Origin of the sequence: Streptomyces zhaozhouensis (genome assembly GCF_900230195.1) — a bacterium.
Classification (GTDB): domain Bacteria; phylum Actinomycetota; class Actinomycetes; order Streptomycetales; family Streptomycetaceae; genus Streptomyces; species Streptomyces zhaozhouensis.
This window is the reverse complement of the sequence record NZ_OCNE01000004.1, coordinates 225310-281264: the sequence shown is the minus strand read 5'-3', so window position 1 is coordinate 281264 and position 55955 is coordinate 225310. Positions and strand designations below refer to the sequence as shown.

The window sequence follows — 55955 nt, the reverse complement described above, 5'->3', positions numbered from 1 at the left end:
GTACACAGGGCGGTCGCCTGGCGTGTCAACGGAACGGGCGAGTTCTACGAAACGCGCGATCTCGTCCAGCGTCATGTCCTTGGTCTCGCCGCTGAGTTTGAGCATCTGGGCCATGACGGACATCATCTCAGGCTCACGGGCTTGGTGTGTCACGGTTCGGTCAGCCAGAGTCAGTTGAGCGCTCGGCAGTAGAGGGACCGGGATGAGCAGGTGCGACCGGCCCTTGGGCCTTCGGCAATGCAAGGAGCACCTTGGGAGCCCTGCCCGCAGACACTGCGCCGGGCCTCAGGCATCGTTCGGGACGGCCCCCGAGGTGGAGAGAGGGCCGGTGATGGCATAGCTGAGTTGAGTCCGGCTGGCGCTCGTAAGCATTCGTTCGAGGATGAGCGGACGGTCGTTGTCGCCGGTGGCGATGTGCGCAGCGGAGAGAACGGGCATCGCCTCGGGGATGTCGAGCGCCGCCCGCTCGTCCGGTAGCGGCATCCGGGCACTGACGGTCTCTCGCCACGTGAGGTGGTGCCCGGCTTTTGCCAGAGCCGCATAGACCTGGTCCGGGCTGATGTCCGGGTTCTCCAGCTCCTCGACCTCGGCGGCCGTCGCCAGCGGGATCACCATCCGGTGCATGGCGCGGGTGCCCGTGGTCGGGTCGGCGAGGAGGCGGTCAACGAGGAAGACCGCCTCGCCCTCTTCCAGGCCGAGCAGCGGGCCCGTGGTCGCCGTCGTGTGGCCGCGTGTGACCGTCGGGGGCTCGACTTCGGCCCAGTCGGACAGGCCGGTGCGGAAGGTGTCGCCCTCGCGGGTGATGGTGCGGTCGATCGTGACCGACGGAGTCGGGATGGAGCGGACGAAGCTGCCCTTGCCGTGGACGACGTCGATCAGCCCTTCCGACCGTAGGCGGTCCACGGCCTTGCGGACCGTCGGGCGGCTGACCTGGTAGCGCTCCATGAGCTGGGCTTCCGAGGGGAGTAGCGCTCCCGGCGGGTACTCACCGGCCGCGATGCCGCTTCGGATCTCGGCTGCGACCTGCTGGTACAGCGCTCCGGGGCGCTGGATCTCTCCCATGGCCGGGGCCCTCTTCCCTTCGCTGACGTTTCGTTACGCGTCCTGACGTGTGGTGACGTCACTCGTAAGCATAAGCACTTGCCTCCGGCCGTCAAGGTGTCGCATACTCTCAACTCGTAAGCACGAGTGACGTCACAAGACGTCTTGTCTGGAGGCGATAGCTGATGCAGTCCATCCCCGTGGACACGACCCGGCTCGGCGTACTGCGGTGTGCGGTGGGTCCTGAACCCAAGCTCGCGGACTACGAGCGGGGCGAGGTAAAGAAGGACCGGGACGGCAACACCGTCTACACCGTGGCCGTGATGGTCCGGCAGGACGGGCGGCGGGTCTCGGTCATCGAAGTGGCGGTGCCGGGTGAGCCCAAGGGCCTTGTCGAGGGCACCGAGGTGCGGATCACCGGCCTGGAGGCGTTCGCCTGGGCCATGGGCGACCGGCACGGAGTGAGCTTCCGGGCCTCGGCCATCACCCCCGTACCGGCCAAGGGCACGGGCGGTGGTGCCTGATGGACGGCTCCCACCTGCTCGCCCTGGTCCTCGCCGTGCTGGCCTGGTGCGCGGTCGTCGGCCGTGAGTTCACGCTCCGGCATCCCGCCTGGCGGTGGTACCTGACCGGCTACCCGCTCATGGCAGCCCGCGTTCTGCTGACCTGGCGCAAGGTCGCACAGGTCAACGACCTGACCGTCTCCTACCAACCGACACGCCGGGTCCTGGGCGAACTCGTCGTGCGTGGTGAGGCGTTACGCGGCCTCGCGCCCCGGGCCGGCCTCCCGCGTCCCGTACCCGGCGGGCTTCAACTCACCGTGCGGCTGCGCCCCGGGCAGACTCCGGCGCCGTTCCTGGACGCCGCCGACGCGTTGGCCCACGCCTGGCGGGCGCACGCCGTGCGGGTCGTCTCCCCGCAACGCGGGCTCGTGGTGATCACGGCCACGGCGTTCGACCCGCTGGCCGAACCACTGGACGGCGCCAGGGAGTCGGCTGCGCTACTCACCGCCGTACTCGGTGTCGTGGAGACCGGCCGCGACTGGGTCATGGACTTCCGACGGGTGCCGCACTGGCTGATCGTCGGCGCGACCCGTTCCGGCAAGTCCACGCTGCTGGCCCGCCTCGTGTCCCAGCTCGCCCCGCAACCCGTGGCCCTGGTGGGCATCGACTGCAAGGGCGGAATGGAACTCAGCCTGTTCCGCGAACGGTTCACCACGCTGGCCAGCAACAGACGTGAGGCCGTGGACGTCCTGGCGGCGCTCGTCGCCGAGGTCCACGACCGGATGCGCGCCTGTCGCGCCGCCGGCGCCCGTTCGGTCTGGGAGTTGCCGGAGGAGGAACGCCCCGTCCCCGTCGTGGTCCTGGTGGACGAGTTGGCGGAGCTGTATCTCACCAACGGCAGCCGCGCCGATCGTGGCGAGGCCGAGCAGTGCTCGACCAGCCTCCTGCGGCTGGCCCAACTCGGCGCCGCTCTCGGCGTGCACCTGGTGGTGGCCGGGCAGCGTGTCGGCTCTGACCTCGGCCCCGGGGTCACCGCGCTCCGTGCCCAACTGGCCGGCCGCGTCTGCCACCGGGTCAACGACCCTGGCACGGCGGAGATGGCCCTCGGCGACCTCAACAAGGACGCCGTCGCCGTCGCCCAGTCCATCGGCACCCACGAACAGGGCGTCGCCGTCCTGGCGGCCGACTCCGGCGGCTGGGTCCGGGGCCGTTCCTATCTCACCCGGCCCGACGCGGCCCGGGAGGCGGCACATCGCCACGCCTGCCTGGCCCCGAGCCTGCCCGCCCTTCAAACCCCGGTGGAGGCAGGTGAGGAGTCGTGACCTCGGCGTTGAGCATCCCCCTCGTCGTCCTCCTCGGCGCGATGACCTTCCTGCTGGTGCGCGGCCGGTCCGTGCGCGGCTGGGAGGCGGCCCTGATCGCCCTCTTCGGATTCCACCTCGCCCTGACGCCCATCGGGCCTGCCCTGCTCGTCAGCGTCGAGTGGCTGTTCAGCGGCTTCGCCCAGACCTGACCGACGAGAGAGCCCGAGAGAGCCCAAGTGAGCCCGAGAGGAGGTGTACCCACCCGTGCCCATGCGCCGCGTCCCCTGCCCTCGCTGTAAGGGCGAACGCACCCGGACGACCTGGACCGGCCGACAGCGCCGCTGCCGCTGCTGCCGGGGAACCGGCACCATTCGCTGACCAACTGAACCCCGTGAGGAGTGAACGCCATGGACCGACACCACCCCACCCCCGTTACCCGTGCCGCCCCGGCGGCCCACCCCGGAAGGAGCCCGCCCCATCCCGCCAACGCACCACGACCCGACCGGCGGGCGCGCCGCTGCCCAGCGAACGGCGCGCCCTCCCCGGCTCCCCGAGACCGACCGTGACGTCATCCGCCTCGCCAACGACCCCCGCTTCGGGCGCTGGTTGGCACAGGTCACCGCGACCGGCGGCTGTGCCCACCCCGTCCAACTGACCGGCTCCACCACCACCTACGACCCCGCGACCGGCGAGATACTTCGCCGCTACGACACCGCCGACGAACCGGGCGAACGCCTGCTCGTCCGCTGCCGCAACCGCCGCGCCACCGTCTGCCCGGCCTGCTCCCGACTCCACGCCGGCGACACCTACCACCTGGTCCGCGCGGGTCTCCTCGGCGGCAAGAACGTCCCCGCCGAGGTGGGCCAACGCCCCCGGCTCTTCGCCACCCTGACGGCGCCCAGCTTCGGGGCCGTGCACCGAACCACCAACGGCGAGCCCTGCCGCCCACGCCGCGCGCCCCGCCGCTGCCCCCACGGACGCCCCGTCGACTGCCACGCCACCCACACCACGGACGACCCGTTAGCCGGGCAACCGCTCTGTCCGGACTGCTACGACTACCCCGGCCATATCCTGTGGCACGCCCACGCCGGGCGGCTGTGGAAGGCGTTCACCGACAACCTGTACCACCACCTCGCGGCCGACACCGGCCACACCCGGGCCGCGCTCCGCCGTTCCGTCCGCCTCTCCTACGCCAAGGTCGCCGAATACCAGCGCCGCGCCGCCGTCCACGTGCACGCCGTCCTCCGCCTCGACGACCGCGACGGGACACAACCGCCCGAGGGCATCGACGCGGACACCTTGGCCGGGTGCGTCCGGACGGCCGCCGCTGCGGTCCGCCTCGACACCCAGCACACCGCCGCGCTCGGGCAACGCGCACTGCGCTGGGGACGACAGCTCGATGTCCGGCCCCTGAGCACCGCTACCGTCACCGACGACGCCGTGGCGGCCTACGTCGCCAAGTACGTGAGCAAGGGCGCCGCCGACACCGGAGCCGGCCTCGACCGCCGCGTCACCGGCCCCGACGACATCGCCGCCGCTCGCGTGACCCCGCACGTCCGCGCCCTGATGGCCACCTGCTGGCGCCTCGGCGCCCTGCCCGAACTCGCGCCCCTACGGCTCCGCGCCTGGGCCCACACCCTCGGCTACCGGGGCCACATCCTCACCAAGTCCCGTGCTTACTCGACGACTTACGCCGCGCTCCGCGACGCCCGCGCCCAGCACCGCCGGCCGCAGGAAGAGGACGCCCCGCACACCGTCACCGAAGCCAACTGGCGCTACGCCGGCTCCGGCCACACCCCCGGCGCCGCCCTCCTCGCGGCGGGTATCGCCGAGGACCTGGCACGGAACCGGGAGTGCGCCCGGGAGGCTGGCGAGTGAGCCGCCCAAGCGCCCGGGAGTGGGGGCGCGCACAGGCGCTCCGGGCGCCGGAGTGGAGCGAGGAACGGTGGCGGCGGATATCCGGCATCCTCGGCCTGGAGCTGCGCCAGCGCACCGTTCCTCACCGCGACGGCCTCACTCCTCCTTCCACACCGGCACGAGAAGATCGGGGTTGAACGGCTTCCGCCCCTTGCCTGCCGGGTGGACGATCACCGCGTGCAGGGCCTCGAAGACCAGCGCGCGGCGCTGCGAGACGTGCAGCCCCTTCCAGCGTTCCCGCACGTCCTCCGTCTCCCCCGCCCGCGCGGCCATGGCCTGGCGGCGGTGCCGTTCCGCCCGAAGCTCCTTCAGCTGGGCCTCGATCTTCTTCACCCCGGGGAAGTAGACGTCGTCGCTGATCGCGTCGTTCTGCCACTCCTCCGACAGCCGGGAGCGCTTGGCCACCAGGCGCGCCAGCCGCTCCTCCCCGTCCCAGGGCTCCGCGCTCGCGGCCCGCGCCTGCCGTTCCTCCAAGCGGGCCAGCACGGCCTCGATGACGTACTCCTCGACAAGGTCGCCCTGGCGTCCGAGTCCGCCGCATCCTCCGGCGGCCTTCGAGGGGCAGACGTACAGGTGCGACTTGCAGTCCTTGTGACGGGACACCCGGAGCGCGGTGCCGCACATCTTCCCTTCGTGGACGCGTCCGCACCGCAGCACGCCCGTCAGCAGGTGCCGCGCCTGGCTGTGGTTCTCGGGGAGAACGTCGCCGATCTCCTGGCCGGTGCCGACGCTACGGCCCCTGCGGGCCTGGAAGACGGCGTCCACGGCCTCCCACTCCGCCGGGGTCACGATGGTCTCCCACTGGCCGACGACGGGAGCGCCTTCCTCGTCCCGCAGGATCTCGCCCCGGTAGTTGCGCCAGCCGCACACCCGGGGGTTCCAGAGGGTCAGCTTGAGGGACCGCAACGTCCACTCGTTGCCGAGCGACGTTCTGAGTCCGGCCGCGCGCCACTCGGCGCAGATGGCGGTGAGCGACTTTCCACGGGGAAGGTCCCGGATCGCCTGGCGCACGTACGGCGCCTCCGCCTCGTTGAGGGTGCGCTTGTCCTCGTTCCAGCCGAACGGGCGTGTCCCGCCGACCGGTACGCCGCGCTCGGCGCGGGAGCGGTGGTTGTCGCGCAACCTGCGCTGGATCTTGCGGACCTCGATCTTGGAGATCACGACGCCGAACAGGCCCATGGCCTCGACGTCCTCGCTGTAGAGGTTCTTCGGGCCTCGGGCGTCGGCGTAGACCCGGCCGTCGTCGTAGGTGAGCGCGTCCACGAACCGTTCGTAGTCCCCGGCCCGGCGCACCAGCCGGTCGTCCGCGACGACCACCGCGCCGCGCACCGCGCCCCCGTCCGGGAGCCGTCCGGCCCGCAGCGCGCGCAGCATCGCCTCGAATCCGTCGCGCGTGACGCCCGCCTTGGCCGCCGACAGGTCGTTGTCGGTGATCTCCGCGACGACCGACCAGCCCAAGCGCCGCGCCGTGGCGCCGTTGGTCCGGTGCTGGTCCTCGACACCGTGTTCGTCCTTCTCGGTGTCCGAGGAGATCCGCGCGTACGAGATCACGGGTAAGGGCTGGTCCACCACGGCTCCTCCTGCGGGCTGAAAATATGCCGTTGGAGCAGTGATACCACCAGCAGTACCTGGACAAGAACCCGGCGGGCTACTGCGGGCTCGGCGGCACCGGTCTGTCCTGCCCGGTGGGGGTGGCACGGGCCTGAGGCCGGCGCCGGCGGGCGGGCTCAGGCCGGCGTGACGGCCGCGCGCACGCCGGGGAGGCCGTCGAACGCCGTGTTGCCGTCGGTGGTCAGCAGCGTCCTGGCCGTGGCGGCCGCGGTCGCCGCGATGATCAGGTCGTGGGCGCCGCGGGGCTTCCCCTCGCGGCGCACGTGGGCCAGCAGCCGGGCGTGCACGAGCGCCACGTCGTCCGTGTAGTCCTCGACCGGGATCAGGGCGCGCACGCCGTCGACGAACTCCTGCCGCCGCACGCGCCGTTGCCCCTCGGACAGCTCCACCCCGCATTGCAGCTCGGCGAGGCTCACGGCCGCGATGGTCACGTCGTCATCCTCGTCGAGCACCCGCGCGAGACCGGCCTGGCCACGCTCGGCCCGGATGACGACGCCCGTGTCCAGGATCAGTCGTCGTGCCATGCCGCGCTCATCTGGTCGGTGACGCTCTCTCGAGCGGCGGCCACATCGTCCGCGAAGCCCTCGTCCACCGGGTGCGACTCCAGGAACGCCTTGATCGCCGCACCGTTGCCGGCGGGCGTGGGAGCCAGCGTCGCCAGCCGTCGCCCGCCGCGGGTGATCACGATCGTCTCTCCGTGCTCGGCCCTGTCGAGCACGGAGGCGAAGTTGCGTGCGACCTCCGTCGCCGTCATCGTCCTCATGGAATCAGAGTATCTGATTTCCCCTGATGAGGGGGTGGCACGGGCCTGAGGCCGGCGTCGAGTCGACCGACGACGGCCCCTGGCACCACGCGCTGCGCGCCGAGGCGTGGCCGCCCCGCACTCGCTGCCACCGGCTCCCGGCCCGGCTCGTACGGCCGCTGACCGCCTGCGACGGGGCGCGCGGGCTGCCCGCGCTCGCCGCCGTCGCCGTCGCCGAACTGCCGGAGCCCACCGCCGCGCACCCGCCGCGGGCGATGGTCGACAAGGGGCTGATCACCTGGGACGCCCCCGGGCACGGTGGAGCGGGGTGAGGTGCGCGCCCCCCGGTGCGCACCCCACCCCCCTATGCCGCGGCCCCGCGTACGGGGGTCGCGGCGAGCAGCCGTTCGAAGCGCGCGTGGAGCGCGGGCCCCGGGGCGACGCCCAGGTGCCGCGCCAGTCCCTCGCGGACCCTGGCGAACTCCGCCAGCGCCTCGTTCGGCTGCCCCGCCTTCTCCAGGGCGTCCATGAGCAGTCCTGAGACCGCCTCGTTCCACGGGTGTTCCACGGTCAGCTCGGTCAGTTCCGCGATCAGTTCGCGGTGGCAGCCCATCACCAACCAGGCGGAGCCGTTGGCGAGTTGGGCGGCGAGCCGTTCGCGGTGCAGCGCCTGCCTGGCGCGTTCCGCCCAGGGGGAGTCGAAGCCCGCCATGGGTGCCCCGTGCGCCACCCCGAGGGCCCTTCCGTAGAGGAACGCCCGCGCGGCGGGCTCTCCCGTCTCCCCGGCGGCGCGTGCCAGCCGCCGGAAGTGGTGCACGTCGACCCGTTCCGGCGCCGCCCGCAGCGCGTAGCCGGCGCGGCCCCGCACCAGGGCCCCGGGGTCGGCGCCGCCCTCACCGAGCGCCCGGCGCAGCCGTTTGGCGCAGGTGTACAGCGCGTCCCTGGGGTCCTCCGGCAGCTCCTCCCCCCACATCCGCTCGATCAGCACCTCGTCGCGGACCAGCTCGTCCGGCTGCCACGCCAGGCAGGCGAGCAGGTCGGCGGCGCGCCCGGCGGGGAAGGAGTCCGGCCGTCCGTCGACGCCCAGGGCCACCGTTCCCCACAACCGGACTCGCACCGTCGCCTCCCGCACCGTTCGTTCTCCCGCTCGCCGCCATCCTCGCGAGCGGCGGCGCGTTTGCCGCATGGACCGCGCATGGGAGCCGCGCCGGCGCGGGGCACCGCGCACGGGCGGGGGCGGGGGCGCGAATGGACGGTCGTGCGCCCTCGCCCTATCATCTGGCCGTGTCTCCCGACGTGCTGTCCGCCAGGCTGCTCGGCCCTCTGGAGGTGACCGTCGGGGGGCGGCCCGTGCGGCTGACCGGGCGCCAACGGGCTCTGTGCGCGGCCCTTCTCATCGACGCCAACCACCCCGTGCCGGTGGAGCAGCTCGTGCACCGGCTGTGGGACGCGCGGCCCCCCTCGGCGGCGGGCGCCAGGCTGCGTTCCCTCGTCACCGAGGTACGGCGCGCGCTGGGGGCGCGGGCCGACGCCCTGGAGACCCGCAGCCCCGGCTATCTGCTGCGCGTCGCGCCGGGCCGGTCCGACCTGGCGGCCTTCGAGTCCCTGGTGGCCGAGGGCTCCCGGGACGCGGGCCGTGGCGACTGGCCGGCGGCCGAGGAACGCTACGACCGCGCGCTCGCGCTGTGGCGCGGCGATCCGCTGCCCGACCTGCCCGCGGTGCCCGAGCGGCGGCGGCTGCTTGAGCTGCACACCACCGCCGTCGAGGGCCGCTGGGAGGCGGCGGTGGAACGCGGGGAACGGGGCGCCGTGGTCGCGGAACTGACCCGGCTCGCCGGGGAGCACCCGCTGCGGGAGAGGCCGCACGCGCTGCTGATGCGGGCGTTGCACGCGGAGGGCAGGACGGCGGAGGCGCTGGAGGTGTACGCGGCGCTGCGGCGGCGGCTGGTCGACGAGCTGGCCGTGGAGCCGTCCGCGGAGCTGGCCGCCGTGCAGCGCGGGCTGCTGCTGCCCCGGCCCGTGGCGCCCTCCGCCCCGACGCCTCCCGCCTCGGCGCCCCGGGCCCCGACGTTCTTGTCGTCGGCGCCCTCGTCGACGGCGCCCGAGCCGCCCGCCGCGCGTTCCCTCGCGGAGGTCCCCAGGCAACTCCCGGGTGTCACCCCGCTGTTCACCGGGCGGGACGAGGAGTTCCGCCGGCTCGACGCCGCGCTGGCGCACGGCGGCCGGCTGATCGCCGTCACCGGTCCCGCGGGGGCGGGGAAGACGGCGGTGGCGCTGGCCTGGGCGGGGCGGGTGGCCGACCGCTTCCCGGACGGGCAGCTCTGCCTCGACCTGCGCGGCTTCGACCGTTCCGGACCGATGCCGGTGGCGGAGGCGCTGCCCGTGCTCCTCCAGGGTCTCGGCTGCCCGGCGGCGCGCGTGCCGGTGACCGTCGAGGCGCAGGCGGCGCTGCTGCGCACGCTGCTGGCCGACCGGCGCGTCCTGCTCGTGCTCGACGACGCGGCGGACGCCGCGCAGATCCGCCCGCTGCTGCCGGGGCCCTCCCGGTCCGTGGTGCTGGTCACCAGCAGGGACCGGCTGAGCGGCCTGGTGACGGCGGACGGGGCGCGCCGGGTGGTCTGCGAGGCGCTGCCGCCGGCCGACGCGCTGGCGCTGCTGGGCCGCACGGTCGGCGCCGACCGCGTCGCCGCCGAGCCGGAGGCGACGGCCCGCCTGGCGCGGCTCTGCGACCATCTGCCGCTCGCCCTCTGCGTCGCCGCGTCCCAGCTCGGCGAGCGGCCGGCCACCAGGGTCGCCGACTACGTCGAGGAGCTGGCCGAACGCGGGCGGCTCGCGCGGCTCGCGGTCGAGGGCGACGCCCAGCTGGTCGTCAGCGCCGCGCTCGACCTGACCTACGCGAAGCTCTCCGACCCGGCGCGCCTGGTGTTCCGTTCGCTGGGCGCGGTCGGGGGGACGGGCCGCTCCGCGCCGGCCGCCGCCGCGGGGGCCGGGGTGGAACGGTCGGTGGCCGAGGACGCGCTGCGCGGCGCGGTGCGGGTGCACCTGGTCACGGAGGCCGCCGACGGGCGGTTCACCTGGCACGACCTGGTGCACGAGTTCGCCGCGCAGCGGCTGGACGAGGAGGAGTCGGGTGAGCGGCGCGCGGCGGCGACCCGCCGGCTGCTCGACCACTATCTGCACGGCGCGCAGCGGGCGGCGCTGGCCTGCCGCCTCCAGTCGTCGCGGCTGCCGCTGGACGCCCCGGCGCCGGGGGCGCGCCCGCCGGAGTTCGCCGACCGGACCGAGGCGCTGGCCTGGATCCACCGCGAGTGGGAGGACCTGACGGCCGCGCTCACACACGCGGCGGAGCACGGTCCCGGCCGGCCGGCGTGGCAGCTGGTCGTCAGCCTGTCCGACGTGATGGCGCACCAGCTGCCGCTGGCCGAGTGGCTGCGGCTGGCCGGGCTGGCGCTGCGCGCCGCCGACCGGGCGGGCGACCGGCTGGGCGGCGTGGCGGTGCGGCTCTCCCTGGCGCTGGCGCACTGGCGGGCGACGGACCTGCCCGCCGCGCTGGCGGAGTACGGCCTGGCCAGGGAGCTGGCCCGCGAGGCGGAGTGGTCGGAGGGCGAGGGGGTGGCGCTCCAGGGGATGGGCGTGGCCACCAAGCAACTGGGCCGGCCCCGGGAGGCGTTGGGGTACTACCGGCAGGCGCTGGCGCGTTTCCGGGAGGCCGGTCTCGACGCGGACGTGGCGGCGGCGCTGAGCAACATCGGCTCCGCGCACCTGGCGCTGGGCGAGCCCCGGCTCGCCGGCGAGGCGCTGGACGCGGCGCTGCCGCTCGCCAGGGGCGGGGGCAAGCCGCACTTCCACGCGATGGTGCTGGTCAACCAGGGGCTGGTGCGGCTGCGGCTGGGCCGGCACGCGGAGGCGCTCGACGTGCTCGACGAGGCGCTGCGCGCGGCGACGGAGGCCGACCTGGAGTATGTGCGGGCGGTGGCCTCGGAGACGCTCGCCATGGTGCACGCGGACGCCGGGGACCACGCGCGGGCCCGCCGGGCGTTCACGGAGGCGCTGGCGCTGGCGGTGGCCGTGGAGAACGACAACTGCCGCACCGCGTGCCTGGTCGGCCTCGCCGAGACGGCCAGGGTGGCGGGCCGGCTTGAGGAGGCGGGGCGCCGGCTCGACGAGGCGCGGGCGATCGCCGCGCGGACCGGGGAGGCGACGGAGAGCACGATGGTGCTGCTCGGCGAGGCGGAGCTGTTCCTGGCGTCGGGCGACGCGGTGGGGGCGCTGTCCCGCGTCGAGGAGGCGGAGCCGGTCGCGGCGGAGGGCGCCAGGTTCGCGCTGACGCGGCTGCGCCTGCTGCGGGCGCGCGCCCTGGCGCGGCAGGGTGCCGCCGCCCCCGCCGAGGAGGCCGCCCGCGACGCGCTGCGGCTCGCCGAACGGTCGGGGGAACGGGCCGTCGCCGCCCGGGTCTCGCGCTTTCTCGGGGAACTGACCGGTCGGGACGGGCGGCTCACCCCCTCGGCTGGGGCCACGGGTCCGGCGGGCTCGCCTCCCCGGTGACACGCCCCGCGCGCCGGGGCGCCTCGGTCAGCCGGGGGCGGGTGCCGGACGGGGCGAGCGGGCGCGGCGACACCGGCTGGGGGTCGCGGACGACGGCGTCGACCGCCGCGCGGCCCACCGGGACCGGCCGCGTCCCCGCCGCCCACGCCGGGCCGGGTGCCCGGCACCTGTGCGCCGTCGGCCACGCGGAACGGTAGGCCGCCCCGTCCTCACCGCGCACGGCCGAAAAGGCGGTGGTGCCGGGCGGCGGGCGCGGGTAGGCAGTCACTGGGGGTCGAGGACCCCGGTGCTCGCGAACGGACAACCGCCGCCGAGAAGTTGGGGATGAGCCGACGATGCTGACCGACCTCACCGACCGCCTGCCGACGCCCCGGGAGGCGTTGCCCGGACGCTCCGAGCGGATGTACACCGTCCCCGAACGGCACCGCGTGCTGGGCACGCCGCTGCTCGGCCCCTACCCGGAGGAGTGCGAGATCGCGGAGTTCGCGCTCGGCTGCTTCTGGGGCGCCGAGCGCCGCTTCTGGCGGACCGAGGGGGTGTGGACCACGCTGACCGGCTTCCAGGGCGGCCCGACGCCGCACCCCATCTCGGAGGAGGTCGCCTCCGGCCGCACCGGCCACGCCGAGACGGTGCGGGTGGTCTTCGACCCGGCGCGGGTCTCCTACCGCGCGCTGCTGCGGGTCTTCTGGGAGGGGCACGACCCGACGCAGGGGATGCGCCAGGGCAACGACATCGGGACGCACTGCCGCTCGTTGGTCTTCCACCGCTCCCCCGCCCAGCGGGAGGCGGCCGAGGAGACCCGCGACACCTACCAGAAGATCCTCGCCGACGCCGGCTACGGCCCGATCACCACGGAGATCGTCGCCGAGGCCGACTTCCCGTTCTACCCGGCCGAGGAGCGCCACCAGCAGTACCTCGACCGCCACCCCCGCGGCTACTGCGGCCTCGGCGGCACCGGGCTGGCCTGCCCCGTCGACTGACGCACCGGCCCGCCCACCGCTCCCCCAGCCCCCGGCGCCGACCCGACCGATCGCCGGGGGCTTCCGCGTGCCCGCGCGGCCCGCTCTGCCCGTGGCAGATCTGCCACGGGGCGAGATTCCGGACACGGCGGGGTCCGCCCGCCGATGGTGGACGACGAGGGCGACGCCCGGCGGACGGCCGGCGTCGCGGGAAGCGGAGGAAGAGGAGGTTCCACGTGATGACCACACCGGTCACCGCGTCCGAGGGCGAGACCCAGGCGACGCGGTTCGACGACGATTTGAACGCGCGGCTGCTGACACAGCGCATCGTGTTCCTCGGCACCCAGGTCGACGAGGTCTCGGCCAACCGGGTCTGCGCACAGTTGCTGCTGCTGTCCGCCGAGGACCCGCGCAACGACATCAGGCTGTTCATCAACAGCCCCGGGGGCTCGGTCTCCGCCGGACTCGCGATCTTCGACACGATGCGGCTGATCCCCAACGACGTCGCCACGTTGGCGCTGGGACTGGCCGGCAGCATGGGTCAGTTCCTGCTCACCGTGGGGGCGCGCGGCAAGCGTTACGCGCTGCCGAACGCGCGGGTCATGATGCACCAGCCGTCCTCCGGCATCGGCGGCTCCACCGCCGACATCGCGATCCAGGCGGAGAACCTGGAGCACACCAAGCGGACCATCGAACGGATCACCGCGGAACACACCGGCCAGAGCGAGGAGACGATCGCCAGGGACGGCGACCGCGACCGCTGGTTCACGGCCGAGGAGGCAAGGGAGTACGGAATGGTCGACCGGGTGGTGGCCTCGCTGGCCGACATCCGGCCGGACTCGCAGCGCAGGACGGGGTTCTGAGATGGGTCAGTACACGATTCCCACCGTGGTCGAGCGCACCCCCAACGGGGAACGCGCCTACGACGTCTACAGCCGGCTGCTGTCGGACCGGGTCATCTTCCTGGGCACCGAGATCGACGACGGGGTGGCCAACGTGGTCATCGCGCAACTGCTCCACCTGGAGTCCTCCAGCCCGGAGCGGGAGATCTCGATCTACCTCAACTCACCCGGGGGATCGCCCACCGCGCTGATGGCGATCTACGACACCATGTCGTTCGTCAACGCGCCGATCGCGACCTACTGCGTGGGTCAGGCCGGCTCGACGGCCGCCGTGCTGCTGGCGGCCGGCGCGCCCGGCCGGCGCGCGGTGCTGGAACACGCGCGGGTCCTTCTCGGCCAGCCGGCCAGCGGCGGGCAGCGGGGAACGGTCGCGGACCTCGCCATCCAGGCGAAGGAGATGCTGCGCATCCGGCGCCAGGTCGAGGAGGTCCTGGCCCGCCACACCGGCCACGACGTGGAGACCCTGCGCGCGGACATGGACCGCGACAAGGTGTACACAGCGGAGGAGGCGGTCTCCTACGGCCTCGCCGACCACGTGCTGCGCTCCCGCCAGAACGGGTGAGGGGGCGCGGGGGCGACCGCCCGGCCACACCACGCACGTGGACGGTCGGCCAACTCCCGCCGCCCCGCGCCGCGCGGTTCCCACCGCCCTCCGAGCCGCCCACCGGACCGGAAGGGACGCGGGGAACCGCGCGAGCGACCCGCCACATCACCGCGGCCGACAACCCACCAGAACGACACACGCGGACAGTCGTCCGCGCCCCCCGGGGGCTACGCGGCGAGCAGCAACGCCCCGCCGTCCCGACGCGTCGCGCGCCGCGGCACCGCCGCGCGGCGCGCCGCCAGCGAGGTGGCGCTGCCGTCGGACGGCCGCTCGGCGGCGGCCCGGCGCTCGCCGGTCAGCCGGCGCTGGGCCAGGGCGAGCAGGTCGGCGAGCCCGAGCCCCAGCGCGTGCGCCGCCGCGGCCAGCACCTCGGACGACGCCTCCTTGCGTCCCCGCTCCACCTCGGAGAGGTACGGCATCGAGATCCGCGCGGCCTCCGCCACGTCCTTCAACGTCCGCCCGCGCGCGAGGCGTTCGCGCCGCAGCACGTCGCCCACCACGTCCCGCCACAGCGGCTCCCTGGCGTTCACCCCGGTCGGCACCGGGCGCAGCTGCACACGGCGGTCGTCGGCACGGATCGGCTCTGGTGCTCGGCTGCTGTCCACCATCCCAGCCTAGAAGCCGGCCCCGCCCCCGTCCCCGCCCGGCGTTCCGCCCCTCGCGAAAGCGGGCCGTCCAGAGGGTCCCCGCCGGCCCACCCGCCCGAGCCACGCGCAGGAGCGGTCGCCCCTCAGGCCCCCTCAGGCCCCCCGCAGCGCCGCCACCATGCGCAGCAGCGCCGCCGTCGTCTCCTCCAGCGCCTCCGGCCCCTCGTCCGAGGAGGCCAGCCACAGCGCCGCCTCGTTCATCGCCCCCGACAGCAGATGGACCAGCGGCGGAACCGGCTGCGGTGCCAGCGTTCCCTCCTCGACCAGCGCGGCCAGCGACTCCGCCAGATGCCGCGCCGACGCCGCCTCGTCCATCGCCCGCCAGGCGTTCCAGCCCAGCACCGCCGGCCCGTCGACGAGCATGATCCGGTCGATCCCGGGCGCGGTGGCGGCGGCGAGGAACTCCCGGCAGCCCGCCGTCAGTCGGGACCACTCGTCGTCGTGGACGTCGGCCGCCGCGGCGACCCGTGCCCCCACCTCCTGCTGGACCTCGTCGAGCACCGCCCGGAAGAGGTCGGTCTTGCCACCGGGGAAGTGGTGGTAGAGCGCCCCCTTGGTCACCCCGGCGGCGGCCACCAGCTCCGCGAGGCCGACGTCCGCGTAGCCGCGCCCGGCGAACAGCGTTCTGCCCTCGCGCAGCAGCGCCCGCCGCGTCTCTTCCCGCTGTCGCTCCCTGACACCGGGCCGCCGCTCCCCGCCATCTGACCGCGCCATCGCTCGCCGCTCCTCGACACGTCTCCCCGGACACGCTTTGACATACCGACGGTATGCCGAATACGCTCCCGCCCTATCTGGACATACCGATGGTATGTCAACGCGGAACGCCCCGCCGAGGGGCACACGAGAGGGGTCGCACCATGGGCCTGACCAGCCTTTACGCCGTGATCTGCACGGAACGACCAGCCGAGTCGCGGGACTTCTACACCGGACTGTTCGGCTTCGAGACGACCTTCGAGGCGGACTGGTACGTCAGCCTGCGCCACCCGGACGGCGGCCACGAATTGGCGCTGCTCGACCCCAGCCACCCCACGCTCCCCGCCGGCCACCGCGCGACCGCGCGCGGCCTGCTGCTGAACATGGAGGTCGAGGACGTGGACGCGGAGTGGGAGCGGCTGGTGGTCGACGCCGGACTGCCGGCCGTTCTGCCGCTGCGCAGCGAGGAGTTCGGTCAGCGGCACTTCATCGTGGCCGACCCGAACGGCGTGCTGATCGACGTCATCACGCCCATCCCGCCCACCGGCGAGTTCGCCGCCCAGTACCGCTCCTGAGCGCGGAACCGCGGGAGCGGCGGGGCGCCGGAGCGCCGGCGGGCGCCCGAGAAGAGGCCGTCGCCCCGCCGGGCCCGGGGCGGACCGACGAGGCGACGGAGTGGAGGGTGCCCGAAGGGCGCCGGAGCGAACGGGGAGAGCGGGGTCAGCCGAAGTCCACGTCGCTGCAGATGTAGTACGACTGGTCGGAGTGCGACGCCTGCCAGATCGTGTACACGAGGTGGTGGCCGCTGCGGCCCGGCGCCGAGACGTCGACCAGCATGTGCGAGCTGGGCTCCAGGCGGTCGGTCTCGGCGACCAGTTCGAGGTCGCCCCAGCCCAGCGCTTCCGTCTTCGGGTCGAAGCCCTGCTTGGTGACGTAGACCAGCATGTAGTCGGCGCCGTGCAGCGCCTGGTCGTGCAGGTCGACGGTGAAGTTCGCGCCGACGTCGGTCGTCTTCCAGGCGCCGGGGGTGTCCATCGCGGCGTAGCGGCCGTCGCCGGTGAGGCCGGCGCTGCACAGCTGGCCGTCCGGGATGGCGCCCTGGTGGTCACCCGCGACACCCTCGCGGTAGAGGCCGTTCCAGTTCCACATCGCGTTGGTGTCGGCCTGCCAGGCCGCCCAGCACATCGGGTCCTCCTGCTCCATGGCCGGGTTCTGGAAGTCGTCGCCCCAGCGGTCCCAACAGCCGTAGTTGCGCGAGGGCGGGTCGATCACCGAGCCGTGCGCCGAGGCGCCACCGGCCCAGGGCACCAGCAGCAGCATCGCCACGGCCGAGACCATGCCCACCACGCGCGCCGCCCAACGTCGCCCGACCCGGGCTCCGGCGCCGCCGCCTCGTTCTCGGTTCATCCTCTGGTCGCCACCTTCCGTCGTGGGGGGTGCACGAGGGAGCGGGGGAGCGCTCCCATCAGTTGACCTGGGCGTTACCCATGGACATGTCACCGAAACCGGGGCGGCGACGTTCGACACGTTCGCGAACGAGTTCGACGAGGAGCAATCGTTTTCCGCGCGCCCGCTCCCCCCGGCGCCGCCGTGCGCCCGCTCAGGCGGGCTGGGCGCCGGGGCGGCCGGCCTCGACCCGGAAGGTGGCCACGGTGGAGATGCCGGAGCCCGGGACGGTGACCACCGGGGTGACCCGGTAACTGGCCGTCATCGACTCGGAGTCGGCCTCCACGACGGTGTATCCGCGTTGCGAGCTGTGCCACTTCAGGTGCGGATTGACGCCGGGGGCCATCCAGGCGGCGCCGACCTCGTCGGTCGGCGAGCCGTCCTTGCCGGAACTGATCGAGCTGCCGGCGAACTCCGTCGCCACCACCGGGGCGTCGGCGTCCGCGAAGTCCAGCGTCAGGTCGGCGACCACGGCGCGGTGGATGTCGCCGGTGACCACCACCGGGTTCTCCACGTTCCGGTCGCGCAGCCCGCGCAGGAGCCGGTCGCGGGCGTCCACATAGCCGTCCCACATGTCGAGCCCCGAGGTGTGGACCGCCGGGTCCGGGTTCTGGTCGACCTGGGCGATCAACGTCTGGTTGGCGAGCACGTTCCAGACCGCGCCGGAACGGCCGGCGCCGTCCAGCAGCCACCGCTCCTGCTCGTCGCCGAGCATCTGCCGGCCCGGCGCCGAACGCTCCACGTCGCAGCCGGACTTGGTGCCGTCGCCGCAGACCTGGTCGTCGCGGTGAGAACGGGTGTCGAGAACGTGCAGGTCCAGCAGGGAGCCGAAGGCGAGTTTCCGGTACATCCGGGCCTCCGCGCCCCGGGGGCGCTGCGGCAACCGCAGCGGCAGATGCTCGTAGTACGCCTGGAAGGCGGCGGCCTTGCGGGCGCGCCACGCCTCCGGGTCCTGGTCGGGATAGCCGTCGGTGTCCAACTGGGCGAAATCTCCCGCCCAGTTGTTCTCGACCTCGTGGTCGTCCCAGCTCAGCACCCAGGGGAACGCCTGGTGCGCGGCCTGGAGGTCGGTGTCGAGCCGGGTGAGGGCGTGGCGGTTGCGGTAGTCCACCAGGCTGAGCGTCTCGCGCTGGAACGAGGCGTCCAGGGCCATGCCGCGCACGCCGCCGTTCTCGCCGACGCCGTACTCGTAGAGGTAGTCGCCCAGGTGCAGCACGAGGTCCAGATCCTCGGCGGCCATGTGGCGGTAGGCGGTGTAGAAGCCCTCGTACCAGCACTGGCAGGAGGCGAAGGCGAACCTGAGGCGGGCGGGGTCGTCGGGCGCGGTGCGGGTGCGGCCGACGGGGCTGATGTCGGCGCCGGCGCGGAAGCGGTAGAAGTACTCGCGTCCCGCGTCGAGCCCGGAGACCTCGGCGTGGACGGAGTGGGCGAGCTCGGGGGTCGCCTGCTCCGCGCCCCGGCGCACGCCCCGCGTGAACCGTTCGTCCTCGGCGACCTCCCAGTCGACGGTCACCGTCCGCTCCGGCATCCCGCCCCTGCCGTCGAGCGCCAGCGGGTCGGGGGCGAGCCGGGTCCACAGCACGACGCCGTCCGGCAGCGGATCGCCCGAGGCGACGCCGAAGGCGAACGGGTCGCCGGCGAACCGGGGTGCCGCCCAGGCGGAGCCGGCGCTGAAACCCGCGCCGTGCAGGGCGATTCCGCTCAGGGAGGCGCCGGACAGGCCGAGGAGACGACGTCGCGTGAGTTCCATCGAGAGGTTCGCCCGTCTGTGGGGAGGTGCTGACGAGGCGCCACCTTTCTGGCCCGCCGGCCGATTTCGGCGGAGGCTCGCCTGACACTCACCGCCCCGGCGGGATGACGGGGGAACAGCCGCCCCCCGTCGGGGACCCAACGTGAAGCCCTGGCCGGCGGTCGGGCCGGCGTGGCCGGCCGGGCGCGGGTCAGGCCGGCTCGGCGGCCAGCTCGGCGCGGAGCCGCGCGGCGGCGGGGGCGGCGTCGTAGTCCTCGGGGACGCCGGGAACGAGGAGCAGGTTGCCGGCGATGTGGTCGGTGCGCAGCGGCAGGATCTCCTGGTAGGCGTCGGAGGCGTACCAGGCGCGGGCGGCGTCCATGGAGGGGAAGCCGACGATCACCACATGGCCCTCCCAGGTGCCCTCGACGGTCTCGTGCGGGGCGTTGTGGACGAGGAAGCGACCGCCGAAGGGCTCCATCGTGCCCTGGATGCGCTCGATGTACTCGGCGACGTCGGGGTGCTGGACGCCGGGGAGCAACTGGGCGACGGCATAGGCGGTCATGGCGGTACCTCCGTGGTGAAGCGGTCCCCCGGGGTGCCCCGGGTACGGCTCCATCCTGCGCGGCGGGCGCCACCGCGTCGATGACCTCCGAGGTCATGGTGTCGGGGCCACCGGCCCGCGCCCGGCGGCGGAGCGGGGCGCGGGCACGGGCCGGCTCGGCCGGCCGGACGTCAGCCCACCGGGTCGGTCAGCAGCCCCCGTGCGGCGAGGTTGCTCATCAGGGAGCGGATGCCGAACGTCCAGGGCTCGGCGGTCTCGGAGTGCGTCACCACGTTGGCGAGGGTGCCGAGGCGCGGGGTGGAGATCCGCACCAGGTCGCCGAGGTGGTGGGTGAAACCCTCGCCCGGCGCGTCGCGGTCCTGGGTGGGGGCGAACATGGTCCCGGTGAACAGCAGCAGCCCGTCCGGGTACTGGTGGAGCCGGCCGATCGTCTGCCCCACCAGGTCGACCGGGTCGCGGCTGATCTCGGAGAGCGAGCTGACGGACTCCAGCCGGAAGCCGTCCCGGCCGGTGATGGTCAGCGTGATGTCCAGGTCGCGCACGTCGTCCAGGGTGAACTCCGCGTCGAGCAGGCGCAGGAACGGGCCGACGGCCGTCGAGGCGTTGTTGTCCTTGGCCTTGCCCAGCAGCAGCGCGCTGCGGCCCTCGACGTCCCGGAGGTTCACGTCGTTGCCGAGGGTGGCGCCGACGACGCGGCCGACGGAGTCGACGGCGAGGACCAGCTCCGGCTCGGGGTTGTTCCACTCGGAACGGCTCCAGACGCCTATCTCCGCGCCGGCGCCGACGGCGGAGAGGACCGGGGCCTTGGTGAAGACCTCGGCGTCCGGGCCGATGCCCACCTCCAGGTACTGCGACCACAGCCCCTCCGCGGTCAGCACCTCCTTGACCCTGGCCGCCTCCTCGGAGCCGGGCACCAGGTGTTCGAGCCGGCCGCCGATCGCCGCCAGCACCCGCTCCCGCACCTCGGCCGCGCCGCCCCGGTCGCCCTTGGCCCGCTCCTCGATGACCCGCTCCACCATGGAACGCACGAAGGTCACCCCGCACGCCTTGAGCGCCTGGAGGTCGCAGGGCGCCAGCAGACGCGGCCGGTCGCGTGCGCCGCCGAGGGTGGCGGCCAGCACCTCCTCCAGCGGGAAGGCGCGCTCGGCGGGCGCGGAGCGGACGAACTCGGCGACGTCCGGCCGCTCCAGCAGCTCGCTCATCGTCGGCGCGAAGGGGGTGAGGTCCACCAGCCGGTCCCCCCGCACGGCCACCACGCAGGGGCCGCCGACCTCCGGGTCGAAGACCCTGCCCACCAGGGTCGCCCGGTCGGCGTCCTCCGGCAGCAGCGGCGGCAGCAGCGCGGTCAGCTCGACGGGGCCCGGGTCGGCCTCGCCGGGGACGCCCTCGGTCAACGTGTCCTGGGCGACCGGCGCGAGCGGCTCGACCCGCTCGGGGGCCTGGCGGGCGGGCGGAACGGTGTCCTGGTGCGGGGGCGGCGAGTCGGTCATGGCGTGATTTCCCCTGGCTCTCGTGCTCGGTCCTGCTCGGTGGTGCTCGGTCCTGCTCGGTGCTGGTGTGCCCTCGGGCTCCCCGGCTCACCTTCCCCGGGAGGCCGGTGGCCAGACACCCGGACCGCAGTTAAGCAGCGCTTGAACGTCGGCGACAGAAGGTTTCACTGGTGCTGTGAGTCGTCCGTCGGTGATTCTGAGCACATGATCACAACAGGAGCCGTGGCCGGTGTCGCCGCCGTCGCACTGGGAATGGTGCTGACCCCGGGGCCGAACATGATCTACCTCGTGTCGCGCTCCCTGACCCAGGGGCGGACGGCGGGGCTGGTCTCGCTGAGCGGGGTGGCGCTGGGCTTTCTCACCTATCTGACGGCGGCCAACCTCGGGCTCTCGGTCGTCTTCGCCGTCGTCCCCGGCCTCTATCTCGCGGTCAAGCTGGCCGGCGCCTGCTATCTGGGCTGGCTGGCCTGGCAGACGCTGCGCCCCGGCGGGACCTCGGCGTTCACCCGCCGCGACCTGCCGCCCGAGTCGGCGCGGCGGCTCTTCGGCATGGGGCTGATGACCTGCCTGCTCAACCCGAAGATCGCGCTGATGTATCTCTCGCTGATCCCGCAGTTCGTGGACCCGGAGGCGGGTCACGTGATGGCGCAGGGCTTCCTGCTCGGGGGAGTCCAGGTGCTGGTCGGAGTGGCGGTCAACGGGGTGTTCGTGCTGGCGGCGGGGGCGATCGCGGCGTTTCTCGGGCGGCGCCCCGGCTGGCTCGCGGCCCAGCGCTACGTGATGGGCGGCGTCCTCGGCGGCCTCGCGGTCCATCTGGCCCTCGACACCAGCCGGCCCACGCGGCCGGCCTAGATCGGAGTCAGGGATTCGTCGGCGGTAGGCGGCGACCTCTTCGAGGGTCTCGTCGGCCGGTCCCGGAAACGACGGCCCCGCGCCCCTTCTCCGCCGGTCGGCGGCTCAGGGGCGCGGGGAACCGCGCGGTGCGTCAGGGGGCGGGGTCGGACGACCACGGCGCGGCACCGCCGGGGCCGGTGGTCGCCCGGAAACCGACGGGGTCAGACCGCGCTGCCGGCGACCCAGTCGTCCCAGCTCATGTTCCAGCCGTTGAGGCCGTTCTCCGGGGTGATGGTCTCGTCCGGGGAGTTGACCACGATGACCACGTCACCCAGCAGGGACTCCTCGAAGAACCAGGCACCGTCCTGGTCCGGGTCGTCCGCGCCCTGCACGTCGTTGAGGCCGACGCAGCCGTGACTGGTGTTGGCGGAGCCGAAGGTGCTGTCCGGCGCCCAGTAGTTGCCGTGGATGAACGTGCCGGAGGTGGAGAGTCGCATGGCGTGCGGCACGTCGGGGATGTCGTACTCGCCCTGACCGTCGTCGTCGGTGAAGCCGACGGTCGCGCCGTCCATCCGGGTCTCCTCGTACTTCTCGGAGATCACCATCTGGCCGTTGTAGGTCGGGGTCTCCTCGCTGCCCGCGGATATCTTCACCGTGCGCAGCGGCTCACCGTCGCGGACGACCTTCATCTCCTTGGACTCCGCGTCCACCGTGCTGACCTGGGAACGGCCGACGGTGAAGCTGAAGTCCCGGTCCTGGACGCCGGTGATGCCGGGCGAGCCCTCGACGCCGTCGAAGTCGAGCGAGACGTCGACCTGGGTGCCGGCCTCCCAGTACGACTCCGGCCTGAAGTCCAGCCGGGTCGCGTCGAACCAGTGGCCGACGATCTCCTGACCGCTGCTCGCCGTCACGGTGACGGCCTGCTGGACCTCGGCCTGGTTGGTTATCTCCTGGTCGAAGTTGAGCGAGACCGGCATCCCCACGCCGACCTCGGAGCCGTCCTCGGGGGTGAAGTACCCGATGAAGCTGTTCTCCGGGGAGACGGTGGTGAAGGCCGCCGCCTGGTGCGCCGCACGGCCCTCGGAGTCGCTGGCCCGCACCGTCAGCTCGTACCTGGTGGCGCGCTCCAACTGCTCGTCCGGCTGCCAGCTGGTCTGGTCCGCGGAAAGCGTCCCCGGTACCTCGGCACCTAGCTCGGGGGCCGTCAGCACGACCTCGTCCAGGGTGCCCTCCTCGACGGACACCGCGACGTCGTCGTTGATCCCGACGCCCTCGGCGGCGTCGTCCGGGGTGATGGATATCACCGCCGCCGAGGTGTCCGCGTCCTCGGCCGCCTGGTCGGCGTCCGACTGCTCGGTCCGCTCGCCGCCGTCGGCGTCGTCGTCTCCGCCGCCGCCACAGGACGTGAGCGCCAGGACCCCGCAGAGCAGCGCAGCCGCCGCGGTCAGGCCCCTTCGCCGCATGACATCAACCATCAGAACTCATCCGCATCGCTCGTCGTCCGCTGCCGCGTCTCCCCTGAGGACACTGGGAAGAACGTGGGGAACCGGCAGCGTGTTCCACCATAGGCGAAACCTCGGGGGTGAACTGTGCGGGGAGTGGTCGAATGCACCCGTGCGCCGGTGAGCGCGGGCGTGCGCTCCGGGGCGTCAACTGAACGGCGCCGCCGGGGGGTTGTCGCGGTGCCCGGGGCGGCGCACGGGTCAGCGTTCGCGCTCCGCGGTCCCCGTTCCCGGTCCGTTCCCGTTCTCCCCCGGCTCCCCCGTCTCCTCGTGGTCCAACGCGTCCTCCAGCGCGTCCACGCCGCCCGCGTCCCAGTCGCCGATTCCGTCGTCGGCGTCGGCGCCCTCGTCCAGACCGTCGCCGTCCAAGCCGTCGCCGTCCAGCCCGTCGCCGTCCAGTTCCTCGTCCATGCCGTCCCAGGCCACGTCGGGGTCGAAGGCGGCGCGTTCGCTGCTCCACGACGCCTGGGCCAGCACCACCCCGGGCACCCCGTCGACCAGGTCGACCGGGTCGATCAGATAGGCCACGGCCTCCGCCTCGTCCTCCGACACGGCGCGCGCGGCGGACTCCCGTTCGTCGGCCGGCAGCAACGGGTCGCCCTCGATCCGGGACCAGGCCGCGCTGATCAGCTCGTCCGGCTCCGCGATCTCCAGCACCATCTCCACTCGCACCCGGACATGACGCGCCCCCGGCGACAGCTCTTCACTCATGACAGGGGAGCGTAAGACCCCGGGCGCCCCGGTCTTCCCCGCGACCCGCACCGGGCCGTAACATCGCACTCCACGCCGTCAGTACGCAGCAACGCTCGGAGCACCCCGTGGACGGTCAAACACGCGGCCTGGACCGCAGAACCCTGATCAGCGGCATGGTGGCCGCCCTGATCCTGTGCGTCGTCTGGCTTCTGCCGTCGGCCTACTCGGAGGCGGACGACTCCTCGTCCGGCACCTCGGTCATCCCCGTGGACCAGCCGATGGAGTCGGAGGCCAGCTAGGGACACGCAGGACCTTCGGGGACTCGCCCAGAGCCCCGCGAAGGACTCGCCACCGTTTCACCGCGTCATCCGGTACCCCCCGGTTCTCCCCCGGAACCGACCGGTCGGGCCCGGCCCCCCTCGGGAGGCCGGGCCCTCGCGCGTGCGGGCCGGGACGCGGGCACGGCTCCGGCGCCGCCCGCTCAGTCCAGCGGCCCGGTGACCGACTCCGCCGCCCGCACCAGCGCGCCGTCGGCGACCAGCGCCTCGGCCGCCGCCAGCTCGGGCGCGAGGAACCGGTCGGCGCCCGGCCCGCCGAGCCCGCCCTCGCCGGCCGCCGCCAGCACCGCGCGGGTGGCGGGCGCGGGGTCCCCGCCGTCGGCGGCGCGCAGCGCGAGCGCGCGGGAGGCGGCGTGGAGTTCGATGCCGAGCACCCGGGTCAGCAGGGTCAGCGAGGTGCGCAGCTTGCGCGCCGCCGACCAGCCCATCGAGACATGGTCCTCCTGCATCGCCGAGGAGGGGATGGAGTCGACGGAGGCCGGCTGCGCCAGCCGCTTCAGGTCGCTGACCAGCGCGGCCTGGGTGTACTGCGCGATCATCAGCCCCGAGTCGACCCCCGGGTCGTCGGCGAGGAACGGCGGCAGGCCGTGCGAACGGTGCCGGTCCAGCAGCCGGTCGGTGCGGCGCTCGGCCATCGAGGCCAGGTCGGCCGCCACGATGGCGAGGAAGTCCAGCACATAGCCGACGGGCGCCCCGTGGAAGTTGCCGTTGGACGAGACCCGCCCGTCGACCACCACCGGGTTGTCCACGGCGGCGGCCAGCTCGCGCTCCGCCACCGCGCGGGCGTGCGCCAGCGTGTCCCGGCCCGCGCCCGCGACCTGGGGCGCGCAACGGACGGAGTACGCGTCCTGCACGCGCGGCGCGGTGTCCTGGTGGTGGCCGGTGAGCCCGGAACCGGCGAGCACCCGGCGCATGTTGGCCGCCGAGGCGGCGAGCCCGGGGTGCGGGCGGACGGCGTGCAGCTCGGGCGCGAGCACCCGTTCCGTGCCGAGCAGCGCCTCCAGGGTCAGGGCGGCGGTCACGTCGGCGCTGGTGAGCAGGCGGCCCAGGTCCTCGCAGGCCATCAGCAACATGCCGAGCATCCCGTCGGTGCCGTTGAGCAGCGCCAGGCCCTCCTTCTCGCGCAGTTCCACGGGCGCGATGCCGTGCCGTTCCAGCAGCACGGCGGACGGCTCGACGCGGCCGTCCGGCCCCTCCGCCTCACCCTCGCCGAGCAGCGTCAGCGCGCAGTGCGAGAGCGGCGCCAGGTCGCCGGAGCAGCCGAGCGAGCCGTGCTCGTGGACGACGGGGGTGATCCCCGCGTTGAGCAGCGCGGCCATGGTGTGCGCCACCTCGGGGCGGGCCCCGGTGTGGCCGGAGGCGAGGGTCTTGAGCCGCAGGAACATCAGCGCCCTGACCACCTCGCGCTCCACCCGGGGACCGAGCCCGGCGGCGTGCGAACGGACGATGTTGCGCTGGAGACGGGCGCGCAGCTCGGGCGCGATGGAACGAACGGCCAACGCGCCGAAGCCCGTCGAGACGCCGTAGACCGGCTCGGGCCCGGCGGCGAGCCCCTCGATCACGCGCCGGGCGGCGCCCATCGCGGCCACCGCGTCGTCCGCGAGGGTGACCAGGGCGCTCTCGCGGGCGACGGCGACGACCTCCGCGGCGGTCGGAGGGGTGGAGTGCAGCACCACGCTTGGCATATCCATATTCACGAGCCTAAGAGAGTGAATCGGCCCCCCACAGAACGGGGTCGGGTCAGCCAGAACCGGGTCGGGTCAGCCAGAACCGGGTCGGGTCAGCCAACCGGGTCGGGTCAGCCGGAACCGGCCGCCGGCGGCCGTTCGCGGCCGCGGAACGCCCGCCGTTCGCCGCCGGCCGGCACGGCGGGCAGCGCGGCGACCCGCTCCCAGTCGCCCCTGCCGGCCACCACCGGCGCCGGGGAACGGGCGGCCTTCGCGCGGTACTGGGCCGCGTCCGCCAGCCGGAAGAGCCGCCGCCCGGAGCGCAGCCGGCCCGGCACCACCTCCGTGGAGGCCACCCCGCAGGCCACGCCCTCGCTCAGCTCCAGCGCGGCGGCGCCCCGGCAGACCTCGGCCGCGGCGCGTTCCACCTCGGCCGGGTCGGTCTCGACGGCCAGCAGACAGAACTCGTCCCCGCCGAGTCGCGCCGCCAACGCGCCGGGCAGCGGCGCGGCGGCCCGGGAGAGCACCTCGGCGAAACGGATCAGCAGCCGGTCGCCGACCGCGTGGCCGTGGGTGTCGTTGACCCGCTTCAGCCCGTTGACGTCGCAGACCACCAGGGTCAGCACCGCGCCGCGCTCGCGGTGGCCGCGCAGCGCCTCGGCGAGGGCGTGGTCGACGGCACGCCGGTTGGCCAGCCCCGTCAACGCGTCGGTGAACGCCAACCGCCGTATCTCGCGCAGCCGTTCGTACTGCGCGAAGCCGGCGGCCAGCACGGCCGCGAGCGCCGGCGCGAAGGACTGTTCCTCCGGGGTGAAAGCCGGCTGCTCGCGCCCCCTGACCACCCGCAGTTCCCCCCACTCACCGCCGTGCACCAGGATCGGCGCCACCAGCGCGGGCTCCGACCGGTCGGCGGGCTCCGGCCGGCCGGCGGACGGCTCGCCGGCAGCGGCCAGGACGCGCAGCCGGGGCGGGGCGGCGGCGCCGGAGGCGCGCTCCCAGACGGATATCGCCGCGTGGGCACCGCCGAGGGCGCGGCGCGCCCGATCCGCGCCGGCGCGCGCGGCCTGCGCGAGACCGCGCTCGGCGGCCATCCCACGCGCCACGTCGACCACCGCCCACAGCCTCTCTTCCGCCATGGGGCCAGGCTATGGCGCATTGCCCCGCTTTGTGACGTTCAGCTACTCCCTGCCGGAAGCGCCCCCGTCCGCACAGCGCCCACCACGAAGAGGGGCACGGAAAACGCGCGACCACCCACCACCGGGCCGGGGACGGCACCCCACCCGGTCACCCGTCACACCCCGGCCAGTCCGGTGCGCGGCGCTCGTTGAAGGCGGCGATGCCCTCGACCCGGTCCGGTGAGAACGCGACCTCGTTCCAGGCCGCGTCCTCCACCTCGAGCCCGGTCGCCAGGTCCTGCCCGTGCCCCAGCCGCAGCGCCCGCTTGGCCGCCCGGACGCCGACGGGCGAGTTGCGGGCGATGCGGCCGGCCAGCGCCAGCGCCTCCTCGCGTTCCGAGCCGGTCGGCACCACCTGGTCGACCATGCCCAGCGTCAGGGCCTCCGCCGCCGGCACCTTCCGCGCGGTGAAGACCAGTTCGGCCGCGCGGGCCGCGCCCACGCGGCGGGGCAGCAGCTGGGTCCCGCCGCCGCCCGGCAGCACCCCGACGGAGACCTCGGGCAGCCCGACCACCGCGCTCTCGTCGGCCACCACCAGGTCGCAGCTGAGCGCCAGTTCGTAGCCGCCGCCCAGCGCGAAGCCCCGCACCGCCGCGATCACCGGCATGGGCAGCCCGAGCACCCCGCCGAACGCCGCGCGCAGCACCCGGCGCTGCCGCCGCAGGCCCGCGTCGTCGAGGCCGTTCCGCTCCTTGAGGTCGGCGCCCACGCAGAACGCCCGCTCGTGCGTGGAGCCCAGCACCACCGCGCGGGTGGCACGGTCCGCGGCCAGCTCGGCGCACGCCTCCGCCAGCCGGGCCGCCAGCTCGGCGGAGAGCGCGTTCAACGCCTCCGGCCGGTCCAACAGCAGGGTGGCGACGCGCGTCTCCCCGTCGCGCCGCAGCTCGATCCAGTCTCCGAAACGCTCTACCCGCTCTACCCGCTCTGCCTCAGCCATGGCCGGCATTATCGACGCCACACCGCGCCCTGCCCAGCGCGGGCCGCCGACGCCCCGGCGCTACGCGCCCCTTCGGGTCAGCAGCCACGGCTCCACGATGCCGAGCCCCCTGACCGGCCGCTGGTAGAGCGGCTGGAGCGCGAAGCGGTACGCCTCGGCGGCGTCCGCCGACTTCTCCGAGCGGGGCGCCAGCCGGGCGGCGGTCAGCTCCTCGCGCAGCGCCCCGTCCACCAGCACCATGTCCTTGGGCGCTATCGACGTCAGCCGGCTCGCCAGGTTCACCGTGTTCCCGAAGACGTCGCCCATCCGCGTCGTCACCGTCCCGAAGGCGATGCCCACCCGCAGCTCCGGCATCATCGGGTCCTCGCCCAGCGTCTCCACCAGCCGCAGGCCGATCTCGGCCGCCGTGCCCGCGTCGTCCGCCGCGAAGAGCACCTCGTCGCCGAGCGTCTTGATCAGCCGCCCGCCGTGCGCGGCGACCTGGTCGGCGGCGGTGGTCTCGAACGCCTCGACCAGCTCGCCGAGTTGCTCCTCCTCCAGGCGCCTGGTCAGCCGCGTGAAGCCGACCAGGTCGGCGAAGCCGACGGCCAGCCTGCGGTCCACCATCTCCGCGTCGTCCTGCGCCTGCACGACACGGCCGGTGGACGCGGCCAACTGCCGCCGCCACACATAGACGAGGAACTCCTGCAACTCCGGCAGCAGCAGCTCGACCAGCGGGTAGGCCACCTCGGTCCTGGTCATCCCGGGCTCCGGCGGCTCGGTCAGGCCCTCGAGGAACGAGTCGATCTGCCAGTCGGCCAGCCGCGCCGTGGTCTGCCCGGTGGAACGCGCCACCTGGATCGCCATCGGCTCGCTCAGCAGCCCGGCCTCCACCATGCCGGCCAGCCGTCGCAGCGCCAGCACGTCCGCCTCGGTCAGCGCCTTGGCCTGCCCGATGTCCGGGAAGCCCATCGCCCGCCAGAAGCGGGACGCCAGGTCCATCGGAACGCCGGCCGCCCGCGCCGCCTGGAACGGGGTGTACTGCCGCTCGGCGCCGAGGATCAGCTGCTCGATGCGCAACGCCAGCGGGTCGTCGCCCTCGTCCGGCTCCTCGGGCGGGTCCCGCGGCGGCGGGTCCTCGGGCGGGTCCCCGGGCGTTGGGACAGGGTCAGGCCCGGCCACGGTCACCGCCCGGCCTCGCGGGGAGAGGGGGATTCCCTACGTCGCGCACTGTCCTACCGTTCCGCTTCGCCGCGCCCCGCTGGCGCGGTCCTGAGGTACTGACGGGAACCCGCCGCCCGAGGGGCCAGGGGCAGTACCGCGAGTCCCCGGTCCCCAACCCTACGGCAGGTGTGCCTTATGTCACGTCGCCCGGAGATGGACGATGTCCCCGGCGCCCACCGGATGCCGGGCACCGTCCGCGTCCCCGATGACCAGCCGGCCCTCGTCGTCGAGGGCGACCGCGGTGCCGCGCAGCTCGCCGCCGCCCGGCAGCTCGGCCCGCACCGCGCGGCCCAGCGTCGCGCAGCGGGCCACATAGGCGTCGCGCACCGCGCCCACCGCCGGGTCGCCGCCCGTCGCGGGGTCGCCGCCGGCCGCCGCCCAGCCCGTGTACCAGGCGCCGAGCGCCTCCAGCACGGCGCACAGCAACGGCTCGCGCTCCCCCACACGCGCGCCGGCCAGCGCCAGGGAGCCGGCGGTCGGCACCGGCAACTCGTCGGCGCGCAGCGAGACGTTGAGCCCGACGCCCAGCACCACGCCGCCGCCCGGGACCCGCTCGGCGAGGATGCCGCCGAGCTTGCGCTCCTCGTCGCCGACCGCGACCAGCAGGTCGTTGGGCCACTTCAGCGCGGTCGCCACGCCCGTCGTCCCGCTCAGCGCCCCGGAGACGGCGACGCCGGCGAGCAGCGGCAGCCACGGCAGCCGGTCGGCCGGCACGGCGGGCTCGGGGTCGAGCAGCACCGAGAAGAACAGGCCGGAACGCGGCGGCGCGCTCCAGCCGCGCCCCAACCTGCCCCTGCCGCTGGTCTGTTCCTCCGCGACCAGCACCTCGCCCGGGGCCGCCTCCCCCGCGCGGGCGGCGGCGGCCAGGTCCGCGTTGGTCGAGCCCGTCACCTCGACCACCCGCAGCCTGCTCCACGCACCGCCGGGGCGGACCAGCGCGGTGCGCAGGGTCGCGGCGTCCAGCGGTGGACGGTCGGCGTCGGAGGGGTGTCCCGGCGAAGTGCTCATGTGCCCAACCCTATGCCGCGCCCCCCGGCGGCCCTCCGGGGAACGCGCGCCCGCACCGGCCCCCGCCACGGGTGACGGACGCCTCACCGCCGGTCGACGCGGCGGGCGGTTAACCTACGCTTCGGTAGCCGACCGCTGCCGTTCCGCCACGGGCGCGGCGCGCACCCCGCGCCCGGCGCCCAGGGCACGACCGCAAAGGCACGAGGAGGAGCCGCGTGGAGGCCGAACCCCAGGTCACCGGTACCGCTGGCAAGATCGCCGAACTCCGACGACGGATCACGGAGGCGACACACGCCGGCTCCGAGCGCGCGGTGGCCCGCCAGCACGCCAAGGGCAAGCTGACGGCCAGGGAACGGGTCGAACTGCTGTTGGACGAGGGCTCGTTCACCGAGCTGGACGAGTTCGCCCGGCACCGCGCCACGGCCTTCGGGATCGACGCCAACCGCCCGCTCGGCGACGGCGTGGTCACCGGCTACGGCACGGTCGACGGCCGGCCGGTCTGCGTCTACTCGCAGGACTTCACGGTCTTCGGCGGCTCCCTCGGCGAGGTCTACGGCGAGAAGATCGTCAAGGTGATGGACTTCGCGCTGAAGACCGGCTGCCCGGTGATCGGCATCAACGACGGCGGCGGCGCCCGCATCCAGGAGGGTGTGACGGCGCTCGGCCTCTTCGCGGAGATCTTCCGCAGGAACGTGCACGCCTCCGGGGTGGTGCCGCAGATCTCGTTGATCATGGGGCCCTGCGCGGGCGGCGCGGTCTACTCGCCGGCGATCACGGACTTTACGGTGATGGTCGATCAGACCTCCCACATGTTCATCACCGGTCCCGACGTGATCAAGACGGTCACCGGCGAGGAGGTCGGCTTCGAGGACCTGGGCGGCGCCCGCACCCACAACACCCGTTCCGGGGTGGCCCACCAGATGGCGGGCGACGAGAAGGACGCCATCGAGTTCGTCAAGACGCTGCTGTCCCACCTGCCGTCGAACAACCTGAGCGAGCCGCCGGTCCTGCCCTCGGACCCGGACCCGGAGGTCACCGAAGAGGACCTGGAACTGGACGCGCTGGTACCGGACTTCGACCACCAGCCGTACGACATGCACGAGGTCGTCGAACGGGTGCTGGACGACGGCGAGTTCCTGGAGACCCAGCCGCTGTTCGCGCCCAACATCCTCACCGGTTTCGGCCGGGTCGAGGGCCGCTCGGTGGGGATCGTCGCCAACCAGCCGATGCAGTTCGCCGGTTGCCTGGACATCCACGCCTCGGAGAAGGCGGCGCGCTTCGTCCGCACCTGCGACGCGTTCAACGTGCCGGTGCTGACCTTCGTCGACGTGCCCGGCTTTCTGCCCGGCACCGAGCAGGAGTTCCAGGGGATCATCCGGCGCGGCGCCAAGCTGATCTTCGCCTACGCGGAGGCGACGGTGCCGCTGATCACGGTGATCACCCGCAAGGCGTTCGGCGGCGCCTACGACGTGATGGGCTCCAAGCACCTGGGCGCCGACCTCAACCTGGCCTGGCCCACCGCGCAGATCGCGGTCATGGGCGCGCAGGGCGCGGTCAACATCGTTCACCGGCGGACGCTCGCCGGCATCGAGGAGGGTCCCGAACGCGAGGCGGAACGGGCGCGGCTGACCGCCGAGTACGAGTCGGCGCTGCTCAACCCGTATGTCGCGGCGGAACGCGGCTATGTGGACGCGGTGATCGCGCCGTCCGAGACCCGACGGCAGATCGTGCGCGGGCTGCGCGCGCTGCGCGGCAAGCGGGCGCAGCTGCCGCCGAAGAAGCACGGCAATATCCCGTTGTGACGGGAGACGCTCGACGCCGCCGCCTGGCTTTCCGGGGCCGGCCGCTGCCGCCGTCGCGGGCGGCGGCAGCGGCCGGAGAACCGTCCGTTCGTGAGTGGTTGAATTCGTAAGTGGTTGAAAGGGTCCGTCTGTGATCACCGTTGTCCGGGGTAACCCGACGCCCGAGGAGTTGGCCGCCGCCATCACGGCGACGCTGGCCGCCGTGCGCGGGCGCGCGGCGGCGGCGCGGGAGCCGGCGCGGGCCGACGCGTGGGGCGCCCCCACGCCGCCCCGCCCCCTTCCGGCGCCGGGCCCCCACGCCTGGCGCACCAGCTACTGGCCCGCCTGACCCGGGCGCCGGCGCCCGCGCGGCCGACCGCCGTCAGCCGGCCCCGCCGGTGAGCTCCGCCAACCGGGACAACCGCCGGGAGGTGGACTCGTCGACCGGTGTCATCACGGTCATCCGGTGTCCCGTCCCGGCCACGTCGGTGGTGACGAAGTGCAGCCGGAGCTGCCCGACGAGGGGGTTCTCCAGCCGCTTCGTCTCGTACCGCTGGGGCAGCACGTCGTGGCGGGCCCACAGCCGGGCGAACTCCTCCGACCGCTCCCGCAGTTCACCGACGACCTTGGCGGCGGCGGGGGCGCCGAGGTCGGTGCCGATCTCGGCGCGCATCCTCGCGACCATCCGGGCGGCCACCAGATCACCGTCGGTGTAGCGCGCTCGCCAGTCGGGGGCCGTGAAGAACCGCACCGCGCAGTTGCGCTCGCCCGGTGGGACGAGGTCCATGTCGGTGAAGAGAAAGCGATAGGCGCGGTTGTACGCCACCACGTCGAACACCGGCGTCTGCAGGCACGCCGGGAACGGGTCGAGCTTGTCCAGGACGGGGCGGAACGCCGCGGTGAGGCCCGGTTCGCACTCGGGGGGTCCGGGTTCCGGCGCTCTTGGTCCGGCGAGCCGGTGCAGATGCCGTCTCTCGACGTCGTCCAGTCGCAGGACGCGGGCCACCGCCTGGAGGACATGTGGGCTGACGTTGATGTCCCGCCCCTGTTCCAACCAGGTGTACCAGGTGACACCGACCCCCGCGGGCACCGCGACCTCCTCGCGCCGCAGCCCGGGTGTCCGCCGCCGCCCCGTGGCGGGGAGGCCCACCTGCCGCGGGGTCACGCGTTCGCGCCGGCTGCGGAGGAAGTCACCGAGTTCTCGCCGGACCGCGGCCGGTCTCGCCTCTGTCACGTCCGCATCCTCCCGCACGGCACGCGCGCTATCCAGGTAGTGGCCGGTACCCCCATGAACGGGCTTCTGGTGACGGCACACGCCGCCGTCCAGGGTCGACGGTATGACCACCTCCTCCGCACCGCACGGCGGTGTCTCCTCCCATCCGGGCGCCCCACGCGGCGAGAACGAGAGCGCGGCGCCCCGACCGGCCCCCGCGGAGCCTTCGCCACCGGCGCTGGGAACGGGACGGCTGCTGGTGACGCTCTCGGCGCTGCTGCTGTCGGTGGTGAGCTTCGCGGCGGCGGGCATCGCCGTCCCCGACATCGGCGCTTCGCTGGGGGCGACGGCGGCCGAACAGTCGCTGGTGGTGTCCGTGTACGCGTTGGGGTTCGCCGTGCCCATGGTTCTCGGGGGCCGGCTCGGCGACCTCTACGGGCGACGCAGGCTCTTTCTGGCGGGCATGGCCGGCTTCTCCCTGTTCTCCCTGGCCGCGACCCTCGCCCCCGACATCGCCGTGTTGACGGCCGCACGCGCGCTGACCGGGATGTCCGCGGCGGCCATGGTTCCCCAGGTGCTCGCGACGATCACGGCGACCACCCAGGGACGTGAACGCGCCAGGGCGGTGGCCCTGTTCGGCGCGACCGCGGGCGGGGCCACCGCGATCGGTCAGGTTCTCGGCGGCATGTCGCTGTCCGTCTCCCTTCTCGGTGCCCCCTGGCGCACGGTCTTCGCGATGAGCGCGCTCCTGGGCGCCCTCGCGTTCGGAGCCGCGCTGCGCTGGCTGCCCGACACGAGCGCCCCGGGCCACAGGTCGCTCGACCTGGTCGGGACGGTGCTGCTCGGGCTCGCGCTCATGGCGCTCATGCTCCCGGTCTCGCAGGGCGGCGCCCTGGGTTGGCCGGCCTGGTGCTGGGCGTCGTTGGGGGCGACGCCGGTGCTGTTCCGGACCTTCTGGTGGTGGCAGAGGCGGCTGCATCGCGGCGACCGCGTTCCTCTCGTCCCCCCGCCGCTGTTCCGTCTCGGCTCGTACCGGATCGGGCTGCTGATGGCGTGGATGCTCCAGTCCGCGTTCGGCGCGTTCACCTTCCTCTACGCGCTCTCCACCCAGACCGGGCTCGGCTGGTCCGCCATGCGCGCGGCGCTCGTGCTGCTGCCCTTCTCCCTGGTCTTCCTCACCGTGTCGATCTGGTCGGGGAGGCTCGCGCCCCGCTTCGGGTTCCGCAGGCTCCTCGCCGTCGGCGGACTCGTGCAGGCCACGTTGCTGAGCGCCACGGCGGCCTCCGTGTTCCTGCGGGACGACGGCCTGGACTCGTGGGTCTTCGCCACCCTCCTCGTCGGGGTCGGTGTCGGCCAGGCCCTCATGTTCGGGCCGCTCGTCGGAGCGATGATCGCGGACGTTCCCCCGGTGATCGCGGGGGCCGCGTCCGGCGTGCTCCAGACCACCCAGCAGGCCGCGATGGGCCTGGGCATCGCCGTCGCGGGAGGAGTGCTCAGCGCGTCGCTGAACGGCTCCACGGCCGCGACCGCCCAGTCCTACACGCACGCGCTGGCGGTCTGCATGTGCGTCCAGGCCGTGTTCGCCGTCGCCTTCGCCGGATGCGCGCTCTCCCTGCCCCGACGCTGAGTCGGGGATCGGCCGGGCCCCGGCCGCGACCGTCCCGCCATGGCCGGTGCCACCGCGCAAATAAACCCCGTACGGAGCCTTGACGCCCCTTCACCCGCTTCCTATCGTCCTCACTGCAAGCGGTTTCTTTCGAAACTTTTCGAGCCGGCGGGTGACACGGCGGAAGGAGCGGGGACCCTATGGCTCCCGTAAGGCGGCAGGCGCTGGTGGTCAGGGGCGGGTGGCGGGGCCACCGGCCCAGGGAGTCGACCAACCTCTTTCTGCCGTTCCTCGCCGCCCACGGCTTCCAGACACTCGTCGAGGAGTCGCTGGAGGTCTACGAGGACGAGAAACTGCTCACCGCGACCGACCTGATCGTCCAGTGCTGGACCGGCGGGGACATCACCGCCGCCGAGAGCGCCGGGCTCGCCGCCGCCGTCCGGGCCGGCACCGGACTCGCCGGCTGGCACGGCGGCATCGTCGACGCCTTCCGCGACGACCCCGGCTACGCGCTGCTGGTCGGCGGCCAACGCGTGCGGGACGTGCCCGCGCCGACCGACCAACGCGTCACCCCGACCCCCGACCACGCCGACCACCCCGTGCTGTCCGGCACGGGCGCCTTCGACGTGCCGTCCGCCCCCTACTGGGTGCACGGTGACCCGCTCAACGACGTGCTGGCCACCGTGACGTTCGATGCCGACGAGACGCGACGGCGCCCCGTGGCCGTTCCCGCCGTGTGGACCAGGCGCTGGGGACGCGGCCGGGTCTTCGTCTCCACCGTCGGCCACGGCCCGGACGAGCTGCGCAGCCCACCGGTGCGCGGTCTCGTCGAGCGGGGGCTGCTGTGGGCCGCGCGGTCCACGGAACCCCGAGGCGACACGTCGGCCGTCCGTCCCCCGGGCCCCTGCTGACCCCGCCCTCTCCCGCGCCCCTCCCAACAGCCCTCTCCCCGCCCTCTCTCCCCGCCGTCTCCCAACCCCACCCCGACGAGACCCGCCCCACCCCCCATGTGAGACCAGATCCCCCCTGCGAGGAGCCGTGTTGAAAGCCGCAGTTCAGCAATTCCTCAGATCGACGGCGACGCGGGTCGGCGCCGTCGTGGTCACGCTGGCGCTCGGCGCCGGCCTCAGTGCCGGGCTGACCGCCGGCAGTGCCGCCGCCCACCCCGGGCACGACCACGAGACGAGCCCGGAGCCGCTGGAGGAGGGCTTCGAGAAGGTCACCCTCGACGACAACACCAGCAACCCGATGGAGTTGGGCATCGCCGACGACGGACGGGTCTTCTACGTCGACCGCAACGGTGACGTGAAGCTCGTCAGCCCGGACGGCATCGTCTCCACCGCCGGCACCGTCCCGGTTTACGTGGGCCAGGAGTTCGGCCTGCTCGGCCTCGCCCTCGACCCGGACTTCACCGACAACGGCTGGCTCTACCTGTACTACTCGCCCGCCGGGACCGAACAGGTCGACCGCGTCTCGCGGTTCACCGTCGAGGGCGACACCCTCGACATGGAAAGCGAGCAGGTCCTGCTCACCGTGGAGACGCAGCGGCAGGAGTGCTGCCACGCGGGCGGCTCGCTGGAGTTCGACACGCAGGGGAACCTGTACATCGCGACCGGCGACAACACCAACCCGTTCGCCTCCGACGGCTACACCCCGATCGACGAGCGCGACGACCGCGCCGCCTGGGACGCGCAGCGCACCTCGGCCAACAGCGACTCGCTGAACGGCAAGATCCTGCGCATCACCCCGCAGGACGACGGGAGTTACACCGTTCCGGAGGGCAACCTCTTCGCCGAGGGCACCGAGAACGCCCGCGCGGAGATCTACGCGATGGGCTTCCGCAACCCCTTCCGGATCGGCGTCGACCCGAACACCGACGGGCTCTACGTCGCCGACTACGGCCCCGACGCGGGCGCGGCGAACGAGGAGCGCGGCCCCGACGGCCGGGTGGAGTGGAACATCGTCGACGAGCCCGGCTTCTACGGCTGGCCCTACTGCGTCGGCGAGAACACCCCCTACGTCGACTACGACTTCGCCTCCGGCACCTCGGGCGAGGCGTTCGACTGCGCGGCGCCGGTCAACGACTCGCCGCACAACACCGGGCTCACCGAGCTGCCGCCGGCGATCGGGGCGGAGCTGTGGATGGGCAAGGCATCCACCAACACGCCCGAGATCGGCGGCAGCGGCGCGCCCATGACCTCCGGCGCCTACGCCTACGACCCGGACCTGGAGTCGGACCGCAAGTGGCCCGAGGAGTACGACGGTTCCGTGGTCTTCGCCGACTGGAACGACAGCCGGATGTTCTCGCTGGGGATCAGCGAGGACCGGACCGAGGTCACGAGCGTCACCAGGTTCCTGGAGGACCTGGACTTCAACCGGCCGCACGCCCTGCGGTTCGGCCCGGACGGCGCGCTGTACGTGATCGAGTGGGGCAGCGGCTTCGGCGGCGACAACACCGACTCGGGCGTCTACCGGGTCGACTACACCGACGGCAACCGCTACCCGATCGCCAAGCTGACCGCCGACCGCACCTCGGGACCCGCGCCGCTCGAGGTGAACTTCGACTCCGCCGGCTCCAGCGACCCGGAGGGCACCGAGCTGACCTACGCCTGGGACTTCGACGGCGACGGCACCGTGGACTCCACCGAGCCCGCCGGCTCGTTCACCTACCCCGAGCCGGGCGGCTACACGGCCCGGCTCACGGTGACCGACGCGGACGGCGCCAGCGCCAACTCGGCGGTGGAGATCGTCTCCGGCAACACCGCGCCGGAGATCACCGTCAACTCGCCGGAGAACGGCGGGTTCTTCGACTTCGGCGACACCCTCGCCTACGACGTGACGGTCACCGACGCGGAGGACGGCGAGATCGACTGCGAGCAGGTCGTGCTCCAGCCCGCGCTCGGCCACGACGAGCACGCGCACGGCCACGACCTGCACTACGGCTGCTCCGGCGAGTTCCCGCTGCACGGGGACGAGGGCCACATCGGCGCCAACATCTTCGGCACCGTGACCGTCACCTACACCGACCAGGGCAACGGTGACGCGCCGGCGCTGACCACCCAGGAGGTGCTGGTCTTCCAGCCCAAGCACCGCGAGGCCGAGCACTTCGACACCACCGGGCGGCTGGAGTCGGCCGGCGGCGGGGGCGACCCGGGCGTCGCCGTCGAGGAGACCGGCGACACGGCGGGCGGCGGCCAGAACATCGCCTACATCGAGGACGGCGACTGGTGGGCCTGGGACCCGACCCACCTGACCGGCATCGACGAGATCGGGCTGCGCGCCGCGACCAACGCGCGGGGCGCGACGGTCGAGGTCCGCACCGGGGACCCGGACAGCGGGCCGACGGTGGCCGCCTTCGAGCTGGAGTCCACCGGGGACTGGCAGGTCTACCAGGACTTCACCGCCCCGGTCGACGCCTCGGCGGTGACCGGCTCCGAGCCGCTGTACTTCGTCAAGACCAGCGGTGAACTCAACGTCAACTGGGTCGAGTTCATCGGCCAGGGGATCACCCAGCCGTAACGGTCCCCGTTTCCCCGCCGCGCACGCCGCCCGTCCCGTCGTCCGGGGCGGGCGGCGTCCGTCCGCCGCCGCGCGTCAGGGGACCCGGCCGTTCCACGCGGCCAGGCGGGGGCGTTCGAGGTCGGAGGCGGTGGCGAGGGCCGACTCCAGGGCGTCGGCGAGGAGCGCGTCGACGGCGATCCGGCGGTCGCGTTCCGCCGACTCGACGGCGGCGACGACCATCGCGAGGGTGCGCAGGTTCTGGTGGACCTCGCCCAGCGGGGTGCGGCCGGTGCGCAGCGCCGCGACGAACTCCGCGAGCGCGCCGGCGATGCCCCTGCCGTATCCGGCCTCCGGCGGCCCGGTCTGGGCGGCGGCGTCGGTTTCGGTTTCGGTTTCGGTTTCGGTCTCGAACCTGGCCGGCCCCGAGCCGTCCCAGAGCGCGCCGCCGTGCTCGCCGCTCAGCCGCCAACGGCCGTTCCACGAGGTCTCCACGCCGGGCGAGCACCAGCTGCCGGTGTAGACATAGCGCGCCCCGCCCGTCATCTCGAAGACGGCGGTGGCGGCCGCGTCGCCCGCGTACCAGCTCCAGGCGGGGTTGAACGACTCGCAGCGCACCGAGACCGGCTCCGCGTCCAGCAGCCAGCGCGCCGTGTCGAACGCGTGGATCGCCATGTCCACCAGCAGCGGCTGGGCCATCGCGTCGCGAAAGCCGCCGAACCGGGGCGCGACATAGAACTCGGTGCTGGCCACCCCGACCCGGCCCAGGCGGGGCAACGCGGCGCGCAGCGCGTGGAGTTCCGGGTGGTAGCGACGGGACTGGCTGACCATGAACAACTGGCCGGCCGCCTCGGCCGCCGCCGCCAGCCGCAGCCCCTCGGGCAGCGTCGGCGCCAGCGGCTTCTCGCCAAGCACGGGCAGCCCCAGCGCCAACGCCCGTAGGGTGACCGGGAGATGGGCCTCCGGCACGGTCACGTCGATCACCGCGTCGGGCGCGCAGCCGGCGGCGATCTCGGTCAACTCCGTCCCGACGGGCACCCGTTCGTCGTGGCCCGTCGCGGCCAGCGCCTCGGCCGCCCGGTCGGTGTCCAGGTCGACCACGCCGGCCAGCGCGACGGCGTCCGACTCCCGCACGGCGCGCAGCCAGGCGCGGCCCATCCCGCCGGCGCCGACCACCAGCACCCGCAGCGGCGCGCCGTCTCCCGGCACGGTCGCGAAGCCGGCGTCCGCGCCGTCGCCTCCGTTCGCGATGCCGGCGTCCGCGCCGTGGCCCGCGTTCACGCCGCGCCGCCCGTGTGCTCGAACCAGCCGGACTCGACATGGGTCAGCCGGGGCTGCTCGCGGTCGGTCGCGGGGGCCGCCCAGGCGACCGCGTTGGCGATCACCCGCCGCACATGGGGGTGGTGGTAGACGGGATACTCCTGGTCGCCTGGGCTGAAGTAGAAGATCCGCCCCTTGCCGCGCCGGAACGCGCAGCCGCTGCGGAAGACCTCGCCGCCGTCGAAGGAGCTGACGAAGACCAGCTCCTCGGGTTCGGGTATGTCGAAGAACTCGCCGTAGGTCTCCTGTTCCTCGATCACCAGCGGGTGCGGCACCCCGGCGGCCACCGGATGCGTCGGGTCGACCGTCCAGACCAGCTCGCGCTCGGCCGCGTTCCGCCAGCGCAGCGTGCAGGAGGTGCCCATCAACCGGCGGAAGATCTTGGAGAGATGGCCCGAGTGGAGCACCACGAGCCCCATCCCGGCGAGCACCCCGCGGTGCACGCGGCCCACCACCGCGTCGGAGACCTCCCGGTGCGCCAGGTTCCCCCACCAGGTCAGCACGTCCGTCGCGGCCAGCGCCTCCTCCGTCAGCCCGTGGTCCGGCTCGTCCAGCTCCGCGGTGCGCACCAGGACGCGTTCGCCCAGGTGCTGCTCGACGGCCTCGGCGACGGCGCCGCCCATGCCGCGCGGGTAGCGCTTGGCGACCTCGGGGTCCAGCCGCTCGGCGCGGCCCTCGCACCAGACGGTGACCCGCAGCGGAGGGGGCGGTGGGGGCGCGGACGGGAACGGCATGGTGCCCTCCTGGACGACAGGCTGCGGCGGGCGGTTTCGCAAAGAACCGGTAGGGAAGCTAGAAGCCGCCACGGAGGGCGTCAACCCGGTTCCGGAGACGCGGCGGGAAACGGAACGGCGCGTTCACTCCACGCGACCGCCATATCCGTGGAGAGCTACGGCCCCACGGTGAGGGCTCCGCGCCCGAGCGGACTACAGTGACTCGAAAAGTGTCGGGAAAGCAGAGAATGGACCCGTGACCGAGAGCAGGACGTCCCGCCCCACCCTGGCCCACATCGCCGAGACGGCCGGGGTCTCCGTCTCGACCGTCTCCAAGGTTCTCAACGGTCGGGACGACGTCTCGCGCGACACCAGGGCCAAGGTCGACTCGGCGCTGCGCCACCACCACTACGTGCGGCGCGGCACCCCCGCCCCCGACGCCGGCGTGCGCACCGTGGACCTGGTGCTGAGCGGCCTCGACGGTTCCTGGCCGGCGAGTGTCGCCAGCGGGATGGAGGCCGCCGCCTACCAGGCGGGGGTGCACGTGGCGATCTCCGTGGCCCGCTCCTCGGCCTCGGCGACCAACCACCGCGCGCAGGACTGGGTCGACCGGGTGCTGGAACGCGGCAGCGCGGGCGTGGTGCTCGGGCTGATCGAGCCGACCCGCGACCAGTTGGGGCGGCTGACCCAGGCGCGGGTGCCCTGCGTGGTGATCGACCCGCTGAGCGACCCGGCGCCGGACGTGCTCTCCGTCGGCACCACCAACTGGGCCGGCGCCTACGAGGCCACGACGCATCTGCTGCAACGCGGCCACCGCCGGATCGCCCTGGTCACGGGCCCGCCGCAGCACCTCTACTCCCGGGCCAGGACGGCGGGTTACCGCTCGGCGCTGGCGGCGGCCGGCATCGAGACGGAGCCGACGCTGGTCCGTGACGGCACCTACGACCGGGCGAGCGGCGCGGAGCAGGTGCGGGCGCTGCTTCAGCTCCCCTCGCCGCCGACCGCGCTGTTCATCTGCTCCGACCACATGGCGATCGGCGGCTACGAGGCGCTGGCGGGCGCCGGGTTGCGGGTTCCCGAGGACGTGAGCGTCGTCGGCTTCGACGACCTGCCGGAGGCCCGTTGGGTGGCGCCGGCGCTGACCACGGTCCGCCAGCCGCTCAAGGAGATGGGCGGCAGCGCGCTGCGCACCCTGGTGCGGCTGATGAACGGCGAGGAGTTGGAGAGCCCGCGCGTCGAACTGGCGACCACGCTGGTGGTCAGGGACAGCGTCGCCGCGCCCCGCACCGAACGTTAGTGCGAACGGCGGCGTCCCTCCCGTACCATGGCGGCCATGCGCCGCCTCGTGCTTCTCGACGCCCCGTCCAACCTGGGCCTGCGCCCGCCCGCCGAGGGCGCGGTGCCCGGCTGCTACAAGCTCGCCGGCGCGCTGCGCGAACAGCGGCTGCTGGCGCGGCTGTCCGCCGCCGAGGGCGGCGTCGTCGTCCCCCCGCGCTACCACCGGGGCGACTGGCGCCCCGGTGACGGCGTCTTCCACGCCGAGGCCATCGCCGACTACAGCCGCCGCCTCGCCGACCGGGTCGAGGGGCATGTGCGGGCCGGCGAGTTCCCCGTGGTGCTCGGCGGGGACTGCTCGATCCAGCTCGGCTGCTCCCTGGCGCTGCGCCGGATCGGACGCTTCGGGCTGGCCGCCGTCGACGGCTCCGCCGACTTCCGGCACCCGGGGAACGCGGAGCACGTGGGCGCCGCCGGCGGCGAGGAGCTGGCGCTGGCCACCGGGCGCGGCCAGCGCGACCTGACCGACATGGAGGGGCTGCGGCCCTACCTCCGGGAGGAGGACGTGCGGGTCTTCGGCATCCGCGCGTACGACACGGAACGGGCGGAGTTGGCCGAGGCCGGCATCGTCGCCGCGACCGCCGACGAGATCCGGGGCTGGGGCGCGGAGCTGCCGGCCCGCGCCCGCTCCGGGCTCGCGGACGCCCCCACGGACGGCTTCTGGCTCCACCTCGACGCCGACGTGCTGGACCCGACGGTGATGCCGGCGGTGGACGCCCCCGATCCAGGCGGGCTCCTGCCCGACGAACTGGCCGCGCTGCTGGGCGCGTTGCTCGCCTCGCCGCGCTGCGTCGGCCTCAACCTGACGATCTACGACCCGGACCTGGACCCCGACGGCAGCGGCGCCGCGCTCCTCGCCGACCTGCTGGTCGGCGCCCTGTCGGGCGACGCCGCGCCGGGCGACGCCCTCAACGCCTGAAGCCGCCGCCGCCCATGGGGTTGTCGATCACGTAACGCCACACCCCGTCGGCGCCGCGCCTGGCCACGTCCGTGGCGGTGCCGCCGACGTCGCCGCCGGCCAACTCCCAGTCGACGATGAGCAGCGCGGTGTCACCGACCACGGTGACGCTGCGCGGCCGCACCTCGATCGGCCGACGCAGCGCGAGAAAGGCGGCGTTGGCCTCGGCGATCTCGTCCGCTCCCCTCGCCACGCGACCCTCGGGAGTGACGAACGCGGCCTCCTCCGCGTACTTCCCGGCCACGGCGGCGGCGCGGTCCGGCCCGTTGAACCGCGCGGCGAAGGCCGCGGGCAGTTCCTCCGCCGACCTCGCCTCCGGCGGTGTGCCCTCGCTAGCGTGGGGCTGTCCTTTCGCTCGTTCCGACTCGTTCTCGCTCTCGTGTCCGCTCATGGCGGCGAGGTTAGGAGGCCCGCTCGTGACTCACCCAACGGTGCGCCACCGCCCCGGCCTTCCCGACGACACGCGCGCCGCCGTGACGCGCCCCAGCACGGACTGCCCGGTCGAGATCACGCTGGCCGCGCTGCGCGGCCGCTGGACGACGCTGCTGGTGCGTGAACTTCTCGCGGCGGAACGACCGTTGTCCTACCGGGAGTTGGCGACCGCGCTGCCCTCGCTCTCCGACAAGGTCCTCACGGACCGGCTCCGCCAGCTCGTCGAGGCCGGCGTCGCGGAACGCCACCGCAGCGCGGGGTGGCCGCCGGCCGTCCACTACCGCCTGACCCCCCGGGGCCACGCCCTGGGCCCCGTCCTCCAGTCCCTCTGGGACTGGGGAGCGGCCACCCGGGCGTAGTGACCACCGGCGTCGACAGCGCTCGTGGGCGACACGCCCCGCCGTCCCGCCGGTCGGGCCCGCCACCGACGGCGGCCGCCCGCCCGCGGCTCCCCGGGGTCGGCACGGACCTCGGCTACCCGGGGTCGGCACCGCCCGTGTCCAGCATGGTCAGCACCGGGTCCTGCGGGCTGGACGCGCCGGTGAAGGCCAGAACCAGACGGTCCCCGATCCGCGCGCTCAGCACCTCGGGCCCGGTGTTCTCCAGGAGGGCGCGCTGGGTCTCGTCGAGGGTGGTCCGGTGGCTGGGAGTGGCGGTCTCGTTCTCGGTGTACACAGTGGCCGGCAGCTGTTCGCCGTCGGCGAGGATCTCCACCTCCGTCTCAGTGCCGCCCAGCAGCCGCACCCGCTCGGCGCCCGAGCGGAACACCCGCCACAGCTCGGTCCCGTCGGTGAGGTCCACCGCGACGACCCCGTCGCTGGTGGCGCCGGCCACGTCGTCCCCCGGGGCCTGCGGAAGGTAGAGGGTGTCGCCGCGGAGCAGCACGCTGTCGGGCGGCGACACGGTGGCGAAGTCCTCGTTCAACTGGCGTTCCGCGAACGGTCCGACGGTGATCGGGAGCAGCGCACCGGTGTCGGCGGACAGCGTGTGCAGCACCGCCTCACCCGTCAGCGGCTGGCAGCCGACCACCAGGTGGTCGCCGTTGGTGGTGAGCAGGGCGCTGGTCGGGACGTCGGTGGAGTGCACGCAGCCGGTCAGCTCGGCCGACCGCGCTGGTGCGCCGGACTCGCCATCCAGGGACAGCAGTTGGGGAACCTCGGCACCGTCGCAGGCGCCGACCGCGTAGACCCGGTCCCGCATGGCGAGCGCCTCGCCGACCAGCGCGCAGCCGTCGGCCTCCGGCGCTCCGTCGTACGCGGTGCGCCACCGGGTCTCCCCGGTGGCCAGGTCGGCGACCAGCAGGTCGGTGGGGCCGAAGTCGATGTCCTGGTCGGGGTCCCCCTCGCCGTAGGGGGCGGTGACGAAGCCGTCGCCGATGGACAGCGCCTGCCCGTTGAGCGGAGTCGGCGCGCCGGTCATGCCCTCGTCGCGCAGCGGGGTCGGCTCCGCCCACCGGGCCTCGCCGGTGGTCAGGTCGATGGTCTGGAGCCGGTCGCACCGCTCCATGGTTCCCGCCGTGCCGCGAGCGCTCTCGTAGGCCACCGCGCCGACGCCGTCCGAGGTGCCGGGGGTCATGTTGCAGAGCCGGCCGTCCTCCGGGGTCCGCCAGGTCCACAGGCGTTCGCCGGTCGCCGGGTCGACGGCGGCCAGGCCGCCGTGCGAGGTGCCGACGACCACGCTGGACTCGGTGGACCACAGCCCGACGAAGTCGCCGAAGTCGTCGTCGGTGTCCACCACGTCGGCGACAGTCAGACCCCAGTCGAAGCCGAATGTGCCGGCGGCCGCGTCGCGGTCACTGCCCGGCGCCCGCTGTTCCCCCTCTCCGCCCCGGTCGCCGGGGGACGCGGTGGTCGAGGAGTCGTCCGAGTCACCCAGCAGCAGGACGAGGGTGGCGACGAGCGCCAGGCTGAGTACGCCGGCCACGCCGACGAACCAGGTCCGCCGGATCGGCCGCCGGCCGCTCGACGCGGTCGGCGGGGTCGGCGGCGGCGGGGGAGCGGCCGGCGGCGCGGGCACGGTGGGCAACGCGGCTCCGGCCGGCGGGGTGGCGGGTGCTCCGGCCGGTGGCGGCGGGGTGGCGGGCAGGGGCGGCGGAGACTCGGCGGCCGGCTCCAGGCGCGCCAACAGGGCAGCTGCGGTGGGCCGTTCAGCAGGCTCCTTGGCCAGACATTCGGCGATCAGCGCCCGCAGCCCGGGGTCCTGGACAGCCGACAGGTCCGGCGTCTCCCGCACGATCCGCTGGTAGGCGGTGGCCCGCTCGAAGGCGCTGGTCCGGCCCTGGCCCGTGTCGAAGCCGAAGGGCGTCCGGCCGGTCGTCGCGAAGTGCAGCACAGCGCCCAGGGCGTACAGGTCGGCGGCCGGCCCCGCCGGCTCGCCGAGCACTGACTCCGGGCAAAGGTAGTCCGGGTCGCCCAGCGCCGCCTCGTCCGGGGCGCCGCCGGGCCCACCCGGGTGCCGCGCGTGGGCGATGCCGATGTCGGTCAGCCGAAGGCCGTCCGGCGTCAGCAGCACGTTCGACGGCCGGAGCGCGCCGTGCGGCACGCCGGCCGCGTGCGCCGAGGCCAGCGCGGCGGTCAGCTCGACCACCGCCTGCCAGCCGGCTTCCGGGGTCAACGGGCCCCGCTGGCGCACGATTCGCGCCAGGGAGTGGGCGTCGTGGAAGGCACTGGCGAGCCACGGCGCCGGCCCGTCGAGGTCCGCGTCGTGGACGGGTACGACGCGTGTCCCCTCGATGTTCTCCGCGGCGGTCAGCGCGGCCCGCAGCCGGTCGACGAAGGCCGGGTCGGCGGCGAACCGGTGGGATATCGCACGGACCGCGAGGAGCCGGGCGTCTGGTCCCTGCCCCAGATAGAGCTGGCCCAGACCGCCGCCCGTGCCAAGCCGGCCCAACAGTCGGTAGGGACCGATCCGTTCGGGGTCATCGGCGGCGAGGGGGCCCGCGTCCGACCGTTCCGTCAACGACATGTGCCAGCCTCCGTCCACCCCCGTCTCCCAGCTGGATCAGGGACCCCGATCCTGGGGAACCAGGGCGAACGGCTCGCGAACTTTTCTCCTCAGCGGTGTAACAGCCGCCGCCCGGAAGCCGTCAACTCGACGACCCGCCGGGCGGGTTCACCGGCCGGGGGCCGGTCAACGGCGGGTCAGCCGGAACGCGGCGGGCAACCCGCCCGAGAGCCGCACGGTTCGCTCCGGGTGGCGGACCAGCCGGGCCCGGACGAGCGACAGGGCCGGCGGCCGGTGCCGGCGGACGCGGCCGGCTCGTCGGCACTGCCGGTGCGGCACCGCAGCCGCCCATCGACGCAGCGGGGGCGCGAGGAACCGCGCGAGCGACCCGCCGCCGGGGCAAGGACGACAGACCACCGCGCCACGCCGGCACGGACGTCGCCCCGTTACCCTCCCCTCGTGGAGAACGACAGCGAACGGCAGAACGGCACCGCGCCCACCCAGAGCCCGCCGCCGAGGCGGCTCGTGTTGGCGTCCCAGTCGCCCGCCCGGCTGGGGCTGCTGCGGCAGGCCGGCATCGTCCCGGACGTGATCGTCAGCGGCGTCGACGAGGAGGCGCTGCGCGCCGACGGGCCCGAGGCGTTGGCGCGGGTGCTGGCCGAGGCCAAGGCGGACGCGGTCGCCGCCCGGCCGGAGGCCGCCGGCGCGCTCGTCGTCGGCTGCGACTCCGTGTTGGACATCGACGGCGTCGCCCTGGGCAAGCCGGCGGACGCCGAGGAGGCGACCGCCAGGTGGAAGGCGATGCGCGGCCGGGACGGCGTGCTGCGCACCGGACACTGCCTGGTCGACACGGCCACCGGCCACCGGGCGTCGGCCGTCGCCTCCACCACGGTGCACTTCGGCGAGCCCTCAGACGCGGAGATCGCCGCCTACGTGGCCAGCGGCGAACCCCTGCACGTCGCCGGCGCGTTCACCCTGGACGGCAGGTCGGCGCCGTTCGTCGACGGGATCACGGGGGACCCCGGCACCGTCATCGGGCTCTCCCTGCCGCTGCTGCGGCGCCTGCTGGCCGACGCCGGGATCGCCGTCACCGACCTGTGGGCGGACTGAGCGGGCGCCCGCCGGGCCCTCGGCCGGGTAGAGCAGCAGGCTCGCCACCAACAGCCCGAAGACCACCATCAGCAGGCCGAACGCCGGCCAGCCGACCAGTCCGACGGCCAGCGCGCCCAGCAGCAGTTGGAGCGCGGCGGCGCCCACCAGCGCCGCCCGCGCCACCCGCCCCGGCGACCGGTCCCGGAGCGCGGCGCGCCCCAACACCCCGCCGCAGCACAGCAGGAACGCCGCCAGCAGCGCGCCCCCGCCCCACGCCCCCAGGCTGAGCGCGTCGGAGGAGAGCCCGCCGATCGACATCGACTGACGGTCGGCCGCCAGCCCGAGTACCCAGTGCAGCAGACCGAGGCCCACCGCCATCACCACGACCACCACGGCGGCCGCCGCCGTCACGCTTCGTCTTCCTCGGTGCACGCCGCGCACGCTACTGCCGGGTAGAGCGGCCGACAAGGTCCCGCGCGACGGCAAAGAATCCGGCCAACCGTTATGGAGTTCCCACAACACCCGTGGCCACGGGGCCCTGACCTCGGGCGCGCTGCAACTCCCTGCGAAATCCGCCCCTGATCTTCGCGGATACGGCGCGTACCTTGGTATAGCAAGCTTGTACGCGCTCTTGTTCGCTGCCCCTCACCGTCCGTGTGGGCAGGGTCACCCCTGTGGGCGACTCGTTGCGCGGTGTCGCCAGTACCTAAAATCGCTTTGTTCCAAGGAGGGAGCCATCGTGCGTAAGGTGCTCATCGCCAATCGTGGCGAAATCGCCGTGCGGGTCGCCCGTGCCTGCCGCGACGCAGGCATCGCCAGCGTGGCCGTCTACGCCGAGCCGGATCGGGACGCGCTGCATGTCCGGGCGACCGACGAGGCGTTCGCACTCGGCGGTGACACGCCGGCGACCAGCTATCTGGACTTCGACAAGGTGCTGACGGCCGCGGCCCTCTCGGGTGCGGACGCCGTCCACCCGGGCTACGGATTCCTGTCCGAGAACGCCGACTTCGCCCAGGCCGTCCTCGACGCCGGGCTGACCTGGATCGGTCCCTCGCCGGACGCGATCCGTTCGCTGGGCGACAAGGTGGCCGCCCGGCACATCGCGCAGCGCGCCGGAGCGCCCCTGGTCGCCGGCACCAAGGACCCGGTCTCCGGCGCGGAGGAGGTCGTGGAGTTCGCCCGCGAGAACGGCCTGCCGGTCGCCATCAAGGCGGCCTTCGGCGGCGGCGGTCGCGGCCTGAAGGTCGCCCGCACGCTGGAAGAGGTGCCCGAGCTCTACGAGTCGGCGGTGCGCGAGGCGCAGGCCGCGTTCGGGCGGGGCGAGTGCTTCGTCGAGCGCTATCTCGACCGCCCCCGCCACGTCGAGACCCAGTGCCTGGCCGACACCCACGGCAACGTGGTCGTCGTCTCCACCCGCGACTGCTCCCTCCAGCGGCGCCACCAGAAGCTCGTCGAGGAGGCCCCGGCCCCCTATCTGACGGACGCGCAGAACGCCGAGCTGTACGCCGCCTCCAAGGCGATCCTCCGCGAGGCCGGCTATGTCGGCGCCGGCACCTGCGAGTTCCTCGTCGGCCAGGACGGCACGATCTCGTTCCTCGAGGTCAACACCCGCCTCCAGGTGGAGCACCCGGTCACCGAGGAGATCACCGGGCTCGACCTGGTGCGCGAGCAGCTGCGCATCGCGCGCGGCGAGGAGCTGGGGTACGACGACCCGCCGCTGCGCGGGCACTCGATCGAGTTCCGGATCAACGGCGAGGACCCGGGGCGCGGCTTCCTGCCGGCGCCGGGCACGGTGAGCGCGTTCGTGCCGCCGCTGGGCCCCGGCGTGCGGGTGGACACGGGCGTGGAGGCCGGCTCGGTCATCGGCCCGGCGTGGGACTCGATGCTGGCCAAGCTGATCGTCACCGGCGCGAGCCGCCGGCAGGCGCTGGAGCGCGCGGCGCGCGCGCTGGCGGAGTTCCGCGTCGAGGGCATGGCGACCGTGGTGCCGTTCCACCGCACGGTGATCGCGGACCCGGCGTTCGCTCCCGAGGTCAACGGGCGGGAGGGCGAGCCGTTCTCCGTCCACACCCGGTGGATCGAGACCGAGTTCGTGAACGAGCTGCCGCCGTTCAACGCCGTCGGCGACGAGGGCGAGGAGAGCAACGTCCGGGAGACCGTGGTCGTCGAGGTCGGCGGCAAGCGGCTTGAGGTCTCGCTGCCGGCGACGCTGGCGATGCCGCTGGCCCGCGCGGCCGTGGCCGGGGGCGCGCGCCCGGCGCGGCGCAAGGCCGGCAAGCGCGGCGGGGGCGCGGCGCCGACCGGCGACGCGTTGCCCTCGCCGATGCAGGGCACGGTCGTCAAGGTCGCGGTCGAGGAGGGCCAGCACGTCGAGGAGGGCGAGCTGGTCATCGTCCTGGAGGCGATGAAGATGGAGCAGCCGATCAACGCGCACCGCGCGGGCACCGTCGGCGCGCTCAAGGCGGAGGTCGGCGCCTCGCTCTCGGCCGGCGCCGTGATCTGCGAGATCAAGGACTGACCGAGCCTTTCTGGCGACACCGACGCGCCCCCGCCTCGGTCCCGCTGACACGCGGGCCCGGGGCGAGGGGCGGCGGTGGCTATCTGCGCCGGGGCGCCAGGTCCGAGACCCGCTGCCCCATCGGCGGGGTCCCGCCGCCGAGCCCCGGATGGCCCGTCGCGCGCGGCGACGGCAGCGGCAGGTCGCGGCGGACCGGATCGCCGCGTTCGGGCGCGGACTTGACGCCGGGCGCCGTGGGGGCGCCCACCACGGAGACGCGCACCCCCTGCTCGGCGAGCGCCTCCAGCTCCGCGCCGGCCTTCTCCGCCTCCGGCGGCGGCTGGTCGGTGATCAGCTGGCTGATCAGGTCGGTCGGGACCGTCTGGAACGCCGTGTCGGCGCCCAGCTTCGAGTGGTCGGCCAGCACCACCACCTCGGACGCCGCCCGCAGCAGCGCCCGATCCACGCTGGCGGCCAGCATGTTGGAGGTGGAGAGCCCCCGGTCGGCGGTCAGCCCGGAGCCGGAGAGAAAGGCCCGGCTGACCCGCAGCCCCAGCAGCGACTGCTCGGCGCCGCTGCCGACCAACGCGTAGTTGGAACCGCGCAGCGTGCCGCCCGTCATCACCACCTCCACCCGGTTGGCGTGCGCCAACGCCTGGGCCACCAGCAGCGAGTTGGTCACCACGGTCAGCCCGGGAACCCGGGCCAGCCGGCGGGCCAGCTCCTGCGTGGTGGTGCCGGCGCCGACCACGATGGCCTCGCCCTCCCGCACCAGCGAGGCCGCGTGCTCCGCGATGGCGGTCTTCTCCGCCGTCGCGGCCATGGCCCGTTGGGGGAACCCTGACTCCCGGGTGAAGCCCCCCGGGAGGACGGCGCCCCCGTGTCTGCGGTCAAGCAGCCCTTCTGCCTCCAGGGCGCGGACATCGCGCCGGACGGTCACTTCTGAGGTCTGGACGACGCGGGCCAGCTCCCGGAGCGACACGGCTCCGTTGGCGCGCACCATCTCGAGGATCATCTGGCGACGTTCTGCAGCGAACACGGAACCGACAGTAACCCCAACGACCATCTGCTTTCAGCAGGTTGCGAGGATTTATCGAAGTTGTCTATACGCACGCCCCCGGCGTGCTATGCGCCGGGGGCGCACCTCCGTGCTTCCAGCGCCCCGCCTGTGCCTACTGTGCTTCCGCGATTTTTCGTGTATGGAACTGCCGCGCCGCCTCCGCGATAGTGCCGGAAAGCGACGGGTAAACGGTGAACGTTTTTGCGATCTGCTCCACCGTCAAACTGTTGTCCACCGCAATCGCTATCGGGTGAATCAGCTCGCTCGCACGCGGGGAAACCACCACTCCCCCGACCACGATTCCCGTTCCCGGCCGCGCGAACAGCTTCACGAAGCCGTCCCGCACGCCCTGCATCTTCGCCCTCGGGTTGCGCAGCAGCGGCAGCTTCACCACCCGGGCGTCGATGCGCCCCTCGTCCACGTCCTGCTGCGAGTAGCCGACGGTGGCGATCTCCGGGTCGGTGAAGATGTTGCCCGAGACGGTCTTCAGGTCCAGCGGCGCCACCGCGTCGCCCAGGAAGTGGTACATCGCGATCCGGCCCTGCATCGCCGCCACCGAGGCCAACGCGAAGACACCCGTGCAGTCGCCCGCCGCGTAGACCCCGGGGGCCGAGGTGCGGGAGACCCGGTCCACGCAGACGTGCCCCGAGTCGGCGAGCTTCACCCCCGCCTCCTCCAGCCCCATGTCGGAGGTGTTGGGCACCGCGCCCACCGCCATCAGGCAGTGCGTCCCGGACACCGTCCGCCCGTCGGAGAGCGTGATCTCCACCCGGTCGCCGACCCGCTTGACCGACGCCGCGCGCGAACGGGACAGCACGTTCATCCCCCGCCGCCGGAAGACGTCCTCCAGCACCGCCGCCGCGTCCGGGTCCTCCCCCGGCAGCACCCGGTCCCGGGAGGAGACCAGCGTCACCCGCGAACCCAGCGCCTGGTAGGCGCCGGCGAACTCGGCGCCGGTGACGCCCGAGCCGACCACCACCAGCTCCTCCGGCAGCTCGGCCAGGTCGTACACCTGCGTCCAGTTGAGGATGCGCTCCCCGTCCGGCCTGGCGTCCGGGATCTCCCGCGGATGCCCGCCGGTCGCCACCAGCACCCCGTCGGCCACCAGCTCCCGCCGGCCACCGCCGCTCTCCTCCACCGCGACCCGGCGCGTGCCGTCCGGCGCCTGCCCCGGCAGCAGCCGGCCCCGGCCGCGCAGCACGGAGACCCCGGCGCGCTTGACCGACGAGGTGATGTCGTGGGACTGCGCCAGCGCCAGCCGCTTGACCCGCCGGTTGACCACCCCGAGGTCCACCCCGATGCCGCGGACCTCGTCGCCGATGCCGTCCCCGTCGTGGTCGATCTCGATGCCCAGCTCCTCGTGCGAGGAGTCGAAGCTGGTCATCACCTCGGCCGTCGCGATCAGCGTCTTGGACGGCACGCAGTCGGTGAGCACCGAGGCACCGCCCAGGCCGTCCCGGTCGACGACGGTCACCTCCGCGCCCAGTTGCGCCGCCACCAGCGCCGCCTCGTACCCGCCTGGTCCGCCACCAATGATCACGATTCGAGTCACCGTTCCAGTGTCCCGCACGACTCACCTCGCCGGTGCGGCACCCTCGCCTCGCCGGTGCGGCTCCATGGTCGTCTGCCCCCCCGGCACACATGCACCGCGCAGTTCCCCGCGCCCCCAAGCCGCCCACCGGCCGAAAAGGGGCGCGGGGAACGGCGCGAGCAACCACCCACCGGGCCGAGGACGACCACCCACCCGAGCCACGCGCGTGAGGAGTCGCTCCCCCGGCCGGACGGCAAGTCCCAGGGCTTCCCTTGATCACGGGGGGATGGGTTACCTTGAGCCGTGTCCCTCTACGCCGCTTACGCCGTGAACCTCGACCCCCGGTTGATGGCCCGGCGCGCTCCGCACTCGCCGCTGCGCGGCACCGGCTGGCTCACCGGCTGGCGGCTCACCTTCGGCGGGGAGGAGATGGGCTGGGACGGCGCCCTGGCCACCCTCGCCGAGGCGGGCGTGCCGCCCGCCCCCGACGTCTTCGTGGCGCTGTACGACATCGCGCCGATGGACGAGGACAGCCTCGACCGTTGGGAGGGCGTGGGCCTGGACATCTACCGCAGGACCCGGGTGCGCGTGGACACCCTCGACGGCACCGTCAACGCCTGGGCCTACGTCCTCAACGGCTACGAGGGCGGCCTTCCCTCCGCCCGCTATCTCGGCGAGATCGCCGACGCCGCCGAGTCCGCCGGCGCGCCCCACGACTACGTGATGGAACTCCGCAAGCGCCCCTGCTGAGCACCCCCGCCCCTCCGCACGCCTCGCCCCGCGTCCGCACGCCTCAACGCACGTCCGCACGCATCGACGCGCGCCAACGCGCCCGCACGCCCCCGAGCACCCCACCACACCCGACACGCACCCTCCGCGACTGACGAGTCACCGCGCCGGGTCGAACGTTCCACCGGATTGGCTGGTACGCGCCCTTCTCGTGCGGCCCGTCTACGCGCGTAGGAAGAGAACGGTTAGGCTCAGTCCGTGAACGCATCTGACATGGCCCGCTCGGGCGAGGCGGCCGCCGTTCGGCTACGCGAGTTGACCGGCGTGCACAGTCATGACGTGGCACTGGTCATGGGCTCGGGGTGGGCCCCGGCAGCGGAGCGGTTGGGGACCCCCACCGCCGAGCTGGACGTGACCGAGCTGCCCGGATTCCCCCCACCGACCGCCGAGGGCCACGCCGGCCGGGTCCGCTCCTACCAGGTGGGCGACAAACGCGCCCTGGTCTTCCTCGGGCGGACCCACTACTACGAGGGCCAGGGCGTGGGCGCCGTCGCGCACGGCGTGCGGACCGCCGTGGCCGCCGGCTGCCGCACCGTGGTGCTGACCAACAGCTGCGGTGGGCTCCGCGAGGGGATGCACGTAGGACAGCCGGTTCTGATCAGCGACCACATCAATCTGACCGCGACATCACCGATCGTGGGCTCTCACTTCGTTGATCTGACCGACCTTTACGCGCCACGGCTGCGGGCGCTCTGCCAGGAGATCGACCCGAGTCTGGAGGAGGGCGTCTATGTGCAGTTCCCGGGGCCGCACTACGAGACCCCGGCCGAGATCCGGATGGTGCGGACGCTCGGCGGGGATCTGGTCGGCATGTCCACAGTGCTGGAGGCCATCGCGGCCCGCGAGGCGGGGGCCGAGGTGCTGGCGATCTCGCTCGTGACCAACCTCGCCGCGGGGATCACCGGCGCCCCGCTCAACCACGAGGAGGTGCTCCGGGCCGGGCGCGACTCGGCCGAGCGGATGGGCGCCCTGCTCAACCAGGTGCTGGTCAAACTCTGACCTCACCCGGTCCCCGGCGGCCGGACCTGTTCACGGACGACCACGGCGACTTCACCGACGACCACGGCGACGACGGCACACGGCGACGCGCGCCGCCCCGGTGCCGCCCCCACGCCGCCCCGGTGCCGCCCCGCGGTGGTTGACCAGCACGACGGCAGTGATGACAGTGACGACAGTGACGGCGGCGCGGACGACGACCTCCGCGCCCCGGAACCCACGCGGCACAGGAGCGAAGCGATGACGGCGGACACCGACGGCGCAGCGACCCCGGAGACCTCGGCGGGCCCGGAGGGCCCGAAGGCCCCGGAGGGCCCCGAGCTGCTGGCACGGGCCAGGGCCTGGCTGGACGAGGACCCGGACCCGGTCACCCGCGCGGAGCTGACCGCGCTGCTGGAGGGCGGCGACCTGGCGGCGCTCGGCGAACGGTTCGCCGGCACACTCCAGTTCGGCACCGCCGGGCTGCGCGGCGAGATGGGCGCCGGGCCGACCAGGATGAACCGCTGCGTCGTGCTGCGCGCCGCCGCCGGACTCGCCGCCTACCTGCGGGAACGTTCCCCGGGCCTGGTCGTCGTCGGCTACGACGCCCGGCACAACAGCGAGCGCTTCGCGCGTGACACCGTCGCCGTCATGGTCGGCGCGGGACTGCGCGCCGCGTTGCTGCCCCGGCCGCTGCCGACGCCCGTGCTGGCGTTCGCCATCCGGGAGTTGGGCGCGGTCGCGGGCGTCGCGGTGACCGCCAGCCACAACCCGCCCCGGGACAACGGCTACAAGGTCTACCTCGGCGACGGCAGCCAGATCGTGCCGCCGGCCGACGCGGAGATCGCCGCCGAGATCGCCGCCGTCGGGCCGCTGGCGGAGGTGCCCCGGCCGGAGGGCGGCTGGGACGTGCTGGGCGAGGAGATCGTCGAGTCCTATCTGGCCCGCAGCGGCGCCGCGTTGACGCCGGGCTCGCCGCGCACGGTGCTCAGTGTCTCGACCCCGTTGCACGGCGTGGGCCAGCAGGTGCTGACCGCGGCGTTCACCAGGAACGGCTTCCCCGCGCCCGTCGAGGTGCCCGCGCAGTCGGCGCCCGACCCTGACTTCCCGACGGTCTCCTTCCCCAACCCGGAGGAGCCGGGGGCGATGGACCTGGCGACGGAGGTCGCCGCCGCGACCCCGGGCGCCGAGCTGCTGCTGGCCAACGACCCGGACGCGGACCGTTGCGCGGTGGGCGTCCCCGACGCGGCGGCCGAGGGCGGCTGGCGGATGCTGCGCGGCGACGAGGTCGGCGCGCTGCTCGCGGCACATCTGGTGCGCGGCGGGCGGAAGGGCACGTTCGCCACCTCGATCGTCTCCTCGTCGCTGGTCGGCCGGATCGCGGCCGACGCGGGGCTGCCGTACACCGAGACGCTGACCGGCTTCAAGTGGCTGGCCCGGGTGCCGGACCTCGGCTACGCCTACGAGGAGGCGCTGGGCTACTGCGTCGACCCGGCCGGGGTGCGGGACAAGGACGGCGTCACGGCTGCGCTGCTGGTGGCCGAGTTGGCCGCGGGGCTGCGGGCGGAGGGGCGGACGCTGACCGACCTGCTGGACGAGTTGGCGGTGCGGCACGGGCTGCACGCCACCGACCAGCTGTCGGTGCGGGTCGCCGACCTGTCGCTGATCGCCGACGCGATGCGCCGGCTGCGCGCCGCGCCGCCGTCGGCGCTGGCCGGGCTGCCGGTCGTCGAGGCCGAGGACCTGAACGCGGGCAGCGCCCAACTCCCGCCCACCGACGGCCTGCGCTACCGACTGGCCGGGGCGGGCCCGGTGGCGTCGGCGCGGGTCGTGGTGCGCCCCTCGGGCACCGAGCCGAAGATCAAGTGCTATCTGGAGGTCGTGGTCCCCGCCGCCGACCCGGCGGCCCTCCCGGCCGCCCGCCGGGAGGCGGCCGGAACCCTCGCCGCCCTCCGCACCGACCTCGCCACCCGGGCGGGCCTCCCGACGGAGTAGTCCGCCCGGGGCGCGGGGCCGGGAGGAGCCGTCAGAGGGCGATGTCCAGGAAGGCCACGCCCAGGGTGTAGGTGGCCAGCGTGATGAGGACCAGCGCGCAGACGTTGAGCACCGCGCCGCCGCGCACCATCTGACCGATGGTGACGTGGCCGGAGCCGAAGA

52 protein-coding genes and 1 pseudogene (2 of these 53 only partly in view) are annotated in these 55955 nt (G+C 73.9%); 26 read left to right on the top strand and 27 right to left on the bottom strand.

The genetic code is table 11. The features are described from left to right. Together CRP51_RS09315 and CRP51_RS09310 are read right to left on the bottom strand one after the other, a co-directional pair. Window positions 1–114, bottom strand: partial view of a hypothetical protein gene (locus tag CRP51_RS09315; protein ID WP_097230663.1) — the 5' portion only. Its footprint begins 72 nt before the window's first position; only the first 114 of its 186 coding nucleotides appear in the window; its start codon is at window positions 112–114; its stop codon lies off the left edge, out of view. Window positions 115–285: 171 nt separating this feature from the next. Next, window positions 286–1062, bottom strand: coding sequence for a GntR family transcriptional regulator (locus tag CRP51_RS09310; protein WP_097230562.1), 777 nt, complete (start codon window positions 1060–1062; stop codon window positions 286–288). 164 nt (window positions 1063–1226) lie between these two features. Here CRP51_RS09310 and CRP51_RS09305 point away from each other — a divergent pair, with 164 nt between their 5' ends. The 4 genes from CRP51_RS09305 (at window position 1227) to CRP51_RS09290 (ending at window position 4726) form a co-directional block, all read left to right on the top strand. Then, a complete protein-coding gene (locus CRP51_RS09305; protein ID WP_097230561.1) occupies window positions 1227–1565 on the top strand; it encodes an SCO3933 family regulatory protein in 339 nt (112 codons plus the stop codon). Continuing rightward, a complete protein-coding gene (locus CRP51_RS09300; protein ID WP_097230560.1) occupies window positions 1565–2866 on the top strand; it encodes an FtsK/SpoIIIE domain-containing protein in 1302 nt (433 codons plus the stop codon). The genes CRP51_RS09305 and CRP51_RS09300 overlap by 1 nt, the downstream gene beginning before the upstream one ends. Then, the gene (locus tag CRP51_RS09295; protein WP_097230559.1) at window positions 2863–3057 is read left to right on the top strand and encodes a hypothetical protein; all 195 of its coding nucleotides are present in this window, start codon (window positions 2863–2865) and stop codon (window positions 3055–3057) included. The genes CRP51_RS09300 and CRP51_RS09295 overlap by 4 nt, the downstream gene beginning before the upstream one ends. Before the next feature lie 361 nt (window positions 3058–3418). Next, window positions 3419–4726 carry a replication initiator gene (locus CRP51_RS09290; protein WP_097230662.1) on the top strand — a complete coding sequence of 436 codons (1308 nt, stop codon included), beginning with the start codon at window positions 3419–3421 and terminating at the stop codon, window positions 4724–4726. 135 nt (window positions 4727–4861) lie between these two features. Here the strand turns inward: CRP51_RS09290 and CRP51_RS09285 are convergent, their stop codons facing one another. Continuing rightward, window positions 4862–6334 (bottom strand): recombinase family protein, encoded by a 1473-nt coding sequence (locus CRP51_RS09285; RefSeq protein WP_170970482.1) that lies wholly within the window; start codon window positions 6332–6334, stop codon window positions 4862–4864. Between the two features lie 44 nt (window positions 6335–6378). On the opposite strand from CRP51_RS09285, the pseudogene CRP51_RS29395 reads away from it, so the two are divergent. Next, window positions 6379–6471 (top strand): annotated as a pseudogene (locus tag CRP51_RS29395) (peptide-methionine (S)-S-oxide reductase MsrA); the annotation flags it as partial. A gap of 21 nt (window positions 6472–6492) precedes the next feature. Here the strand turns inward: CRP51_RS29395 and CRP51_RS09275 are convergent. Then, the gene (locus tag CRP51_RS09275; protein WP_097230557.1) at window positions 6493–6900 is read right to left on the bottom strand and encodes a PIN domain-containing protein; all 408 of its coding nucleotides are present in this window, start codon (window positions 6898–6900) and stop codon (window positions 6493–6495) included. Continuing rightward, window positions 6885–7139: a type II toxin-antitoxin system Phd/YefM family antitoxin gene (locus tag CRP51_RS09270; protein WP_097230556.1), complete on the bottom strand. Its 255-nt coding sequence runs from the start codon at window positions 7137–7139 to the stop codon at window positions 6885–6887. Before CRP51_RS09270 ends, CRP51_RS09275 begins: the two co-directional genes overlap by 16 nt. Before the next feature lie 26 nt (window positions 7140–7165). Between CRP51_RS09270 and CRP51_RS09265 the strand changes: the two genes are divergently transcribed. Beyond that, window positions 7166–7450 carry a hypothetical protein gene (locus tag CRP51_RS09265; RefSeq protein ID WP_097230555.1) on the top strand — a complete coding sequence of 95 codons (285 nt, stop codon included), beginning with the start codon at window positions 7166–7168 and terminating at the stop codon, window positions 7448–7450. A gap of 32 nt (window positions 7451–7482) precedes the next feature. Here CRP51_RS09265 and CRP51_RS09260 read toward each other — a convergent pair whose 3' ends face one another. Next, complete coding sequence (locus tag CRP51_RS09260) at window positions 7483–8235, bottom strand: AfsR/SARP family transcriptional regulator (RefSeq protein WP_170970480.1); 753 nt, start codon at window positions 8233–8235, stop codon at window positions 7483–7485. Window positions 8236–8402: 167 nt separating this feature from the next. On the opposite strand from CRP51_RS09260, the gene CRP51_RS29940 reads away from it, so the two are divergent. The 4 genes from CRP51_RS29940 (at window position 8403) to CRP51_RS09235 (ending at window position 14086) form a co-directional block, all read left to right on the top strand. After that, complete coding sequence (locus tag CRP51_RS29940) at window positions 8403–11663, top strand: AfsR/SARP family transcriptional regulator (RefSeq protein WP_170970478.1); 3261 nt, start codon at window positions 8403–8405, stop codon at window positions 11661–11663. A 335-nt stretch (window positions 11664–11998) separates the two neighbouring features. Further along, entirely contained in the window at window positions 11999–12643 is a 645-nt protein-coding gene (gene msrA, locus CRP51_RS09245) for a peptide-methionine (S)-S-oxide reductase MsrA (RefSeq protein ID WP_097230551.1), read from the top strand. 218 nt (window positions 12644–12861) lie between these two features. Beyond that, window positions 12862–13485 carry a ClpP family protease gene (locus CRP51_RS09240; RefSeq protein ID WP_097230550.1) on the top strand — a complete coding sequence of 208 codons (624 nt, stop codon included), beginning with the start codon at window positions 12862–12864 and terminating at the stop codon, window positions 13483–13485. A gap of 1 nt (window position 13486) precedes the next feature. Beyond that, the gene (locus tag CRP51_RS09235) at window positions 13487–14086 is read left to right on the top strand and encodes a ClpP family protease (protein WP_097230549.1); all 600 of its coding nucleotides are present in this window, start codon (window positions 13487–13489) and stop codon (window positions 14084–14086) included. A gap of 209 nt (window positions 14087–14295) precedes the next feature. On the opposite strand, the gene CRP51_RS09230 is transcribed toward CRP51_RS09235, so the two are convergent. Then, the gene (locus CRP51_RS09230; protein ID WP_439333137.1) at window positions 14296–14733 is read right to left on the bottom strand and encodes a helix-turn-helix domain-containing protein; all 438 of its coding nucleotides are present in this window, start codon (window positions 14731–14733) and stop codon (window positions 14296–14298) included. A 135-nt stretch (window positions 14734–14868) separates the two neighbouring features. Then, window positions 14869–15489 (bottom strand): TetR/AcrR family transcriptional regulator, encoded by a 621-nt coding sequence (locus tag CRP51_RS09225; protein WP_097230548.1) that lies wholly within the window; start codon window positions 15487–15489, stop codon window positions 14869–14871. Between the two features lie 143 nt (window positions 15490–15632). Between CRP51_RS09225 and CRP51_RS09220 the strand changes: the two genes are divergently transcribed. Then, the gene (locus CRP51_RS09220) at window positions 15633–16043 is read left to right on the top strand and encodes a VOC family protein (RefSeq protein ID WP_097230547.1); all 411 of its coding nucleotides are present in this window, start codon (window positions 15633–15635) and stop codon (window positions 16041–16043) included. Window positions 16044–16188: 145 nt separating this feature from the next. Here the strand turns inward: CRP51_RS09220 and CRP51_RS09215 are convergent, their stop codons facing one another. The 4 genes from CRP51_RS09215 to CRP51_RS09200 all read right to left on the bottom strand — a co-directional run bounded on the left by CRP51_RS09215 (window position 16189) and on the right by CRP51_RS09200 (window position 20698). Further along, a complete protein-coding gene (locus tag CRP51_RS09215) occupies window positions 16189–16806 on the bottom strand; it encodes a lytic polysaccharide monooxygenase auxiliary activity family 9 protein (protein ID WP_245880480.1) in 618 nt (205 codons plus the stop codon). A 262-nt stretch (window positions 16807–17068) separates the two neighbouring features. After that, the gene (locus CRP51_RS09210) at window positions 17069–18664 is read right to left on the bottom strand and encodes an alkaline phosphatase D family protein (RefSeq protein WP_097230545.1); all 1596 of its coding nucleotides are present in this window, start codon (window positions 18662–18664) and stop codon (window positions 17069–17071) included. 190 nt (window positions 18665–18854) lie between these two features. Then, on the bottom strand, window positions 18855–19208 hold the full coding sequence (locus CRP51_RS09205; RefSeq protein ID WP_097230544.1) for a DUF1330 domain-containing protein: 354 nt from the start codon (window positions 19206–19208) through the stop codon (window positions 18855–18857). A gap of 170 nt (window positions 19209–19378) precedes the next feature. Next, window positions 19379–20698, bottom strand: coding sequence for a fumarylacetoacetate hydrolase family protein (locus tag CRP51_RS09200; protein ID WP_097230543.1), 1320 nt, complete (start codon window positions 20696–20698; stop codon window positions 19379–19381). A 204-nt stretch (window positions 20699–20902) separates the two neighbouring features. On the opposite strand from CRP51_RS09200, the gene CRP51_RS09195 reads away from it, so the two are divergent. Continuing rightward, the gene (locus CRP51_RS09195) at window positions 20903–21550 is read left to right on the top strand and encodes a LysE family translocator (RefSeq protein WP_097230542.1); all 648 of its coding nucleotides are present in this window, start codon (window positions 20903–20905) and stop codon (window positions 21548–21550) included. 203 nt (window positions 21551–21753) lie between these two features. Here CRP51_RS09195 and CRP51_RS09190 read toward each other — a convergent pair whose 3' ends face one another. After that, window positions 21754–22995, bottom strand: coding sequence for a L,D-transpeptidase (locus CRP51_RS09190; RefSeq protein WP_245880464.1), 1242 nt, complete (start codon window positions 22993–22995; stop codon window positions 21754–21756). A gap of 240 nt (window positions 22996–23235) precedes the next feature. Next, window positions 23236–23745 carry a hypothetical protein gene (locus CRP51_RS09185; protein WP_245880463.1) on the bottom strand — a complete coding sequence of 170 codons (510 nt, stop codon included), beginning with the start codon at window positions 23743–23745 and terminating at the stop codon, window positions 23236–23238. Between the two features lie 107 nt (window positions 23746–23852). Between CRP51_RS09185 and CRP51_RS28780 the strand changes: the two genes are divergently transcribed. Then, window positions 23853–24026: a hypothetical protein gene (locus tag CRP51_RS28780; RefSeq protein WP_170970477.1), complete on the top strand. Its 174-nt coding sequence runs from the start codon at window positions 23853–23855 to the stop codon at window positions 24024–24026. Between the two features lie 182 nt (window positions 24027–24208). Here CRP51_RS28780 and hutH read toward each other — a convergent pair whose 3' ends face one another. The 5 genes from hutH to CRP51_RS09160 all read right to left on the bottom strand — a co-directional run bounded on the left by hutH (window position 24209) and on the right by CRP51_RS09160 (window position 30055). After that, complete coding sequence (gene hutH / locus CRP51_RS09180) at window positions 24209–25756, bottom strand: histidine ammonia-lyase (protein WP_439333136.1); 1548 nt, start codon at window positions 25754–25756, stop codon at window positions 24209–24211. A 107-nt stretch (window positions 25757–25863) separates the two neighbouring features. After that, the gene (locus CRP51_RS09175) at window positions 25864–26868 is read right to left on the bottom strand and encodes a GGDEF domain-containing protein (RefSeq protein WP_097230539.1); all 1005 of its coding nucleotides are present in this window, start codon (window positions 26866–26868) and stop codon (window positions 25864–25866) included. A 148-nt stretch (window positions 26869–27016) separates the two neighbouring features. Further along, a complete protein-coding gene (locus tag CRP51_RS09170; protein WP_097230660.1) occupies window positions 27017–27844 on the bottom strand; it encodes an enoyl-CoA hydratase/isomerase family protein in 828 nt (275 codons plus the stop codon). A gap of 60 nt (window positions 27845–27904) precedes the next feature. Further along, window positions 27905–29005: an adenylate/guanylate cyclase domain-containing protein gene (locus CRP51_RS09165; protein ID WP_439333134.1), complete on the bottom strand. Its 1101-nt coding sequence runs from the start codon at window positions 29003–29005 to the stop codon at window positions 27905–27907. A 180-nt stretch (window positions 29006–29185) separates the two neighbouring features. Beyond that, on the bottom strand, window positions 29186–30055 hold the full coding sequence (locus CRP51_RS09160; protein ID WP_097230538.1) for a biotin--[acetyl-CoA-carboxylase] ligase: 870 nt from the start codon (window positions 30053–30055) through the stop codon (window positions 29186–29188). 215 nt (window positions 30056–30270) lie between these two features. Here CRP51_RS09160 and CRP51_RS09155 point away from each other — a divergent pair, with 215 nt between their 5' ends. Both CRP51_RS09155 and CRP51_RS09150 read left to right on the top strand, forming a co-directional pair. Beyond that, the gene (locus tag CRP51_RS09155; RefSeq protein WP_097230537.1) at window positions 30271–31857 is read left to right on the top strand and encodes an acyl-CoA carboxylase subunit beta; all 1587 of its coding nucleotides are present in this window, start codon (window positions 30271–30273) and stop codon (window positions 31855–31857) included. A gap of 130 nt (window positions 31858–31987) precedes the next feature. Next, window positions 31988–32185, top strand: coding sequence for an acyl-CoA carboxylase epsilon subunit (locus CRP51_RS09150; protein WP_097230536.1), 198 nt, complete (start codon window positions 31988–31990; stop codon window positions 32183–32185). Between the two features lie 33 nt (window positions 32186–32218). Here CRP51_RS09150 and CRP51_RS09145 read toward each other — a convergent pair whose 3' ends face one another. Then, a complete protein-coding gene (locus CRP51_RS09145) occupies window positions 32219–33070 on the bottom strand; it encodes a helix-turn-helix transcriptional regulator (protein WP_170970466.1) in 852 nt (283 codons plus the stop codon). A gap of 103 nt (window positions 33071–33173) precedes the next feature. On the opposite strand from CRP51_RS09145, the gene CRP51_RS09140 reads away from it, so the two are divergent. From CRP51_RS09140 to CRP51_RS09130, 3 genes are all read left to right on the top strand, one after another. Continuing rightward, on the top strand, window positions 33174–34676 hold the full coding sequence (locus CRP51_RS09140) for an MFS transporter (RefSeq protein ID WP_097230534.1): 1503 nt from the start codon (window positions 33174–33176) through the stop codon (window positions 34674–34676). 179 nt (window positions 34677–34855) lie between these two features. Then, window positions 34856–35566, top strand: a complete 711-nt coding sequence (locus CRP51_RS09135; protein ID WP_097230533.1) for a ThuA domain-containing protein — start codon at window positions 34856–34858, stop codon at window positions 35564–35566. A gap of 130 nt (window positions 35567–35696) precedes the next feature. Then, window positions 35697–38174, top strand: a complete 2478-nt coding sequence (locus CRP51_RS09130) for a PQQ-dependent sugar dehydrogenase (protein ID WP_245880462.1) — start codon at window positions 35697–35699, stop codon at window positions 38172–38174. A gap of 75 nt (window positions 38175–38249) precedes the next feature. Here CRP51_RS09130 and CRP51_RS09125 read toward each other — a convergent pair whose 3' ends face one another. Beyond that, complete coding sequence (locus CRP51_RS09125) at window positions 38250–39434, bottom strand: Gfo/Idh/MocA family protein (protein WP_245880461.1); 1185 nt, start codon at window positions 39432–39434, stop codon at window positions 38250–38252. Continuing rightward, the gene (locus CRP51_RS09120; RefSeq protein WP_097230532.1) at window positions 39431–40207 is read right to left on the bottom strand and encodes a ThuA domain-containing protein; all 777 of its coding nucleotides are present in this window, start codon (window positions 40205–40207) and stop codon (window positions 39431–39433) included. The genes CRP51_RS09125 and CRP51_RS09120 overlap by 4 nt, the downstream gene beginning before the upstream one ends. Before the next feature lie 235 nt (window positions 40208–40442). On the opposite strand from CRP51_RS09120, the gene CRP51_RS09115 reads away from it, so the two are divergent. Together CRP51_RS09115 and CRP51_RS09110 are read left to right on the top strand one after the other, a co-directional pair. Continuing rightward, window positions 40443–41483, top strand: coding sequence for a LacI family DNA-binding transcriptional regulator (locus CRP51_RS09115; protein WP_097230531.1), 1041 nt, complete (start codon window positions 40443–40445; stop codon window positions 41481–41483). 36 nt (window positions 41484–41519) lie between these two features. Then, entirely contained in the window at window positions 41520–42440 is a 921-nt protein-coding gene (locus CRP51_RS09110) for an arginase family protein (RefSeq protein WP_097230656.1), read from the top strand. Here CRP51_RS09110 and CRP51_RS09105 read toward each other — a convergent pair. Then, on the bottom strand, window positions 42430–42870 hold the full coding sequence (locus CRP51_RS09105) for a YybH family protein (protein WP_097230530.1): 441 nt from the start codon (window positions 42868–42870) through the stop codon (window positions 42430–42432). The two genes, CRP51_RS09110 and CRP51_RS09105, sit on opposite strands and share 11 nt — an antisense overlap. A 25-nt stretch (window positions 42871–42895) precedes the next feature. On the opposite strand from CRP51_RS09105, the gene CRP51_RS09100 reads away from it, so the two are divergent. Further along, the gene (locus tag CRP51_RS09100; RefSeq protein ID WP_245880460.1) at window positions 42896–43270 is read left to right on the top strand and encodes a winged helix-turn-helix transcriptional regulator; all 375 of its coding nucleotides are present in this window, start codon (window positions 42896–42898) and stop codon (window positions 43268–43270) included. Between the two features lie 115 nt (window positions 43271–43385). Here the strand turns inward: CRP51_RS09100 and CRP51_RS09095 are convergent, their stop codons facing one another. Further along, a complete protein-coding gene (locus CRP51_RS09095; RefSeq protein ID WP_141514570.1) occupies window positions 43386–45893 on the bottom strand; it encodes a serine/threonine-protein kinase in 2508 nt (835 codons plus the stop codon). 486 nt (window positions 45894–46379) lie between these two features. Here CRP51_RS09095 and CRP51_RS09090 point away from each other — a divergent pair, with 486 nt between their 5' ends. Continuing rightward, window positions 46380–46964 carry a Maf family protein gene (locus tag CRP51_RS09090; RefSeq protein ID WP_245880479.1) on the top strand — a complete coding sequence of 195 codons (585 nt, stop codon included), beginning with the start codon at window positions 46380–46382 and terminating at the stop codon, window positions 46962–46964. A gap of 721 nt (window positions 46965–47685) precedes the next feature. Beyond that, a complete protein-coding gene (locus CRP51_RS09080) occupies window positions 47686–49464 on the top strand; it encodes an acetyl/propionyl/methylcrotonyl-CoA carboxylase subunit alpha (protein ID WP_097230526.1) in 1779 nt (592 codons plus the stop codon). A gap of 79 nt (window positions 49465–49543) precedes the next feature. Here CRP51_RS09080 and CRP51_RS09075 read toward each other — a convergent pair whose 3' ends face one another. Together CRP51_RS09075 and CRP51_RS09070 are read right to left on the bottom strand one after the other, a co-directional pair. Next, window positions 49544–50446 (bottom strand): DeoR/GlpR family DNA-binding transcription regulator, encoded by a 903-nt coding sequence (locus CRP51_RS09075; protein WP_439333141.1) that lies wholly within the window; start codon window positions 50444–50446, stop codon window positions 49544–49546. 169 nt (window positions 50447–50615) lie between these two features. Continuing rightward, entirely contained in the window at window positions 50616–52055 is a 1440-nt protein-coding gene (locus tag CRP51_RS09070; protein WP_097230524.1) for an NAD(P)H-quinone dehydrogenase, read from the bottom strand. Between the two features lie 282 nt (window positions 52056–52337). Between CRP51_RS09070 and CRP51_RS09065 the strand changes: the two genes are divergently transcribed. The 3 genes from CRP51_RS09065 (at window position 52338) to CRP51_RS09055 (ending at window position 55793) form a co-directional block, all read left to right on the top strand. Continuing rightward, window positions 52338–52784: a gamma-glutamylcyclotransferase family protein gene (locus tag CRP51_RS09065; RefSeq protein ID WP_097230523.1), complete on the top strand. Its 447-nt coding sequence runs from the start codon at window positions 52338–52340 to the stop codon at window positions 52782–52784. A 252-nt stretch (window positions 52785–53036) separates the two neighbouring features. After that, a complete protein-coding gene (locus CRP51_RS09060) occupies window positions 53037–53822 on the top strand; it encodes a purine-nucleoside phosphorylase (RefSeq protein ID WP_097230522.1) in 786 nt (261 codons plus the stop codon). Window positions 53823–54059: 237 nt separating this feature from the next. Next, window positions 54060–55793, top strand: coding sequence for a phospho-sugar mutase (locus tag CRP51_RS09055; protein ID WP_097230521.1), 1734 nt, complete (start codon window positions 54060–54062; stop codon window positions 55791–55793). A gap of 31 nt (window positions 55794–55824) precedes the next feature. On the opposite strand, the gene CRP51_RS09050 is transcribed toward CRP51_RS09055, so the two are convergent. Continuing rightward, window positions 55825–55955 carry the end of an SLC13 family permease gene (locus tag CRP51_RS09050; RefSeq protein ID WP_245880459.1) on the bottom strand. It continues 1387 nt past the right edge of the window, so 131 of the gene's 1518 nt are visible here — the last part of the coding sequence; the start codon falls outside the window, past its right edge; the stop codon is at window positions 55825–55827.

Excerpts from the sequence above, each read along its gene's own strand:
- CRP51_RS09310 (WP_097230562.1), bottom strand. The coding sequence starts at position 1,062 with ATGGGAGAGATCCAGCGCCCCGGAGCGCTGTACCAGCAGGTCGCAGCC.
- CRP51_RS09235 (WP_097230549.1), top strand. The coding sequence starts at position 13,487 with ATGGGTCAGTACACGATTCCCACCGTGGTCGAGCGCACCCCCAACGGG.
- CRP51_RS09110 (WP_097230656.1), top strand. The coding sequence starts at position 41,520 with ATGCGCCGCCTCGTGCTTCTCGACGCCCCGTCCAACCTGGGCCTGCGC.
- CRP51_RS09270 (WP_097230556.1), bottom strand. The coding sequence starts at position 7,139 with ATGAGGACGATGACGGCGACGGAGGTCGCACGCAACTTCGCCTCCGTG.
- CRP51_RS09275 (WP_097230557.1), bottom strand. The coding sequence starts at position 6,900 with ATGGCACGACGACTGATCCTGGACACGGGCGTCGTCATCCGGGCCGAG.
- CRP51_RS09300 (WP_097230560.1), top strand. The coding sequence starts at position 1,565 with ATGGACGGCTCCCACCTGCTCGCCCTGGTCCTCGCCGTGCTGGCCTGG.
- CRP51_RS09305 (WP_097230561.1), top strand. The coding sequence starts at position 1,227 with ATGCAGTCCATCCCCGTGGACACGACCCGGCTCGGCGTACTGCGGTGT.
- CRP51_RS09240 (WP_097230550.1), top strand. The coding sequence starts at position 12,862 with ATGACCACACCGGTCACCGCGTCCGAGGGCGAGACCCAGGCGACGCGG.
- CRP51_RS09140 (WP_097230534.1), top strand. The coding sequence starts at position 33,174 with ATGACCACCTCCTCCGCACCGCACGGCGGTGTCTCCTCCCATCCGGGC.
- hutH (WP_439333136.1), bottom strand. The coding sequence starts at position 25,756 with ATGGATATGCCAAGCGTGGTGCTGCACTCCACCCCTCCGACCGCCGCG.
- CRP51_RS09120 (WP_097230532.1), bottom strand. The coding sequence starts at position 40,207 with ATGCCGTTCCCGTCCGCGCCCCCACCGCCCCCTCCGCTGCGGGTCACC.
- CRP51_RS09170 (WP_097230660.1), bottom strand. The coding sequence starts at position 27,844 with ATGGCTGAGGCAGAGCGGGTAGAGCGGGTAGAGCGTTTCGGAGACTGG.
- CRP51_RS09225 (WP_097230548.1), bottom strand. The coding sequence starts at position 15,489 with ATGGCGCGGTCAGATGGCGGGGAGCGGCGGCCCGGTGTCAGGGAGCGA.
- CRP51_RS09075 (WP_439333141.1), bottom strand. The coding sequence starts at position 50,446 with ATGGTGCGCGCCAACGGAGCCGTGTCGCTCCGGGAGCTGGCCCGCGTC.
- CRP51_RS09135 (WP_097230533.1), top strand. The coding sequence starts at position 34,856 with ATGGCTCCCGTAAGGCGGCAGGCGCTGGTGGTCAGGGGCGGGTGGCGG.
- CRP51_RS09175 (WP_097230539.1), bottom strand. The coding sequence starts at position 26,868 with ATGGCGGAAGAGAGGCTGTGGGCGGTGGTCGACGTGGCGCGTGGGATG.
- CRP51_RS09060 (WP_097230522.1), top strand. The coding sequence starts at position 53,037 with ATGGCCCGCTCGGGCGAGGCGGCCGCCGTTCGGCTACGCGAGTTGACC.
- CRP51_RS09265 (WP_097230555.1), top strand. The coding sequence starts at position 7,166 with ATGAGGGGGTGGCACGGGCCTGAGGCCGGCGTCGAGTCGACCGACGAC.
- CRP51_RS09185 (WP_245880463.1), bottom strand. The coding sequence starts at position 23,745 with ATGAGTGAAGAGCTGTCGCCGGGGGCGCGTCATGTCCGGGTGCGAGTG.
- CRP51_RS09055 (WP_097230521.1), top strand. The coding sequence starts at position 54,060 with ATGACGGCGGACACCGACGGCGCAGCGACCCCGGAGACCTCGGCGGGC.
- CRP51_RS09105 (WP_097230530.1), bottom strand. The coding sequence starts at position 42,870 with ATGAGCGGACACGAGAGCGAGAACGAGTCGGAACGAGCGAAAGGACAG.
- CRP51_RS09205 (WP_097230544.1), bottom strand. The coding sequence starts at position 19,208 with ATGACCGCCTATGCCGTCGCCCAGTTGCTCCCCGGCGTCCAGCACCCC.
- CRP51_RS09220 (WP_097230547.1), top strand. The coding sequence starts at position 15,633 with ATGGGCCTGACCAGCCTTTACGCCGTGATCTGCACGGAACGACCAGCC.
- CRP51_RS09190 (WP_245880464.1), bottom strand. The coding sequence starts at position 22,995 with ATGCGGCGAAGGGGCCTGACCGCGGCGGCTGCGCTGCTCTGCGGGGTC.
- CRP51_RS09215 (WP_245880480.1), bottom strand. The coding sequence starts at position 16,806 with ATGGTCTCGGCCGTGGCGATGCTGCTGCTGGTGCCCTGGGCCGGTGGC.
- msrA (WP_097230551.1), top strand. The coding sequence starts at position 11,999 with ATGCTGACCGACCTCACCGACCGCCTGCCGACGCCCCGGGAGGCGTTG.
- CRP51_RS09160 (WP_097230538.1), bottom strand. The coding sequence starts at position 30,055 with ATGAGCACTTCGCCGGGACACCCCTCCGACGCCGACCGTCCACCGCTG.
- CRP51_RS09195 (WP_097230542.1), top strand. The coding sequence starts at position 20,903 with ATGATCACAACAGGAGCCGTGGCCGGTGTCGCCGCCGTCGCACTGGGA.
- CRP51_RS09200 (WP_097230543.1), bottom strand. The coding sequence starts at position 20,698 with ATGACCGACTCGCCGCCCCCGCACCAGGACACCGTTCCGCCCGCCCGC.
- CRP51_RS09210 (WP_097230545.1), bottom strand. The coding sequence starts at position 18,664 with ATGGAACTCACGCGACGTCGTCTCCTCGGCCTGTCCGGCGCCTCCCTG.